Genomic DNA, 57,671 nt, shown 5'->3' with positions numbered 1-57,671 from the left:
ACCGATCAGCTCCTCGATACGGGAGATGTCGACGAGGTTGTCGAAACGGGTGAGCCGCATCGCGAGCATCGGCACCAGACTCTGCCCGCCGGCCAGAACCTTTGCGTCGTCGCCGAATTCGGCCAGCAGATCCACGGCCTCCTTGACAGCTTCGGGCCGGTGGTAGGCGAACGGGGCGGCTTTCATGACACCAACCGCGACAGGGCTGTCAGCAGATCGTCGGTCTTGATCGCGACCGGATGTACCTGTGCGCGGCCGTTTCTGCGGCCGAGCAGAAATCCGACCGCGACACCGACCGCCAGCGCCGCCGCCACGGGCGCGGCCCGCTTGGCGACGGGCAGCGCGACCACCTTCAGCAGGTCGACGGATTCGACGGCGTCACTCTGTGCCGCGGAAGTGGTCGGCGCTTGGGCGGATTGCCCGGCCGGCGCGCCGCCGAGGATGTCGGCTTCCAGCGCGCGGGCGAACTGCGCGATGAGGTTTCCCGCGACGTCGGCCAGCACGCCGCGGCCGAACTGCGCAGCCTTCCCGGAAATCGTCAAATCGGTGGTGATCAATACATCAGTGGCGTCACCTTGGTCTTTGAGCTGAGCCGTGACGACGGCTGTCGCGCTGCCGTTGCCACGCGTCTCCTTGCCGCTTGCCTTGAGCACCACCCGGCGAGACGCCTCGTCCTTCTCGAGAAACGCCGCGTTGCCCCGGTACGACACGGTGATCGGCCCAACCTTCACCTTCACCGCGCCGGTGAACTCGTCGCCGTTGACCGACAACAGCGTGGCGCCGGGCAGGCAGGGTGCGACGCGCTCGACGTCGGTGAGCACCTCCCACGTCTTGTCCGCCGGAACGCCGACGCGAAACTCGTTGACTAGTTCCACCTTTGAATCCTTACCTGGTCGCTTGCTCGATCAACTCGACGATCGCCGCGGGAGTAGCGGGCAGCTTGGTCAGCGTGACGCCCAACGGGGCCAGCGCGTCATTGATCGCGTTGATCACCGCCGGCGTGGACCCGATCGCGCCGCCCTCGCCGACGCCCTTGTAGCCGCCGACGCCTGGGCCGGGAATTTCGACGTGCCCGAATTCGATCGGCGGCACCTCGGTGGCGGTCGGCAGCAGGTAGTCGACGAACGTCGACGCCAGCGGGTTGCCCTCGTCGTCGTAGGCGAGGTTTTCCAGCAGCGCGCCCCCGATGCCCTGCACGGTGCCGCCGGCGATCTGGCCTTCGACGACGTTCGGGTTGATCATCGCGCCGACGTCCTCGCTGACGATGTAGCGGGTGAGCTTGACATGGCCGGTCGCCACGTCGACCTCGCAGGTGCACGCATGCGTGGCGTTGGCCCAGTGAATGGGTGCCGCGGAGGTGAATCGCGCGGTGGCCTCCAGCGAGGCCGGCATTCCGGGTGGCAGCTGTTGGGGCTCGTAGTAGGAGCGGTATGCGAGATCGGCGAAGCTGACGCTCTTGGCCGCATCGCCGCGGGCGCTGGCGCGCGAATCGGCCAATTCGATCTCGTCTTGCTCCACACCGAGATAATGGGCGGCCATCGCCACGATCTGCTTGCGCACCATCGCGCCGGCTTCGCTGACAGCCCCGGCGGTCATCGGGCCGCTGCGGCTGCCCTGTGAGCCGGCGCCGTAGGGTGTCACAGCGGTATCGCCCTGAATGGTTGCGACGTCATCGAGCTTGGCGCCCAGGGCATCTGCGGTCAGTTGCACGACGGTGGTCTCGATGCTGTTGCCGCTCGAACCGCCGTTCACGTACACGTTGATCTTGCCGGTCGGCTCGATGCGGATCGTCGCACCTTCGGTGGCCATGTAGCCGGTCGCGGCGGCGGTCGGCTCGATGTAGGCGGAGAATCCGAGCCCGATGTAGCGGCCTTCGGCCAACGCGTCTTTTTGTTCCTTGCGAAAGCCTTCGTGGTCAAGGATTTTCACAGCCTGCTCGAAGGTGTCCGCCGGTGCCACATGGTCGTACGGCATGCCGTTGGGGTTGAAGTACGGCATCTCGTCGCCGCGCAAGATGTTGCGGCGGCGCAGTTCGACGGGATCGATGCCGATCTTGCGGGCAGCGATGTCGAAAAGGATCTCGCGAGCGAGGGTTTCGAACTGCCAGGGACCGCGATAGGCCACCAGCCCGGCAGTGTTGGAGAACACGCACTTGTAGTTGAAGCTGGCTTTGGGCACCCGGTACGGGCCCGGGAAGAACATGCCGATCGCGGCCTGGTTCAACACCGGGTACGGCGTCGGATATGCGCCGACGTCCTGGAGGAAGTCGATGTCTGCTGCCAGGATCTTGCCGTCGGCGTCGAAGGCCATTCTGGCGTTGCCCAGTACGTGGCGGGCCTGTCCGGCCGCCATCAGGTTCTCGCGCCGGTCCTCGATCCACTTCACAGCGGTGGGCAGTCTGTGCGCGGCCAGCAGGATGCACATGTCTTCACGCATCGGAACGACCTTCTGGCCGAACCCGCCGCCGGTGTCACGCACGATCACCCGCACTTGTTGGGCGGGGATTCCCAGCAGCCGCGCGGCGAAGGCACGCAATTCATGCGGCGACTGGCTGGACGCCCATATGGTGAGTTCTTCGGAGGCTCCCGTCCATTCGACGACGAGGCCTCGGGTCTCCATCGGCACCGGCACGTACATCTGCTGGTAGATCTTTGCGGCCGCCACGTGAGCCGCATTGGTGAAGGTCTCCTCGTCGGGCGGCGCTCCGCCGAGTCCTCCCGCCACGTTGTCGGGATATGCCTCGTGGACCACGGCGTCGGCGCCCACGGCTGTGGTGAAGTCCGCGACGGCCGGCAAGGGTTCGTAGTCGACGTCGACGAGCTCGACCGCGTCTTCGGCGATGTAGCGGTTGTCGGCGACCACGAGCGCGACGGGGTCGCCGACGAATTTCACCTCACCCTCGGCTAGCGGCGGGCGGGGCGTATCAGGGATGTCTTTGCCGGCAACCGCGTGCCAGGCCTCTCTGACGCAGGGGTTGAGGTCGGCCGCGATGAACACCGCCCGCACGCCCGGCAGCGCCAGCGCGGCCGACGCGTCGATGCCGTTGATGCGGGCATGGGCATAGGGGCTGCGCACGAAGCAGGCGTGCAGCATCCCGGGGCGGGTGACGTCGTCGACGAAGGTGCCACGGCCGGTGAGCAACCGCGAGTCCTCGACGCGCGGGACACGGGTCCCGGCATAACGGGTGGCGACGGTGTTCGTCATGACTGGCACTCCCATCCGTCTGTTGCGCCTACGTCCACGGCGCTAAGCAGTCGCTCAGCGTGTGAGCGTACTAGTGCTGTCGCCGAGCGGGAAACGTCTGCGGGATTTCGGTCGCGTTTTCTTCCTACGTTCACGTTCGGCAGTGCTCAGGCCGTCGCCGTCGCGGCGCCCTGGGGCAACTCGTGGTGGATGCGCCCGTCGACCTCGGACAGTGGCCGACCCCCTCCGCCCCAGCGCCGCGCGATGATCTCCGCTGCGATCGAGACCGCGGTCTCTTCGGGGGTGCGTGCGCCCAGATCCAAGCCGATCGGGCTGGCCAGCCGGCTCACCTCGGTCTCTGTCAGCCCGGCTTCGCGGAGCCGGCGCAGCCGGTCTTCGTGGGTCTGCCGCGAGCCCATGGCACCGATGTAGCCGACATCGGGCAGCCGCAACGCCACCTGTAGTGCGGGCACGTCGAACTTCGGGTCATGGGTGAGTACGCAGATGGCAGTGCGTGAGTCGATCGCTGCTTGCGCGGCCTGGGCGCTCAGGTACCGGTCGGGCCAGTCGACCACGACCTCGTCGGCTGCGGGGAACCGTGCGGTGGTGGCGAACACCGGTCGGGCGTCGCACACCGTGACGCGGTATCCGAGGAAGGCGCCCTGCTGGGCCAGCGCGGCGGCGAAGTCGATGGCACCGAAAATCAGCATCCGCGGTCGCGGCGCGTGGCTGGCGACGAACACCTGCATTTCCGCTCCTTGACGCTGGCCGTCCGGACCGTAGGCCAGAACTGCGCTGCGTCCCGCCGACAGCAGGCCCCGGGCGTCGTCGACGACGGCCGCGTCGGCGCGGGCGGAGCCGAGCGACCCGTCGGCGTGCTCCGGGCCGATCACCAGCCGTCGACCCAGCCAGGTGGGGTCGGGGTGCGCGATCACCGTGGCCACCGCGACGGGCCGGTGCGCCGTGATCGCCTCGACGACGTCGTCAAGCTGCGGAAAGAGCTTGCGCGACACCGGTTCCACGAAGATGTCGATCTCGCCGCCGCAGGGCAGGCCGACGTCGAACGCGTCCTCGGCGCTGATGCCGTAACGCTGCAGGACGGGTCGCCCGGTCCGCACCACCTCCTGGGCCAGCTCGTAGACCGCCGCCTCGACGCATCCGCCTGACACCGAGCCGGCGACGGACCGGTCGGGAGCCACCACCATCGCGGCCCCCGCTGCGCGCGGCGCAGAACGGATGGTGCGAACAACGGTGGCGAGACCGGCTGTACCGCCGGTCCGCCACACCGACATGAGCTCGTCGATCACGTCGCGCACGAACTGAGTGTAGGCCGTTAGGAGATCACTATTCTCAAATAGCGGCAGCGGCATTTTCGGCCGCTGCAGACGGAACGGGTCGATGCGGATGACGTCACCTCCGGTGATCGCGGGCGTGCTGCTGGCCGCCGGGGCCGGCCGGCGGTACGGCAAGCCGAAGGTTCTGGTCGAGGGCTGGCTGACGGCTGCGCTCAGCGCGCTGGCCGACGGCGGTTGTGATCCCGTGATCCTCGTTCTCGGTGCCGCCGAGGTCCCCGCTCCGCCGGGGGTCATCGCGGTGACTGCGCCTCTTTGGGAGAGCGGCCTGAGCGCTTCTGTTCGCACGGGACTCGCCCAGGCCGCCGCACTGCACGCGGACTACGCGGTGCTGCACGTCGTCGACACACCCGACGTTGGCGCGTCGGTAGTGGCACGAGTTGTCAAGCGCGCGTTGGTTTCTGGCAGCGGGCTGGCACGCGCGGTGTTCGGCGACCAGCCCGGCCATCCCGTCGTGATCGGGCGGCGCCACTGGCCGAAGGTGATCGAGAAGATGTCCGGCGACCACGGCGCAGGCCCATACCTGCGAACCGCCGGTGACGTCGAGTTCGTCGACTGCTCGGACCTGGCCACCGGCCGCGACATCGACGAGCCGGAATTCCCAGGTTAGGCCCAGGTTTTCAGGGGTAGCCTCACGAAATCGCCGGCGGTGGAAGCGGCCGGTTCCTCTGTGGGCAGTCAGGAGTTGTGAAATGGACATCGCCCGGAGCGCGGCCCGCGTCATCACGCGAACCGCAGATGCCACCACGGCAGCGGCGGGGGCGATTGGAGGCGCGGCGATCAACGGAGTGATCGGCGGCGTTCAGGGCACGGTGTCGGGAATCCGCAACGGTGTGAGCACCGGAAGTCATTCCACTTCGGCCGCCGCCCTGACGCTGGGCGCGCTCGGCGCGGCGGGGTTAGTGGAGTGGCCGGTGCTGCTGACGATCGGCGGTACCGCGCTGGTGGTCCATCAGCTCGGCAAGCGGTCCGAGGCGGCGCCCGCAGTGTCTGCGCCACGGCCGCTGCAATCGGTCGACGGTGACAGCGACGGTGGCGGGGGCGGGGCCCGAAAGTCCGCCCCGCGCAAGACCACTGCGCAGAAGCGGACGCGAAAGGCCAGCACATCCCGCCGCCCCACCACCAGCCGCTGATCTGCGCTGCGGGGGCATCTCGATGCATCTGACCCGACTGCTGACCACGGTCGCGGTTGCTCCGCTGAACGCAGCGCTGCACACCACGTCGGCCGTCGTCGGCGGCGGCATCGGGCTTGCGACCGTGCCCGTTCGCAGCGCGGCAGCGTTGCTGTCCGACGGAGCACGCGGACGCCGGTGCTGGCACGGCAACGGCCGCGCCTGGATATCGGTGCGGGGCCTACGGGATCCACAGCACGGGCATGCCATTGGTGAACACGTGCTGGCCGTCGTGCGTGCTCAGCCCGGGGTGACGGCAGCCGCGCTGAACTATCCGCTGTCACGGGTGGTCGTCACCCTGGCCGACGGAAGCGCGCCGGTGCATTCGCTGTGCGGCACGGTCGCGCAGGCCGAACGGGCGGGCGAACACGTGCCGAAAGACAGGCCCCTGGACTTGCCGGGTGACAGCGCTACGCTCGCCGGCCGGATGGCGGCGCTGGCCGCTTCCTCCGTCGGGCTGGGCGCCGCGCTGGCGGGGCGGGCGCTGCCGCTTCCCCGGCTTCCCGTCGGTGTCGCGGCTGCGGTGACGATCCTGGATTACCAGCCACGGCTACGGCGGCTGCTCGAAAGCTGGTTTGGCTCAACGACTACCGACACTGCGCTGGCCCTGGCCGGCGCGGCCGTGTACACCGCCACCGGTGCATGGGCCTCGTTAGGGGTCGACGTGATGTTGCACCTGTCCCGGGTTGCGGAGTCACGCTCGCAGCAACGCTGCTGGGCCGCTCACGAGCACATGCTCGCCGGCCACGCCGAAAGCGATGGGATGGCGGTCCCGAACCGCGGTCAGCCGCTCCCACCCGGGCCGGTGGAACGGCATGGCGATCGCAGCGCAATCGCACAAGCGGCCGGGGTGGCCGCGGTCGCGGCCCTGACCCGCAGCCCTGATGCAGCCGCCACCGCGGCGGTCGTCGCAGCACCGAAGGCAGCCCGGATGGCGCGAGAAGCGTTCGCCAGCACGCTGATTCGCGGTCTTTCCGATCGCTGCGGGGTGCTGGCCCTACGGGCCGAGGCAGTTCGCCGGCTCGACCGCGTCGACGCGGTGCTGATCGACCCGCGCACACTCGCCGCCCATGGTTTGCGGGTGAGCCGAATCCGAGGCGCGCCCGACGAGGACAGGTCGGCGATATGGCGTTGGGCGCAAACCCGACTGGAACTCGGGGCACTGGCACCGGGTTGGAACACCGTGCCTGGGGGTTGGGGCGGTAACGGAGCCTCGCCGCATGCTGTGCAGGTGCTGGTGCGCCACATGCACCATCCGCTGGCCGCGGCGCTGATCGCACAGGCCCGCCGGTCCGGGGCCGCCGTGACGTCGCTGGACATCGACGAACTGGACGATCTGCGGTCGTCGTTCGACGACTTGGCGCCAGTGGACGGCTCACTCGACGATGGGCTGCACGCCGCGGTGGCCAGGCTCCAAGCTGACGGGCGCACGGTGTTGTTCGTGGGAAACCATGCGCCGCAAGCGATGTCGCTCGCCGACGTTGGGATCGGCGTGCTTAGTGACGGACTATCACCGCCATGGCATGCGGACCTGATGGTCGACGACCTCGCGGCGGCATGGCGGCTGCTGCACGCGTTGCCCGGGGCTCGCACAGCCAGCCGGCGCGGCGTCGAGCTTTCCACCGCGGCATCGCTGCTCGGTGCGCTGCTGATGGTGCCGGGGGTGCGCGGACGTGGACCCGGCCCGGTCACCGCCGGTGCGGCCGCCGGGCTGTGGACCGGATATTCCTTGGCACGCAAGGTCATTCGGTCTTCAGTGCCTCCCCCGGCCGCCGTCAACGACTGGCACGCCATGTCAGTAGAGGAGGTCCGGCGGTTGTTGCCCGCACCCGCGCAGGACCCACCGGTGCGGCAGTCGGCGGGCACGGTGAAGACGTCCGCGCATGCGGCCCGGCACACGCTGAAGTCGGTACGCGATGCTGTGGGCGAGTTCGTCACCACACTGCGTGACGAGCTGTCCGACCCGCTGACTCCGATCTTGGCGACCGGCTCGGCGGCCAGCGCCGTCCTGGGCTCGCCCGTCGACGCGGTGCTGGTCGGCTCGGTGCTTACCTTCAACTCGGCGCTCGCCGCAACCCAGCAGGTGCGTGCGCAGCGGTTGCTGCGCAGATTGCTTGCGGTTCAGGTCCCTTCGGCGCGAACGCTGCGCGTCGACAGCGACGGGTCGCGCCGTTACGTCGACGTCGACGCCGTCCGCCTGCGGCCGGGCGAGCTCATCGAAGTGCGCCCCGGAGAGGTCGTACCCGCCGACGCCCGGCTGATCGACGTCGCCGACCTGGAAATCGACGAATCGACGCTGACCGGCGAAAGTTTGCCCGTGGCAAAGCAAGTCGACGCCACCCCGGGCGTCGCGCTCGCGGAGCGGGCGTGCATGATCTACGCCGCGACGACGGTGGCCGCCGGCACCGGTGTCGCGGTAGTGACCGCCGCTGGGCCGCTGACCGAGGCGCGCCGCGCCGCCGAGGTGCCCGGAGCCGACCACGGTGACGTCGGCCTGCAGAGGCAGCTGCGTGACCTGACGGACAAGGCGTGGCCGGTGAGCCTGGCCGGCGGAGGTTTGGTCAGCATGCTCGGGCTGTTGCGTGGCAGCGGCTTGCGGCAGGCCGTCGCGAGTGGTGTGGCCGTCACCGTCGCCGCGGTGCCCGAAGGGCTTGCGCTGGTGGCGACGCTGGCCCAGCAGGCCTCGGCACGGCGGCTGACCAGAGCGGGCGCGTTGGTTCGCACTCCGCGGTCGGTCGAGGCGCTCGGGCGGGTCGACGTCGTCTGCTTCGACAAGACCGGAACGCTCAGCGAGAACCGGCTGCGGGTGACGCAGGTCTACGTCGCCTCCGGCCACTCACGCGACGACGTCCTCGCGTGCGCGGCGCAGGCCACGCCGCTGCCCGACGGCGACGGCCGGTTCGCACACGCCACCGACGCGGCGGTCTTCGAGGCGGCCGCCGCTCCCGCGCGTAATGACGTGATCGGGCACGTGCCCTTCCGGTCGGGGCGCCCGTTCTCGGCGACGCTGGCGGGTGACACGCTCACCGTCAAAGGTGCCCCCGAGGCGGTGCTAGGTGCGTGCGGCGACGACGGACCCGGACACCGGCGGGCGGTGCGGACGATGGCCGGGCAAGGGCTGCGAGTGATCGCGGTGGCGCAGCGGACGCTCACGCCGCGCCAGCGACGAGCCGCCGCAGGAGATCCCGAAGCGTTGGTGGGGCTGTGCCGGCGCGGGCTGCGGATCACCGGTCTGCTCGGACTCTCGGACACTCCGCGCGGCGAAGCTGCGCAGCTGCTGGCCGCTTTGGCCGAGCAGGACATCGCGGTACGGCTCATCACCGGCGACCATCCGATCACCGCCGCGGCGATCGCCCGTGAACTCGGTGTGGCCGTCGCAGCCGAGCAAGTCATCAGCGGCGCCGAATGGGACGCGTTGTCACGGCGCGGGCAGGAGCGGGCTGTCGCAGACCGCCTCGTGTTCGCCCGGATGTCGCCGGAGAACAAAGTGCAGGTGGTCCAAACGCTCGAACGCACGGGCAGGGTCTGCGCGATGGTCGGCGACGGCGCCAACGACGCGGCGGCCATCCGCGCGGCCACCGTCGGAATCGGCGTGGCCGCCCGCGGAAGCGACCCGGCCCGCACCGCAGCCGACGTCATGCTGCTGAACGGGCGCATCAGCTCGCTGCTCGACGCGCTTGAAGAAGGCCGCAAACTCTGGCTGCGCGTGCAGGCGGCGGTGAGCGTGCTGCTCGGCGGAAACGCGGGCGAAGTGTTGTTCGCGATCGCAGGCAGCACCGTCACCGGCCGCTCACCGCTGAACACACGGCAACTCCTCTTGGTCAACATGCTGACCGACGCGCTGCCGGCGGCGGCGCTTGCGGTCAGCGAACCGACGACCACCGGCCCGGCGCTGCGCGGCCCCGACGAGGCGGCGTTGTGGCGGACTGTCGGCATTCGGGGCGCCACCACCGCCGCGGGCGCGACGCTGGCCTGGACTCTGGCCAGCCTCACCGGCCGGCCACGACGCGCCTCCACCGTGGCGTTGGTGGCGCTCGTCGCCACCCAGCTGGGTCAGACCCTGCTCGACTCACGCAGCCGGTTGGTGGTGCTGACCGCTCTCGGGTCGCTGGCCGCGATGGGAACTCTCGTCAGCACTCCCGGCGTCAGTCAGCTGCTGGGAAACACACCCCTGGGACCGGTTGGCTGGGCGCAGGCGCTTGGCTCTGCAGCGGCGGCAACGCTTGCCGCAGAAGCGATTTCGCGGCTAATTGGGCAGCGTCGGGTGGTGTCAGGTCAATCGACGATTTCGACGACGCCGGCGCGCCAAAGCGCCGCATACAGTTCGCGCAGCGGCACGGCCAGCAGCCCCGCCACCACGTCGGTCAACGGATCGGAGCTCACACCGGCAGGTCGAATCGGCACGCTGCCCACTGTGACCGACACATAGCGCTCATCGAATGAATTGGCCATGACGAGAAGGCGAACAATGACCGAAAACTCACGACGCCGCGTCCCACACCGCACCGCGGTACAGCGAGTGCGCGACGCCGACACATTCGCGGTATCGCTGCCCGTGCTGGGCCGCGTCCGGATACCACGGCCCGAACAACTGGCGTATTACGGCGCCCTGGCGGGCTTGGCCGCGCTCGAGATCATCGACTGGCCCATCGCATTGGCCATCGGAGCCGGTCACGCGCTGGCCAGCAACCAGCACAGCAAGGTGGCACAGGAATTGGGCGAAGCACTCGAGGACGCATGAAACGCCTGCCGCACAACACGAGGAGTAGCGATGGCAACCGATAAGGCGGTACAGATCAGGTTCGGCGCGCCCGGCAACGTGCTCGAAATCCAAGTTGGCCGAGTCGAAGTGGACGTACCCCGCTCGGTCGGATATTTCGGCGGCCTGGCCGCGGCAGTCGGTCTCGGCCTGCTCGAGCCACCGCTTGCCGTGTTCATCGCGGCGGTGCCCGTGTTCAAGGTGCTCACCAACAGCGCCCTGCCGCAGGCCGTGCGCTTCGTCGGAGAAGTGCTCGAGGGCGCGGCCAAACCTGTCGGCAGCGACGCCGAGGGCGTCGTGCAGCTGCAGGACCAAGGGCAATCCGACACCAAAGTGGTCAGCGTGGCGGGTGACACCCGCGCCCCACGCCGCACTGGAAGGCGCTAACCGCTCGGGCGCGGTCGATAATCGGGCCACGACCGCATCGCCTGATGGTCGTCCGAGGAAGGAACCGCGTGCCGCAGCCAGACCAGACGGCGTCCGCACCGGCGCACCGCCTGCGCCGCATGTCTGGGCGCGACCCGCATGAGCAGTTCCGCGTCGCGACACCTCTGGAGCTGTTGTTCGACCTGACGTTCGTCGTCGGATTCGGCGTCGCCGCTTCAGAATTCGCGCATGCGCTGGCGGAGAACCATGTCGGTCTGGGTCTGCTGGCGTTCATGTTCGCGACGTTCGCGGTGTGGTGGGCGTGGGTGAACTTCAGTTGGTTCGCCTCGGCATACGACACCGACGACTGGGTGTATCGGCTCACCACGATGGTGCAGATGGTCGGCGTGGTGGTCCTGGCGCTCGGTCTGCCGCAGACGTTCGCTTCGGTGCTTCAAGGGCACTACATCGACAACCGGATCATGATCGCCGGCTACGTGGTGATGCGGGTCGCGATGATCGCCCAGTGGCTGCGGGCAGCCACGCAGGATACGGAGCACCGTGCCGCGTGTCTCACGTACGCGGCGAACGTCGCCGTCGCACAGATCGGCTGGGTCGGATTGTTCGTGGCGCACACGACGTTTCGTACGACGCTGGTGTTTGTCTGTGTCCTCATCGCAGTGGAGATGTTGGGCCCGTTCGTCGCCGAAACCCGAAAGGGGGGTACGCCGTGGCACGCCCATCACATCGTCGAGCGCTACGGTCTGCTGACCATCATCGCGCTCGGCGAGGGTGTGATCGGCACCGTGGCATCGCTGTCGGCGGTCGTGGCGCAGCAAGGCTGGAGCGTAGGAGCCGTACTGGTCGCGGTGGCCGGTATCGGGCTGACCTTCGGGATGTGGTGGACCTACTACGTCGTGCCGGCGGCGCCGCTGCTGCACGCGCACCGGGAGCGCTCGTTCTGGTTCGGCTATCTTCATCTCCTGGTCATCGGCGCGATCGTCGCGACCGGGGCCGGGCTACACGTGGCGGCGTTCTATATCGAGCACCACGCCGAGCTTGGGTCAGTGGCCACGGTGCTGTCGGTGGCCGTTCCGGTGGCCGCGTTCATCGCAGCGGTCTATCTGCTGTACATGCTGCTGGTGCACACGCGTGATGTGTTCCACGTGCTGCTGCTGGTGCTCACCGCGGTGGTGCTCGTGGCGTCGGTGGGCCTGGCGGCGGCGGGGGTGTCGATGCCGTTGTGCTTGGTCGTGGTCACGCTCGCGCCAGTCGTCACGGTCGTCGGCTTCGAGGTGCTCGGTCACCGGCACGCGGCCGAGGCGGTCAACCGGTCACTGGCTCAAGGCAATTGACGGTCACGGCGGCCCGAAGATGTTGCCGCGCCGGATGTCTTCGCGACACTTCAGCCTCGTCTGGTGGGTTTCCTCGACGCAGACCCGCACCTGTTGTTCGATGCCCGGCTCGTACACCTGGTCGGTGGGACCCGGGGTGGCAGCCGACGGGGCGGGCACCGAGCTGGTGTACAGCGACCACACCGTGTCACCCGTCGTCGGCAACTTCGAGCAGTAGGCCTGCGCGCCGGTGGATGTCACGCCTGCGGCGCCCAGGGTCGCGCAGTCGGCGCCGATCAGTACCACCGGCATCGCCGGCGCCGCCGGACCGGCTGATGCTGCGCTCGGCGATGCCGGCCGCGCAGGCTCACGGCTCGGTGACGCCGACAGCTCGCGGTCTCGGCCGAACAGCAGCACTGCGAAAGCGGAGACGCCCACGAGCAGCAGCGCCAGCACCACCGTGACGACCATGACCGGGCGGACTCGCGAGCGCTTCCGCACCGGGCTCGGCTGCTCCGATTTATGCCTGGGCCCCGATGCCGCGGGCGCCTCGGTGGTGACCTCGGTCGCGCCGGTCTCGGCGGCCACCGTGCCCAGCCGATGGGCAAGTGCCGTCGCGAACGCCGTGCAACTCTCGTAGCGATCGGCCGGGCTCTTCGCCAGCGCCTTGGAGAACACCGGCCCCAAATCCGACAGGGCAGGCCGTCGGGTGCCGATGGCTGGCGGCGGCGCGCTGAGGTGCTGGCTGATGACGACCGCCGGATTCGAATGCGCAAACAGCTGCGTCCCCGTCAGCAGATGAAAAGCCGTGGCGGCCAACGCGTACTGGTCGGCACGCCCGTCGAGCGGCTCGCCCATCAACTGCTCCGGCGCGGCATACGCGACCGTCCCGACCGTCATGTTGGTTCCGGTCAAACCGCTGGCATCATCCACCCAGCGCGCAATCCCGAAGTCGGCCAACAAGATTCGCCGCGCATCGGAATCGGGGTGCGACATCAGGATGTTGGCGGGCTTGACGTCGCGGTGCAGGAGCTGACGCTGGTGTGCGTAATCGAGCGCTTCGGCAACCGCGATGATGATTCTGACTACCTCGTCGGGCGGCATCCCGTGCGGATAACGCTCTTGCAGTAGTCGTGCCGCATCGGTGCCCTCGACGTAGTCCATCGAAATCCACAGCTGGCCCTCGAACTCGCCGCGGTCGTGCACGCCGACGATGTGCGGATGCCACAGCGTGGCGGCGATGTCGGCTTCGCGGTTGAAGCGCTGACGATATTCGTGGTCGCCGGTGAACGTCGTCGGCAGCACCTTGAGCGCGTCGTTGCGCGGCAGCCTGGGGTGTCGGGCCAAATAGATCTCGCCCATCCCCCCGGAACCCAGGTGCCGCAGGATCGTATAGCCCGCGAAACTCTGGCCATCGGCCAACGGCATGGGCGCATACTACAAGTCGCCGGCCGATGGCGAACTCGATCACGCCTACCCGGCTCGTGTTTCTCCGTGGGTGCCGCCAACAGCACGGCGCCGGTCCCGGCTGACCGACAGCAGTGACCTTCCGTCGGGATGCACGACGCGATGCGCCGGCGCTGATGCCGGGCGGGCGGAGGAGAGCGGCCGGAACCGCCGGTCCAGCGCGGCGATCATCCAGTCGATCTCCTGCTGTTCGCGCTGCGCACGGCGGACCAGGCGGGCGATGTCACGAATGCCGGCCAGATCGCCGGCGGCCTCGTAGCTGGCGATCGTGCCGAGGTGCTTGGCGATCGCGACCTCGAGCTCTGCGCGCTGCTCGATGAGCAGACGACGGAAGTAGGCGCCCTGGCTGCGGTCGGCTGCTTCCGAGGCGGTGGCCTCGAACTTGTCCCTGCTCGCGGAGTCGTTCACCAGAGGAAATTAACCCGGGTACCCGGTAGCCGCACGGCGGCGCCGCCGGGCATCTCGGCGGTTCGCCCCGGTGGGCTCAGGAGTTGCCAATAGTCACTACGTCCTCAGGAGCAGGAACAGCAAATCGCTTGAGGAGGGTGTCTGCCGGCACGGATTACTAGTGACAAGGGCGGTCGCGCTCAGCGTCAACAGCTTTGGGTGCCGTGTCGGCCAGCGGGTTCCCGGTCGTTCCGAAGCCAGCAAATCAGACGGACGGGTGGTGGTGTCTATCGGCGCGGCGGCGGGTGAATTTGAATCGTTGTGAGGCTTACCCGGCGGCGAATGACTTCTGCCGGCTCCGGGTAGGCCACCCCAATGGTTGACGACAAACCCCTAGCCCTGGTCACCGGATCGTCAAGCGGCATCGGCTTCGAGCTGGCCACCCAGTTCGTCGAACACGGTTACGACGTGGTGGCCGCCGCCGACGACGACGGTATCCATGATGCGGTGCGCCGGCTGTCCACGGGCGGCGCGCGTGTGCACCCCGTCCAGGTCGACCTGCGCACGGCCGACGGCGTCGAGCATCTGTACAAAGCGGCCACCGAGGGCGGCCGACCGATCGCCGCGGCGGCCCTGAACGCCGGCGTCGGACGTGGCGGCAAGTTCGTGGACACGGAACTGGCCGACGAGCTGGACATCGTCGACCTCAACGTCCGCTCGACCGTGCATCTGGCAAAGCTGGTGTTGCGGGACATGGCGGCCCGCAACGCCGGCAAGGTGCTGTTCACGTCGTCGATCGCGTCGACCATGCCTGGCTCGTACCAAGCGGTCTACAACGCCTCGAAGTCGTTCGTCCAGTCGTTCGCCGAGGCCCTGCGCGACGAACTGCGCGACACCGATGTCACGGTCACATCGCTGATGCCGGGGCCCACCGACACCAATTTCTTCGCCCGGGCCAAGATGCGCGACACCCCGGTGGGCCGCATGCCCAAGGACGATCCCGCCAAGGTCGCCCGACAGGGTTTCGACGCGATGATGCGCGACGACCAGAAAGTGGTCGCGTCGTCGCCGATGAGCAAGCTCACCGCCACGATGAATCAGTTCCTGCCGGACGCAGTCACCGCGAAGCTCAATCGCCTGCTGTCGCTGCCATTGCCAAATCGCTGATCCGGTCGAGGAATTCGCGCACTTCGTCGGGATTCTCCAGGGTGAATCTGGCTGCCGAGCGGCGATCGCCGTCTTCGCTGTGGCGCACCAGAATTCCGATGCCGTCGTCACGCACGGCGTCGAACGCGTCTTCGTCGGTCAGGTCGTCCCCGATATAAATCGGGAGCACATCCGGTCCCTCGGATGCCGCGATCTGCCGACGGATCCACGACAACGTCGTGCCCTTGTTCCAGTCGACGTCGGGCCGAAGCTCGATGACCTTGCGGCCGTTGGTGACACGAAGTCGCTCGCGCCGGCCGATGCGATGCGTGCTGGCCGCGACTTCGCCGATGTGCTCGTCGTCGACGTCACGGTAGTGTACGGCGACGGCAAAACGCTTGTGCTCCACCCGAATTCCCCTGACCGACGCCAGCGTCTCGCGCAGTTCCTCGGCCGCCTGCTCCAGCACTGGCACGGCGGCCGCGGCGTCGTCGTTGCGGCGGTAGCTACCGTCGGGCGCCACGGACTCGAAACCGTGGCTGCCCGCATACCACAGGCCGGCCACCCCCACTCGGTCACGGATATCAGACAGGTCGCGACCCGACAGGATCGCGACCGGACACCGCGTCGCCAATCGGGCAAGAGCCTCTGCGGCACCGTCGACCAGCCGTGCGGTGTCCGGGTCGGGCACGATCGCCGACAGCGTGCCGTCGAAGTCCAGACACACCGCGGGGCGATGGCCGTCGATGATCTCGGCAATCTGCCCAAAGGACTCGAGCGCGTCGGGAATCTGAGACATCGGGCGGTCGCCCGTGCGCACCCCGACCTCGCTTAGGTCGCCGACCACGGCGTCGGCGCCGCGTTCCAGCAGCGTGGCGCGATTGTCGCGGTCGAGCCCGATCACCAACGAGAAACCCCCGTTTCGAGCCGCGGCTATCCCGTCCGGGGTGGCGTCGACGACGACGGAGCGTTCGGCCCGGGCGCCCAGCTGCCGCGCCGTCTCACGAAGCCGCGACGCATTCGAGGGACCGGGCTCGGCAACGGCTGTGCGGACGTCGACGCCGTGTAGTCGGCCGACCAGTTGATCGACCGAATCACCTTGCGCCACCTGGAAAATCACGGCATCGTGCAGGCGCGGATCGATCATGACCCGCGGTGACGCATCGCCACCCGTCTGCGAGGTGATCACGCGGGAATCCTTACACACCGCACGGGACGCGACGTCGTTTGCTAACCCGCGTGCAGCGCCGCGGTAAGGGCCCGGATGTCGGCATTGGGAATCTCGTAGCCCGGGAAGTACACGCAGACGCGCTGGGCCACATCGCCGAACCTGGTCAGGATTTCGGCGGCGCAGTCCTCCGGCGTGCCCCGCACCGCGAGCGTGGTCAACAGGTGGTCGTCCACGAGATCGGTCATCGCGGCGATGTCGCCACGCTTGGACAGGTGGTTGAGCTGGGGTTGCAGTTCACCGCGGCCTTCGACCTCCAGCACAGGCACGTAGGCAGGAGTGGATCCGTAGAACGCTAGCAGTCGGCGCACTCCCATGCTGGCGGCCTCCAATTGGGACTCTGTGCGCCCGACGGCGGCGATCACCTGCGGGACGATGTCGAAGTCGGCACGGCGGCGGCCTGCGCGGCGCAGACCGTCGTCGACCGCCGCGAGTGTCCGCTCGCGGAAGTGGCGCGCCGAATGAAACGGCATCACGAGCAGCCCGTCGGCCACCTCAGCGGCGGCCCGGGTCATCAATGGGCCAAGGGCACCGAGGTAGATCGGCGGAACTCCGTGCGGGTTCGGGCCTGGGTCGAACGTCGGGGTCATCAACGTGTGCTTGGTGAATTCGCCGCGAAATTGCAGCGGTTCGTTGTGCTGCCAGGCGGTCAGGATGGCCCGCACGGCAAGGACGGTTTCACGCATCCGCGCGGCGGGACGGCTCCAGCTGCTGCCGTAACGGCTTTCGATGTGCGGCCGGATCTGCGAGCCCAGACCAAGGCGGAAGCGACCGCGCGACAGCAGCTGCAGGTCATAGGCGGCATGCGCCAGGTGCATCGGGCTGCGCGGCAATGCGATCGCGACGTTGGTCATCAGCTCCAGATCCGTGGTGGCTGCGGCAGCGGCGAGCGGAAGGAAGACGTCGTGCTGGCCCTCGAAGGTGAACAGGCCGTCCACGCCGGTCGCAGCCAGTTCTCGTGCGCGTTCGCCGGCTCGATCCGGGCGGGCGTCGAGCTGAATGTGCACGTGCATCGGCTCAGCTTCGCGGTGCCGACACTGCCGTCGCATCCGCGACACGCCGTCGGGGCGTTCGGATCCGCAGACTTGGGGGACCGGGCCAGCGTGGCCGTCGACATCAATCGCATTCCCGAAGCCGAACTTCGGTCAGTGGGATCAACTGCAACTAGCAGTTTCGGACACAACGCCAGCAAACTTTTTTCACCGATTTCAGTGAACAATTGTCGACTGATTGCCCGAGCAAGTGCTTGCCCGGCCATCGTGAGCTGACGCGGGCGTCGATAAATTTCTTCATAACGATTTGGTAACAATCATGCTGTGAACAGCGCTGTTGTAGCTACTCGACCGTAACCACCGGCACGCAGGCGGTTTGTCGCGCAACCTCCGGAGCCCGAATCGGCGCCTTGTTACAAACTCGACGGTTACTTATGCGTAGAACTCGCCAGTAACCATTCTTGTGGGCGTGACCGGCCAATTTCTTATGCCACTCTTATTGCAGTCAGCGGGGCGAGCAGAGCCGCGGCGGACCGTCGCCGGCGCGCCGCGGCCGGCAGGCACCGCTGAAGATTCGACGGGGAATCGCAGCACCCTTCGCGACGCAGCGCAAGGACACAGGCGAGACACGGAAACGATGCTGAGGAGACGCGACACGTGACGATCCACGAACACGACTGGGTGCCCGCTGGCCGCGACGGCGATTCCCCGACGCCGGCGTCCAGCCACGCCCTGGTCGATCGTCTCAGCGCCGGCGAACCGTACGCGGTGGCGTTCGGCGGGCAGGGCAGCGGCTGGCTGGAGAACCTCGAGGAACTGGTGTCGTCGGCCGGCATCGAAGACGACCTGGCGGCTCTGGTGGCCGAAGCCGAGGTGATGCTGGCGCCGATCGCCGACGAACTCGTGGTGGTGCGTCCGATCGGGTTCCAGCCGCTGCGCTGGGTGCGGGCGCTGGCCGCCGGTGAGCCGGTGCCCACCGCCAAGCAGCTGACTTCGGCTGCGACGTCGATGCCTGGCATCCTGCTCACCCAACTGGCGGCCATCCGCGCGCTGACCCGCCAAGGGATGGATTTCGCCGCCACACCGCCTGTGGCCTGCGCCGGACACTCCCAAGGTGTGCTGGCCGTCGAGTCGCTGACCACCGGCAGCACCCACGACGCCGAGCTCATGGTGCTCATCCAGCTGATCGGAGCCGCCTGCACGCTGGTGGCGCGCCGACGCGGCATCTCGGCGCTGGGTAACCGCCCGCCGATGGTGTCGGTCACCAACGCCGACCCGCAACGGATCCGAGAACTGCTCGACGAGTTCGCCAAGGACGTCCGTACTGTGCTGCCGCCGGCGTTGTCGATCCGCAACGGCCGGCGCTCGTCGGTGATCACCGGCAGCCCCGAGCAGCTGGCCCGCTTCGAGCTGTACTGCCGGCAGATCGCCGACACCGAGGCCGCCGAACGCAAGAACAAACTGCGTGGCGGCGCCGTGTTCAACCCGACCTTCGAGCCGGTGCAGGTGGAGGTCGGCTTCCACACCCCGCGGCTGTCCGACGGCGTGACGATGATCGACCGCTGGGCCGAGACGATCGGGCTCGATGCCGAGCTGGCCCACGACATGGCCGAGTCGATCCTCGTGCGGCCGGTCGACTGGGTGCAGGAGGTCGACAAGCTGCACCGAGCCGGGGCCAAGTGGATCCTCGATCTCGGGCCCAGCGACATCCTGACGCGCCTCACGGCCCCCGTGATCCGCGGCCTGGGCGTCGGCATCGTCCCGGCGGCCACCCGCGGCGGACAGCGCAACCTGTTCACCGTCGGTGCCGTTCCGGAGGTCGCGCAGCCGTGGGCCAGCTACGCCCCGGCTGTGGTCCGGCTGCCCGACGGGGCAGTGAAGCTGTCGACGAAGTTCACCCGCCTCACCGGGCGCTCACCGATCCTGCTCGCGGGCATGACGCCGACGACCGTAGACGCCAAGATCGTCGCCGCGGCCGCCAACGCCGGGCACTGGGCCGAACTCGCCGGCGGCGGGCAGGTCACCGAGGAGATCTTCACCAAGCGCATCGAGGAATTGCAGACGCTGCTGGAGCCCGGCCGGGCGATCCAGTTCAACTCGCTGTTCCTCGACCCGTACCTGTGGAAGCTGCAGATCGGCGGCAAGCGGATGGTGCAGAAGGCGCGCCAGGCGGGCGCGCCGATCGACGGTGTCGTCGTCAGCGCCGGCATCCCCGAGCTGGAAGAGGCCGTCGAGCTCATCGACGAACTCCGCAGCGTCGGCATCTCCCACGTGGTGTTCAAGCCGGGCACCGTCGAACAGATTCGCTCGGTGATCCGCATCGCCGCGGAGGTGCCCACCAAGCCGGTGATCGTGCACATCGAGGGCGGTCGCGCGGGCGGCCACCATTCCTGGGAGGACCTCGATGACCTGCTGCTGACCACGTACTCCGAGTTGCGAGCCCGCTCCAACATCACCGTCTGCGTCGGCGGCGGCATCGGCACGCCCGAGCGCGCCGCGGAATACCTGTCCGGGAAATGGGCCTTAAGCCATGGCTATCCGCTGATGCCCATCGACGGCATCCTGGTAGGCACCGCGGCGATGGCCACCAAGGAGGCCACCACCTCGCCGCAGGTCAAGCAGATGCTAGTGGCCACCCAAGGCACCGATCAGTGGATCGGAGCCGGAAAAGCTCAGGGCGGCATGGCTTCCAGCCGCAGTCAGCTCGGCGCTGACATCCACGAGATCGACAACGCCGCGTCGCGGTGCGGTCGGCTGCTCGACGAGGTGGCCGGCGACGCCGACGCCGTGGCGGCGCGCCGCGACGAGATCATCGCCGCGATGGCCGCCACCTGCAAACCGTATTTCGGTGATGTCGGCGAGATGACGTACGCGCAGTGGCTGCGCCGGTACGTCGAATTGGCTGTGGGAGAAGGGAATTCGACGGCCGACACCGCTTCTTCCGGCACTCCGTGGCTCGACATCAGCTGGCGCGACCGCTTCGAGCAGATGCTCAAGCGCACCGAAGCGCGCTTGCATCCCAAGGATTTCGGGCCGATCGAGACCCTGTTCGACGATCCGCAACTGTTGGAGCGGCCGCATGACGCAATCGCCGCGTTGCTGACCCGCTTCCCCGACGCCCAGACCATCCAGCTCCATCCGGCCGACGTGCCGTTCTTTGTCGAGCTGTGCAAGACCCTGGGCAAGCCGGTCAACTTCGTCCCTGTCATCGACAAGGACGTGCGCCGGTGGTGGCGCAGCGATTCGCTGTGGCAGGCCCACGACGCCCGCTATGACGCCGATGCGGTGTGCATCATTCCCGGTACCGCAGCGGTTGCGGGCATCACCCGCGTCGACGAACCCGTCGGCGAGCTGCTCGACCGGTTCGAGCAGGCGGCCATCGACCAGGTGCTGGCGTCCGGCACCCAGCCCCGACCGGTGCTGTCCCGGCGGCAGGTTCGCAAGGACGTCTCCGGCCCGCTGGCCGTGGTCCTGGACGCCCCGGACGTCGTCTGGGCCGGCCGCATGGCCAGCAATCCAGTGCACCGCATCGCCGACCCGTCCGACTGGCAGGTGCGTGACAACCGTTCTGCCACACACCATTCCACCGGTGCCCGGCTCGAAGTGACCGCTGACGACCAGGTGGTGCTGTCTGTTCCGCTGTCGGGCACCTGGGTCGACATCAGATTGACGCTCACCAACGTGGTACGCGACGGCGGCGCGCCTGTGGTGTCCGTTCAAGACGCCTCTGCCGCGATGCGTTCGGTTCTCGCGATCGCCGCCGGCGTCGATAGCCCCGATGCAATGCCGGCCGTCGAGGACGGTGCTGCCCGGATCACGGTCGCGTGGAATCCCGAGGAGGTCGCCGACCACACCGGCGTCACGGCGACGTTCGGCGCGCCGCTGGCGCCGACGCTGAGCGTCGTACCCGACGCGCTCGTCGGCCGCTGCTGGCCCGCGGTGTTCGCGGCGATCGGCGCGGCCACCACCAGCAGCGGCTTCCCCGTCGTCGAAGGGTTGCTCAGCCTGGTGCACCTCGACCATGCCGCGCACCTGCACACCACGTTGCCGACGCAGGCTGTCGAATTGAGCGTCACCGCAACGGCTTCCGAAGCCACCGACACCGAGGTCGGTCGGGTGGTGCCGGTCGAGGTCACCGTCACCACGATGGACGGCACGCTGCTGGCCACGCTTCAGGAGCGGTTCGCGATCCGCGGCCGCACCGGCTCATTGGAGCTCACCGATCCCCTGCGTGCCGGAGGCGCGGTGTCGGACAACGCCACCGACACGCCGCGTCGGCGCCGCCGCGACGTCACCGTCACCGCACCCACTGACATGCGGCCGTTCGCCGTCGTGTCGGGCGACCACAACCCGATCCACACCGACTTCGCCGCCGCATTGCTGGCCGGGTTGAAAGGCCCGATCGTGCACGGGATGTGGCTGTCCGCGGCGGCTCAGCACGTCGCCGCCGCCACCGACGGGCAGGCCAGGCCGCCGGCACGGGTGATCGGGTGGACAGCGCGGTTCCTGGGCATGGTGGAGCCCGGTGCCGAAATCGACTTCCGCGTCGACCGGGTCGGAATCGACCAGGGCGCGGAGGTTCTGGAGGTCGCGGCCCGCGTCGGCTCCGAGCTCGTCATGTCGGCCACCGCACGGCTGGCCGCACCGAAGACCGTGTACGCATTCCCCGGCCAGGGCATCCAGCACAAGGGCATGGGCATGGAGGTCCGGGCCCGCAGCAAGGCCGCCCGCAAGGTCTGGGACTCCGCCGACAAGTTCACCCGCGAGACGCTGGGTTTCTCTGTGCTGCATGTGGTTCGGGACAACCCGACCAGCCTGATCGCCGCCGGGGTGCATTACCACCACCCCGACGGTGTGCTGTATCTGACACAGTTCACTCAGGTCGCGATGGCCACTGTCGCGGCCGCGCAAGTCGCCGAGATGCGGGAGAAGGGCGCGTTCGTCGAAGACGCGATCGCGTGCGGGCACTCGGTGGGTGAATATACCGCGCTGGCATGCGTGTCCGGGGTCTACGAACTCGAGGCGCTGCTGGAGGTGGTGTTCCACCGCGGCAGCAAGATGCACGACATCGTGCCGCGCGACGAGCTGGGCCGGTCCAACTACCGGCTGGCCGCCATCCGGCCGTCGCAGATCGACTTGGCCGACAAGGACGTCCCGGCGTTCATCGACGAGATAGCCAGGCGCACGGGCGAATTCCTGGAGATCGTCAACTACAACCTGCGCGGTTCGCAGTATGCGATCGCCGGCACGGTGCGCGGCTTGGAGGAGTTGGAGAAAGAGGTCGAGCGACGCCGCGAGATCACCGGTGGCAAGCGGTCGTTCATCTTGGTGCCCGGCATCGACGTGCCCTTCCACAGCTCGGTGCTGCGCGTCGGCGTGCCGGAGTTCCGCCGCTCGCTCGAGCGGGTCATGCCGCGGGACAAAGACCCGGACCTGATCATCGGGCGCTACATCCCCAACCTGGTGCCGCGGCCGTTCTCCCTGGACCGCGATTTCATCCAGGAGATCCGCGATCTCGTGCCGGCCGAGCCGCTCGACGAGGTTCTCGCCGACTACGACACGTGGCGTAACGAGCGGCCGCGTGAGCTGTGCCGCAAGGTCGTCATCGAGCTGTTGGCGTGGCAGTTCGCCAGTCCCGTGCGCTGGATCGAGACGCAGGATCTGCTCTTCACCGAGGAGGCCGCCGGTGGGCTCGGGGTCGAGCGGTTCGTCGAAATCGGCGTGAAGTCCTCGCCGACGGTGTCGGGACTCGCGTCGAACACGCTGAAGTTGACCGAATATGCCCACAGCACAGTGGAAGTGCTCAACTCTGAGCGCGACGCGGCGGTCCTGTTCGCGACGGACACCGACCCCGAACCCGAGGCCGATATCGACGAGGTCGTCGAAACAGCCTCTGCGCCCGCAGAATCCGCGCCCGCACCGGCGGTACCGACTGCCCCGGCTAATTCGCCGCGGCCGGACGACATCCCGTTCGACGCCTCCGACGCTACGCTCGCGCTGATCGCGCTGTCGGCCAAGATGCGCATCGACCAGATCGAGCCACTGGACTCCATCGAGTCGATCACCGACGGTGCGTCGTCGCGGCGCAACCAACTGCTGGTCGACCTCGGGTCCGAGCTGAACCTCGGCGCCATCGACGGCGCCGCTGAGGCCGACCTGTCCACGCTCAAGTCGCAGCTGACCAAGCTTGCGCGCACCTACAAGCCGTTCGGGCCCGTGCTGTCCGACGCGATCAACGACCAGCTGCGCACTGTACTGGGCCCGTCGGGCAAGCGGCCCAACTACATCGCCGAGCGCGTCCGCAAGACGTGGGAACTCGGCGACGGGTGGGCCAAGCACGTCACGGTCGAGGTGGCACTCGGCACTCGGGAAGGCAACAGCGTGCGCGGCGGCAGCCTCGGCGGCCTGCACGACGGCGCGCTCGCCGACACCGCGTCGGTCGACAAGGTGATCGACGCGGCCGTGGCCGCGGTGGCCGCACGCCGAGGCATCGCGGTCGCGCTGCCGTCGGCCGGCGGCAGCGGAAACGCGACCGTCGACGCGGCGGCACTCTCGGAGTTCACCGAGCAGATCACCGGACGCGACGGCGTGCTGGCCAACGCGGCCCGACTGGTGCTCAACCAGCTCGGCCTCGACGACCCGGTCAGCACACCGGCGACGGCCACCGACGCAGAGCTGATCGACCTCGTCACCGCCGAACTCGGTTCGGACTGGCCGCGATTGGTCGCGCCGGTGTTCGACGGGCGCAAGGCCGTGGTGTTCGACGACCGCTGGGCCAGCGCCCGCGAAGACCTGGTGAAGATCTGGCTGATGGACGACGACGAGGTCGACGCCAACTGGGCAGCGCTGGCCGAGCGCTTCGAGGGCGCCGGGCATATCGTCGGCACGCAGGCCACTTGGTGGCAGGGTAAGGCGCTCGCTGCGGGCCGCAACATTCACGCGTCGCTGTTCGCCCGTGCCGCGGCCGGGGCGGAGAACCCCGGCAAGGGAACCCACAGCGACGATGTCGCAGTGGTCACCGGCGCGTCGAAGGGCTCGATTGCGGCGGCCGTGGTGGCGCGGTTGCTCGACGGCGGCGCGACGGTGATCGCGACCACCTCGCGGCTCGACGACGACCGGTTGGCGTTCTACCGCGCCCTTTACCGCGACCACGCGCGTTTCGGCGCGGTGCTGTGGGTGGTGCCGGCAAACATGGCGTCATACTCCGACATCGACGCGCTGGTGTCGTGGATCGGCAGTGAGCAGACCGAAAGCCTTGGGCCGCAGTCCATTCACGTCAAGGACGCGCAGACGCCGACGCTGCTGTTCCCGTTCGCGGCGCCGCGCGTGTCCGGTGACCTGTCGGAGGCCGGTGCCCGCGCCGAGATGGAGATGAAGGTGCTGTTGTGGGCCGTGCAGCGGCTCATCGGCGGGCTGTCGACCATCGGGGCCGAACGCGACATCGCGTCGCGGCTGCACGTGGTGCTGCCCGGCTCGCCGAACCGAGGCATGTTCGGCGGCGACGGCGCCTACGGCGAGGCCAAATCCGCACTCGACGCGGTGGTGTCGCGGTGGAAGGCAGAGACGTCGTGGGCGCAGCGCGTGTCGCTGGTGCATGCGCTGATCGGCTGGACCCGTGGCACCGGGCTGATGGGTCACAACGACGTGATCGTCGACGCGGTCGAAGAAGCCGGCGTCACAACGTATTCCACCGACGAGATGGCGGCAATGCTGCTGTCGCTGTGCGACCCGGAGTCGCGGGTGGCCGCGTCGATGGAGCCGTTGCGCGCCGACCTTACCGGCGGCCTGGCCGACGCCCAGCTCGACATGGCCGAGCTGGCCGCCAAGGCTCGTGAGGAAATGTCAAGCGAGACAGCGGAATCGACGACGGACGATGCCGGCACCATCGCTGCCTTGCCGTCGCCGCCGCGTGGCTACACCGCGGCACCGCCGCCGCCGTGGGAAGACCTCGACGTCGACCCGGCCGATTTGGTGGTCATTGTCGGTGGCGCGGAACTCGGTCCGTACGGCTCGTCGCGTACCCGCTACGAGATGGAGATCGACAACGAGCTGTCGGCGGCCGGTGTTCTGGAACTGGCGTGGACCACCGGGCTCATCAAATGGGAGAACGACCCGAAGCCCGGCTGGTACGACACCGAAACCGGTGAACTGGTCGACGAATCCGAGCTCGTCGAGCGGTACCACGATGCGGTCGTGGAGCGCACCGGCATCCGCGAGTTCGTCGACGACGGCGCGATCGACCCGGATCACGCATCGCCGCTTCTGGTGTCGGTGTTCTTGGACAAGGACTTCACGTTCGTCGTCTCCAGCGAGGCCGACGCGCGGGCGTTCGTCCAGTTCGACCCCGAACACACGGTCATCCGGCCGCTGCCGGACAGCACGGATTGGCAAGTGACCCGTAAGGCCGGTACCGAGATTCGCGTGCCGCGCAAGACCAAGCTGTCGCGGACCGTCGGCGGACAGATTCCCACAGGGTTCGACCCGACCGTGTACGGGATCACCCCGGACATGGCCAGCTCGATCGACCGGGTGGCGCTGTGGAACATCGTCGCCACCGTCGACGCGTTCCTGTCATCGGGCTTCACCCCGGCAGAGCTGATGCGCTGGGTGCACCCGAGCCTGGTGGCCAACACCCAGGGCACCGGCATGGGCGGCATGACGTCGATGCAGACGATGTACCACGGGAACCTGCTCGGCCGGAACAAGCCGAACGACATCCTGCAGGAAGTGCTGCCGAATGTCGTTGCCGCGCATGTGGTTCAGAGCTACGTCGGCAGCTACGGCGCGATGATCCACCCCGTCGGGGCGTGCGCCACCGCGGCGGTGTCGGTCGAGGAGGGCGTCGACAAGATCCGGCTGGGTAAGGCCGAACTGGTGGTGGCCGGCGGCTTCGACGACCTCACGCTGGAGGCGATCATCGGCTTCGGTGACATGGCGGCCACTGCCGACACCGAGATGATGCGCGCCCGAGGCATCAGCGACTCAAGGTTCTCTCGCGCCAACGACCGGCGCCGGTTGGGCTTCGTCGAGTCGCAGGGCGGCGGAACGATCCTGCTGGCGCGCGGCGACCTCGCGGTGAAGATGGGGCTGCCGGTGCTCGCGGTGGTGGCGTACGCGCAGAGCTTCGGCGACGGCGTGCACACCTCGATCCCGGCGCCTGGCATGGGTGCGCTCGGCGCCGGACGAGGCGGCAAGCAGTCGGTGCTGGCGCGGTCGCTGGCCAAGCTCGGCGTGGGTCCCGACGACATCGCGGTGATCTCCAAGCACGACACCTCGACGCTGGCCAACGATCCCAACGAGACCGAGCTACACGAGCGGCTCGCGGAGTCGCTGGGCCGGTCCGACGGGGCGCTGCTGTTCGTGGTGTCGCAGAAGAGCCTCACCGGCCACGCCAAGGGCGGCGCGGCGGTGTTCCAGATCATGGGACTGTGCCAGATCCTGCGCGACGGTGTCGTTCCGCCGAACCGCAGCCTGGACTGCGTCGACGACGAGATGGCCGGCTCCGCCCACTTCGTGTGGCCGCGCGAAACGCTGCGGCTGGGGGAGAAGTTCCCGCTGAAGGCGGGGCTGGTCACCAGCCTGGGCTTCGGGCACGTGTCGGGTCTGGTCGCATTGGTGCACCCGCAGGCGTTCCTGGCCACGCTGTCGGAGGAGCAACGGCGTGACTACAAGCAGCGGGCAGATGAGCGGGTGATGGCCGGTCAGCGGCGGCTGGTGTCGGCGATCGCCGGTGGGCAGCCGCTCTACGAGCGGCCCGCGGACCGCCGCTTCGACCACAACGGGTCCGAGAAGCGCCAGGAGGCCGAGATGCTGCTCGATCCGACGTCGCGTCTCGGCGACCGGGATGTCTACACCCGCTAGGTTGCCTTTATGGCGATAGTGGGGTTGGGGATCGATCTGGTCTTCATCCCCGATTTCGCGGAGCAGGTCGACCAGCCGGGAACGGTGTTCGCGGAGACGTTCACGCCGGGGGAGCGCCGCGACGCCGCCGACAAGAGCTCGTCGGCGGCACGGCATCTGGCTGCGCGCTGGGCCGCCAAGGAGGCGGTGATCAAAGCGTGGTCAGGGTCACGGTTCGCGCAGCGGCCGGTGCTGCCGGAGGGGATCCACCGCGATATCGAGGTAGTCACGGACATGTGGGGACGGCCGAAGGTGCGGCTGTCCGGCGCGATCGCCGAGCATCTCGCTGACGTCACGATCCACGTGTCGCTGTGCCACGAGGGCGACACCGCCGCCGCTGTCGCGGTCCTCGAGGCCCCCACTTGATCCCGCGAGCAGACGCTAACTCGCATCTCGCGACCTAGGATTATGCGATTCAGCGTCTGCTCGCGCGGCTAGCCTCGATGCCATGAGCGATATCGTCGAGCGCGTCCGCGATCTCCTGCCCTCGGTGCGCCGCGATCTGGAGGACCTGGTGCGCATCGAGTCGGTATGGGCCGACCCGGGCCGCCGCACAGAAGTGCAGCGCAGTGCGCAAGCGGTCGCCGACCTGTTGACAGCGGCCGGATTCCACGACGTGGAGATCGTCGCGGCCGACGGCGCACCAGCGGTCATCGCCCGCCACCCGGCCCCGCCCGGCGCGCCGACGGTGCTGCTCTACGCCCACCATGACGTGCAACCCGAGGGCGACCACGCGCAGTGGGCTTCACCGCCGTTCGAGCCCGACGAACGTGGCGGCCGGCTCTACGGCCGCGGCACCGCCGACGACAAGGCAGGTATTGCAACGCATTTGGCTGCTTTCCGTGCGCACCAAGGCAATCCGCCGGTGGGTGTCACGGTGTTCGTCGAAGGCGAAGAGGAGTCGGGCTCGCCGTCACTGCACAAGTTGCTCGACGCCCACAAGGACAAGCTGGCGGCCGATGTGATCCTGCTGGCGGACTCGATGAACTGGAGCACCGAGGTGCCGGCGCTCACGGTGTCGCTGCGTGGGCTCGTCGACTGCGTCGTGGAGGTGGCGACACTCGACCATGGTCTGCATTCCGGCATGTGGGGCGGGGTGGTGCCCGACGCGCTGATGGTGCTGACGCGGCTGCTGGCGAGCCTGCACGACGACGAGGGAAACGTGGCCGTCGCCGGCCTGCATGAAGGTACTGCCGCGGAACTCGACTACCCACCCGAGCGGGTGCGGCAGGAGACCGGCCTGCTCGACGGCGTTCGGGAGATCGGCAGCGGCACTGTGCCGCAACGGCTTTGGGCCAAGGCCGCCATCACCGTCATCGGAATCGATGCCACTCCCATCGCGAAGTCGTCGAACACGTTGATCCCTCGGGCGAGGGCGAAGATCAGCCTGCGCATCGCCCCGGGCGGCGACCCGGGGGCGCACCTCGATGCGCTCACGCGCCATCTCCACGACCATACGCCGTGGGGTGCGAAAGTGACCGTCACGCCGGGGGATATGGGCCTGCCGTATGCGATCGACGCCACCGGCCCGGCCTACGACGCTGCGAGGGCAGCGTTCCGCGAGGCGTGGGGCGCCGACCCCGTCGACATGGGTGTCGGTGGATCGATCCCGTTCATCGCCGCGTTCGCCGAGGCCTTTCCCAACGCGAAGATTCTGGTCACCGGAGTGGAAGACCCTGCGACACAAGCACATAGCGTCAACGAAAGCCTGCACCTCGGCGTGCTGGAACGTGCCGCGATCGCCGAGGCGCTGTTGCTGGCGAAGCTGGGTTAGACGGACAAGTCGGGTGAACCGCTGCCGAAACTTTGGAGTTGCCGCGTCAGCCGTTCTTCGTCAGGCCGATAACGTAGGTTTCCGACCCGTGAGCAGTCAGAACCAGCGAGGTGTTATCGATTGAGATCTTTCCATCGTCTGAGGTCCAGGTATTGCCCTGCAAGTGCGCTGTAAATCCCGCCGCCTGCGGTGGAGCCAGATGCATGCAATTCGGTCCGCAGGGGGTAACGGTGTAGACGACCGTGGAACCTTCCTGATATGTCGACCCCCCGTCGAGCATGGTTCCCGTGTAGGACCCCGGCGTGAGATCTGCCCACGCGGGGCTTGCCGATCCGATTGCGGCGGCACCAAGGAAAACCGCGACCGCCAGTCCACGAGTAATTGTTGCCATGTGTTTTTCCGTTCCTTGCGCTGATCCGTTCGTCAGCAACGTGTAGCAGTATCACACCTCGTTGACAGCTGCGTCTCGCCATCAGCAAACTCGGTGGCAATTCATCGGACGCGGTTAACCACAATTTTCTAAATCGCATAACAGGAGCAGCAAAGCATCTTTCTCTTGACCTGAGCATCCGCTACTGGTGTGGCCAGCAGTGAGATCGAGCTTTCAGCGATCAGCGCCAGTGGTGTAGCCGCAAAGACGTTGTCTGACAAGACATCAGAAGCTTTCCGCGCCGCTGTGGCGGCTCAGATACCCGTCGAGGGTGTCGGCTATTCCCACTTCATCTACGACCACGAAGGTCTACGCACAGCTCGTTGCCGGTCCTTGATACGTGTTGGGTCGGAGGTTTGATCGGTCTCGGTCACCCGTTATCCGGCGGCTACGTCGGCAATGATTTGCTGAACCAATGTCGCCGTATGTGCGGCCTTGACGTTGTACCGAGCCAGCGTGATCTTGCCCTGTTCGTCGATGACGAACGTCGACCGGATCACGCCTTGCACCGTCTTGCCGTACATCTTCTTCTCGCCGTAGGCCCCCCACTTCGTCAACACTTCGCGGTCAGGATCCGACAGAAGTGGAAAAGTCAGCCCTTCGGCGTCGCGGAACTTGGCTAGCTTGGCTGGCTTGTCCGGCGAGATACCGACGACGTCCAGTCCGGCTTTGTTCAGTTCGTGCAGGTTGTCGCGGAAGTCGCACGCCTGTTTGGTGCAGCCGGGAGTCGACGCTGCCGGGTAGAAGTAGACGATCAGCTTGCGGCCGCGGTAGTCGGCCAGCGACACGGTGTTGCCGTCGGCGTCTTCAAGGCTGAAGTCGGGGGCTTTCTCGCCCACCTCGAGCCGTGTCGTCGCGCTCATCTGCTGGATCTTCCCTTCGTCACACACCAGTGCGCTGGTTCGCACCTCGGCTGATCTAGGGTAGTGCGGCAGGCAGCAACCCTTCACAGGCGGAGGACATCGTGGCGGACCGTGACCCTGAGGCCATCAAAGCCGACATCGACCGTGCCCGCGACCAATTGGCTGCCACCGTCGACACGTTGACCGAACGGGCCCATCCGCGCCGGTTGGTCAACGACCTCAAAGTCGCCACCGTCACCTTCTTGAAGAAGCCGCCCGTGACGTACACATTGATCGGCGTCGGAGCGCTCACTGTGGTGTTGGCGATCCGCCGGGTCCGCAACCGCTGACAGCAGCGCGACGGCTAGGCGCTGGTGCGCCGCCGCCACCACCCGACGAATCCAAGCGCACGGACGCGCATGGTGCCCACGCGCCCGAGCCTGTTGCAGGTGTAAACGGTAGTAGGTAGCTGTGTGTACTTGCTACGCGATTGCTCAGCAATGGCTGAGGTGCCGCCGGAACCCACTGGCCCCGAACCCTCCGGCTGGCTCCCTGACATCTACAAAGACCCCGGTTCCCTACGTGCAACGGCTATTTGCCGTCTGAACGTATCGATTCCGTTAATGATGTTCGCAAACCTACCCTCGTGACCGGCGAACCACAAGCAAACAATCAGAAATTGCCGAGCAACGGTCGTGGTGGATCGGGGATTTGCTGGCTGACCTGGCATAACGGGCGAACGACGAGCCGGCCGTGTCGCGAGCGTCACAAGAAGCGGCGCCAACGATGTTCGCGCGCAGGCAAATAACGAAACAACAGTGCGCCGTCAGGGTTTCGAACCCCGGACCCGCTGATTAAGAGTCAGCTGCTCTACCAACTGAGCTAACGGCGCGTCGACAGGCGACGATAACAGGCTAGCGCAGCGCGAGCCAAAGCAGGCACCTGCCAACGGAACGGCGTTACCCGTCGATGGCACGCTGCACGCCCAGGTTGCCCTTAGACTATTGCCAAAGAACGGTATCGAATTAGCCGTGGCTGTGAGGTGGAACGACGTATGTGGCAGGTCCGTTCAGCGACGCATGGGCGTCGGCATCGGTCCTGGTTGATCGCTCTCACCCTGGTTTCGGCACTAGCCTTGGGCCTCTGCGGCTGCAGCAGCAACTCCGCGTCCGACGCGCCGAAGGTGATCACCGACAAAGGCACTCCATACGCCGATCTTCTGGTGCCCAAGCTGCAGGCATCTGTCAAAGACGGGGCGGTCGGTGTCGCGGTGGATCAGCCGGTCACCGTCACCGCGGAAGACGGTGTGCTGGGGGCGGTGAGCCTTTCGAGGTCCGACGGCACCTCGGTGGAGGGCAAGTTGAGTCCTGACGGGCTCACGTGGTCGACCAGCGAACCGCTGGGCTACAACAAGCAGTACACGCTGACCGCAGAGGCACTCGGGCTCAGCGGCATCTCCCGTCAGCGCATGACGTTTCGCACTCACTCGCCTGAGAACCTGACATCGGCGTATGTCTTGCCGAATGACGGCGAGGTGGTGGGCGTCGGGCAGCCGGTGGCTATCCGCTTCGACGAGAACATCCCGAACCGGCTGGCCGCGCAGCGCGCGATCAAGATCACGACGAATCCTCCGGTCGAGGGAGCGTTCTACTGGCTGAACAATCGGGAATTGCGTTGGCGGCCCGAGAAATTCTGGAAGCCCGGCACCCAAGTGGACGTCGCGGTTGACATCTACGGCGTCGACATGGGCAACGGCCTGTTCGGCCAGGACGACGTCAAGACGCACTTCACCATCGGTGATGAGGTGATCGCTACCGCCGACGACAACACGAAGACCATCACGGTGCGTCGCAACGGCGAAGTGATCAAGACCATACCCACCTCGATGGGCAAGAACAGCACGCCGACCAACAACGGTATTTACATCGTCGGCGACCGGTTCAAGCACATCATCATGGACTCGTCGACCTACGGCGTTCCGGTCAACTCACCCAACGGATACCGCACCGACGTCGACTGGGCGACGCAGATCTCCTACAGCGGCATCTTCGTGCACTCGGCGCCGTGGTCGGTGGGCGCGCAGGGCAACACCAACACGAGTCACGGGTGCCTGAACGTAAGCCCCAGCAATGCAATCTGGTTCTACAACAACACCAAACGCGGCGACATCGTCCAGATCGTCAACACCGTCGGGGCCACGTTGCCGGGTACCGACGGGTTGGGCGACTGGAACATTCCGTGGGAGCAGTGGAAAGCCGGTAACGCCAACACGTAGCGTCGCGGAGTCGCTGGCAAAACGACCCTGACCTCGGGGTGAGTGACGGGACTCGAACCCGCGACTTCCAGGACCACAACCTGGTGCTCTACCAGCTGAACTACACTCACCATCGCCGCCGGCACGTGCAGGCGGCGAACGCGATATTAGCCGCTTGTGGCCTCCGGAGCCGAATCCAGATCCCTCGACGGGCCGGCGCGTCCGTTGATTTCCGCCGCGATCGCCTCGATCTCGCTGGTCGACGGCCCTGGTGGGGGCACGAACACGGTGCGCCGGTAGTACTTCAGCTCGCGGATCGACTCGTGGATGTCGGCGACGGCGCGGTGCGCCAACCCCTTCTCCGGCTGGCCGTAATAGATGCGGGGATACCACCGCCGGCACAGTTCCTTGATCGAGCTCACGTCGATCATCCGGTAGTGCAGGTAGTCGTCGAGGGCAGGCATGTCCCGGGCGATGAATCCGCGGTCGGTGGCAATCGAGTTGCCCGCCAATGGCGCTGTCTTGGCCTGTGGCACAAAGGCTTTGATGTAGTCGAGCACCATCGCCTCGGCTTGCGCCACGTCGACCGTCGACGCTCGCACCTCGTCGACCAGCCCCGAGCGGCTGTGCATCTCGACGACCACGTCGAGCATCCCGGACAGCGCGTCGTCGTCGGCGTGGATCACCACGTCCACGCCGTCGCCCAGCACGTTCAACTCACCGTCGGTGACCAGCGCGGCGATCTCAATCAGCCGGTCCTTTCGAAGGTCGAGGCCGGTCATCTCGCAGTCGATCCACACCAATTCGTCACGCACAGCGCTCAACAGTAAGCCGTCATGGCTGCTCGATGGCAGTAGTGTCAGGTCCGATGAGCACAGAACCGTCGCTGTCGCCCGCCCAGCAGATCGCCGCCGGGTACGCAGTAGAGGGCAAAGCGCTGGAGCTGGGCACGGTGGTGGTCGACGGCACGGTCGATCCCGGCGCCCGGATTCGCATTCCGCTGGCCACGGTCAACCGGCACGGCCTTGTGGCCGGCGCGACCGGCACCGGTAAGACGAAATCGCTGCAGGTGATGGCCGAGCAGCTGTCGGCGGCGGGCGTGCCGGTCGTGATGGCCGACATCAAGGGCGACCTGTCGGGGCTGTCACGACCCGGCTTCGCGACCGACAAGATCACTGCCCGCGCCAAGGACACCGGTGACGACTGGGCTCCTGCCGCGTTTCCCGTCGAGTTTCTGTCCCTGGGCACCGGCGGCGTCGGCGTACCGGTGCGCGCCACCATTTCCAGCTTTGGGCCGATCCTGCTGTCAAAAGTTCTGGGGCTCAACCAAACCCAGGAGTCGACGCTCGGCCTGATCTTCCACTGGGCAGACCAGAAGGGCCTGTCACTTCTCGACCTGAAAGATCTGCGCTCCGTCATCACGTTCTTGTCCAGCGACGAAGGCAAACCCGAGCTCAAGGCGCTCGGCGCGGTATCACCGACCACCGCCGGTGTGATTCTGCGCGCGCTGGTGAACCTCGAAGCCGAAGGCGCCAACACGTTCTTCGGCGAGCCGGAATTGGAGCCCAAGGACCTGTTCCGGCTGGATTCGCAGGGCCGCGGCGTCATCACACTGCTCGAACTGGGCAGCCAAGCGACGAGGCCGGTGCTGTTCTCGACGTTTTTGATGTGGGTTCTGGCCGATTTGTTCACCTTCCTTCCCGAGGTCGGGGACCTGGACAAGCCCAAGCTCGTGTTCTTCTTCGACGAGGCTCATCTGCTTTTCACCGACGCCTCGAAGGCGTTCCTCGAGCAGGTGGAACAGACCGTCAAGCTGATCCGGTCCAAGGGCGTCGGCGTCTTCTTCTGCACCCAGCTGCCCACCGACGTGCCCAACGACGTGCTCTCGCAACTTGGGGCCCGCATCCAGCACGCGATTCGCGCGTTCACCCCGGACGACCAGAAGGCGCTTGCGAAGACCGTCCGCACCTTTCCGAAAACCAAGGCGTACGACCTCGAGTCGGCTCTGACGTCGCTGGGCATCGGCGAGGCAGTAGTCACCGTGCTATCGGAAAGCGGCGCGCCGACGCCGGTGGCGTGGACGCGGATGCGCTCGCCGCGTTCGCTGATGGATGCCATCGGCCCCGACGCCATCGCCGCCGCCGCGAAATCCAGTCCACTGCAAGCGGTTTACGGCGAGACCATCGACCGGGAGTCGGCCTACGAACGGCTCAACGCGCGGTTGGCGCCGCCGGCCGAACAGCCGGGCGAGGCGACCGTTTCCGGCACCGCTACAGCGCGTGATGCCGCCGAGCCGGGATTCTTCGAGAAGATGTTCGAGAGCCCGGCGTTCAAGAGCGCAATGCGGTCAGCCGGAACAGTGCTCGGCCGCGAGATCACGCGCAGCATTCTCGGGACAGGCAGCCGCCGCCGGCGCTGAGCGCCCGAGGCTGTAACTGGCGCGGCGAATATCGAGAAGCCGCCTCGCGGAATTCCGTTTCGGCGCAGAACTAGCCGCCGCCTAGGCGTTTGTAGAACGCGCCGACGATCGGGGCCACGATCGCCCGCGGGGTGTAGCCGCTGGCCACCGACATCGCCTTGGACGTGACACCTGGCACCACGCGCATTTTGTTGCGCTCCAGGCCGTCCAGCGACAGCTTCGCCGTGTGCTCGGTTGAGATCCAGAGAAATTCGGGCACCAGCTTGTCCACCAGCGACGCCTCCTGTTCGTCGGGCGTCGCGGTGCGCACGGGTCCGGGCGCCAGCAGCGTGACATGCACGCCGGTCTTCTTCAGCTCGCCCCGCAGCGATTCGCTGAAAGTGTTCACGAACGCTTTGGTCGCCGCATAGGTGGCGTTGTTCGGGATCGGTGAATTGCCCGCTGCCGAACCGGAAATCAGGATGCCGCCCGCCCGACGCGAGACCATGCCCGGCAGCACGGCGAGCGTAAGGTCGTGCACGCCAAGCACATTGAGCTGCACCTGAGCTTTCTCGCCCGCCGGATCCAACGACGCCACCGGGCCGAACGTCGCCGTCCCGGCGTTGGCGCACAGGATCGAGATGTTGCGCGACGCCAGCTCGTCGGCCAGCTTGGTGCGCTCAGTCGGATCGGCGAGGTCCACCGGCCGCACCTCGACGGTGACGCCGTATCGGTCGGTGAGCCGTTCCGCTAGGGCGTTCAGCACGTCTGCGCGTCGGGCGGTGATGATCAGGTGGTGGCCGCGGGCGGCCAGTTCGGTGGCCAGCGCTTCGCCGATGTTCTGGGACGCTCCGGTGACGACGGCGCGCGCGTCGGGACTGGGTGCGGGTACTGGCATGCCGACGATCGTAGACAGATAGGTTCTGCTCTTCGCGCAAGCGGCTCGATAGGCTCGGCGACCATGGCCGCTCCCCGCTCGCGCGTGCTGGCCTGGGCGTTGTGGGACTGTGGGTCGACGGGGCTGAACGCGATCGTCGTCACGTTCGTCTTCTCCGTCTACCTCACTGACGCCGTCGGCGCGGGCATGCCCGGCGGCACCACGCCGGCCAGTTGGCTCGGCCGGGCGCTCACTGTCGCGGGCCTGGCGGTCGCATTGCTCGCTCCGGCGATCGGCGTGTGGGTGGATGTGCCGCAGCGGCGGCGACGCGTGCTGGGCGCGCTGACCGCGACGGTGGTGCTGCTCACGTCGGCGATGAGCCTCATCCGCGACGATCCCGGATATCTGTGGGCCGGTCTGGCCCTGCTTGGGCTGACAGCGGCCGCCAGCGACCTGGCCAGCGTCCCGTACAACGCGATGCTGCGCCAGCTCGCCACCCCGCAGACCTCGGGCCGAATCTCCGGATTCGGCTGGGCTGCAGGGTATGTCGGCAGCGTCGCACTGCTGTTGCTGGTGTACGGCGCATTCATCGCCGGCGACGGGCCCACCCGGGGCTTGCTGCACGTCACGACCGCCGACGGCTTGAACGTCCGCGCGGCCATGCTGCTGGCAGCGGCGTGGCTGGCGCTGTTCGCGCTGCCTGTTCTGATCGCGCCCCCGCGGCCCGTCGACGTCGACGCCGCCCGTCCGTCGCGAACCGGGGTGTTCGGCGCCTACCGCGCGTTGTGGTCCGACGTCGTCGCGGAATGGCGCCGCGACCGCAACCTGGTGTACTACCTGCTGGCCAGCGCCCTGTTCCGGGACGGACTCAGTGGCGTGTTCACATTCGGTGCGGTGCTGGGCGTCGCGGTATACGGCATCTCTCGGGCCGACGTGTTGCTGTTCGGGGTGACGGCCAGCGTGGTGGCCGCCGTCGGGGCGGTGATCGGCGGCCTGCTCGACGACCGGATCGGATCCAAGACCGTCATCCTCGGCTCGCTGTCGGCGATGATCGCCTCCGGTCTGGTGCTGATGTCGCTGTCGGGCGCGACCGCCTTCTGGGTTTGCGGCCTGCTCCTGTGCTTGTTCATCGGCCCCACGCAGGCGTCGGCGCGAACCCTGTTATTGCGGATGACCGCCCAAGGCAAGGAAGGCGTGGCGTTCGGCCTCTACACCACGACGGGCCGGGCGGTCGCGTTCGTCGCACCATGGATGTTCTTCACATTCGTCGACGCGTTCGGCACCGACCGCGCCGGGATGGGCGGGCTGCTGGTGGTGCTGGCCGTCGGATTCTCGGCGATGCTGGCGGTCCGTACGCCGGCCCGTTAGCCCGACGGGCTGCACACCGTCAGCAGCGCACCGGTGCGCTGCTGCACCTGCACGCCGCCGATGCTGATCTTGCAGGTGACATTGCGACCGGAGTTGATCACGGTCACGCTCGCCGAATTCTGCGCAGGCTTAGGCAGATTCACTTCCTTGTGCCAGGGCAGCAGCACATTGAACTCGGTCTGCATAAGGCCGCCTTCGTCGATGTACGTGATGTTGATCGCTCGGCCCTGGCCGGTCACCTCGTAGACCACCGGCTCCGTCTCACCCGAGGTGTTGGGGCTAGTTGTCGGGTTCGGAACCGACAGCGTGGGAAGAGGAATCGGGAAGATCGACGGCATCGAACGCTCCGACGTCGTGGGCGTGGGCGTGCGGGTGGTGGTGCTCGACGGCATCGCCGGAATCGACGTCTCTTGGCGGGAAGGGTTTGTGGTGACGAACAGCATCCAGATCACCAGCCCGATGACGACGGCCAGCGCAAAGCCAGCCGTCGCCCACAGCCAGGGCCGCGGACCGCGAGGCGGTTCGGGGGGCGGCTCGCTGGCCGGCGTCGGCGCGCCCGTCTGTGGATACGTCTGGGTCCAGTACTGAGGCAGTGGCTCGGTCGAGCCCGGATGGCCGGAGGCGGGGATCGGGGAGTAGGCCGGCGGCATGTTGCCGGCATAGGCCGGATCGGAATAGGCCGGATTCGGGCTGGAGGGATCCGAAGGCGATCCCGGCCGCGGCGAATCGGTCATATCCACCTCATGGCTGCGAGGGTACCTGCGTAACGCGCTGGCGCGCCGGGGCAAGGCTCACAGGCGTATGGTCTGCCAGCATGTGCGGTATTTGCGGAGAGATCCGGTTCGACGGGCAATCGGCCGATGTGGCGGCGGTGTCGCGAATGACCGCTGCCATGGTCGCCCGTGGCCCTGACGACGACGGGCTCGTGGCGCACGGGCGGGTGGCGTTCGGGCACCGGCGGCTGTCGATCATCGACTTGACCGCATGCGGAGGCCAGCCGATGGTCGACAGCGAACTCGGGCTGACACTGGTGTTCAACGGCTGTATCTACAACTACAAAGAGCTGCGCGCAGAGCTGCAGGCCGCCGGCTACCGGTTCTTCTCGACCGCTGACAGCGAGGTCATCATCAAGGCCTTCCACAAGTGGGGAACCCAATGCGTCGAGCGGTTCAAGGGCATGTTCGCGTTCGCGATCGCCGACCGCGCCAGCGGCGTGGTGACGCTGGGCCGCGACCGGCTCGGCATCAAGCCGCTCTACCTGTCCGAGACGCCAGGCAAGCTGCGGTTTGCGTCATCCGTGCGCGCGCTGCTCGACGCCGGTGGTGTGGACACCGAACTGGATCGCGTTGCGCTGCACCACTACATGAGTTTTCACGCCGTCGTCCCGGCCCCGCACACCATCTACCGTGGCGTGCGCAAGCTGCCGCCGGCCACGGTGCGGGTGATCCAGCCCGACGGCAGCTACCGCGACACCGTGTACTGGTCGCCGGAATTCCGCCGCGACCCGGACCGTGCGGGGTGGTCGAAGCAGGACTGGCAGGAGGCGTTGATCGACGCGCTGCGCGTTGCCGTCTCGCGCCGCATGGTGGCCGACGTGCCCGTCGGCGTGCTGCTGTCCGGGGGCATCGACTCGTCGGTGGTCGTCGCGCTGCTCGCCGAACAAGGCCAGCACGGCCTCGCCACGTTCAGCATCGGGTTCGATCCGGCGGGTGGCCAGTCCGGTGACGAGTACTACTACTCGGACATGGTGGCCAAGACCTTTGACACGAACCATCACAAGATCCACATCGACAACTCACGATTGTTGCCGGCGTTGCCGAAAACCATTGCGGCGATGAGCGAACCAATGGTCAGCCACGACTGCGTCGCGTTCTATCTGCTCTCTGAGGAAGTCAGCAAGTCGATCAAGGTGGTGCAATCCGGTCAGGGTGCCGACGAAATCCTGGCCGGCTACGACTGGTATCCGCCGCTGGCCGATATTCCCCGCGCTCAAGTGACCGATGTCTACGCGAAGGTGTTCTTCGACCGCGACCACGGCGAGGTGATGTCGATTCTCACCCCGGAGTACTGCGTCGACACCGACGTCAGCCGCGAATTCGTCGCAGCACACCAATCGGCGCCTGGTGCGGACACCGCTGTCGACGCCGCGCTGCGGCTCGACACAGAAGTGATGTTGGTAGACGACCCGGTCAAGCGTGTCGACACAATGACGATGGCCTGGGGTCTGGAAGCCCGAGTGCCGTTCCTGGACCACGATTTCGTCGAGTTGGCCGCCACCTGCCCGCCGGAACTCAAGCTCGAGTCGGGTGGCAAGGGCGTGTTGAAGGACGCGTCGCGGTCACTGTTGCCGGCCGAGGTTATCGACCGCACCAAGGGTTACTTCCCGGTGCCCGGGATCCGTCATATCGAAGGTGAGGTCTACGACCTCGTGCGTGAGGCGTTGACCAATGATGCCGCACGCTCGCGAGGTCTGTATCGGCGAGAAACGGTCGAGAGACTGCTGAACTCACCGAATGACGGACGCACCACGCTCGGCGCCAATTCGCTGTGGCAACTGGCTGTGCTGGAGATGTGGTTGCAGAGCATGGAGGGTTGATGTCGGTGGGCGGCACGGTGCGCCAGAACTATGGCGCGTCATTGTCTCCTGACGCCACCGCATTTGCGCACATCGTCGACGACGGCGGCTATCCCCGTGCGGTGCAACGCTTTCTGAGCGGTTGGCGGGCAAGCTCGTCGCGTGACGTGGTGTTGCCGGTAGAGGGTCCCGTCGAGCGGGTCATGCATTCGCCCGACGGTCACTGGCTGGCGTGTCAGGTGGCGCCGGAAGGTAGTGAACGCTCCCAGATCTGGGTGGTCACCACCGATCCGGACGACCGGATGGCTCGTCGCATCGACCACGAGGACGCCGGAATGGCGGAACTGGTCGGTTGGGACGGTCGGCGGGTCGCGGCGATGCTGATGGGGGAGGACGGCGTCGGCGAGTCATGTTTGATCGACCCGGCCGGCGGGGAACGCGTTGTGCTGGACCGTCGTTCGGGCGGTCGGCTTGTGGACGCCTGGGCCGGCGCGGCGCTGGTGCGGGTCGGCCCCCGCGGCTATCAAGAGCTGATCCTGCTGCACGGCCTGACCGAGCACGCGCTGCTACCTTCGGACCCGGGTTCCACCACGGATGTCGGCTACATCCTCGACGACCAGCATCCCCGCCGAGTTCGTTGTGGCCCCACGGGAGAGGAGATGCGCCTCTACTACCCGGCGAAAACCTACGGCGTCAACAGCTCTCAGGGGTATATCCGCGCCCTCGTCCGCAGCGACAACGGCTGCGACCATGCCCGACTGCTCGAGGTGATCGCTACCGCGGACGGCGTCTCGTACTACGTGGTGGCCGAACGGCCGGACTGCGATCTCGACGAGTTCGTGGTCAGCGACGACCTCAGCACCGTTGCCCTGCTGTGGAACCTGCAGGGGCGCAGCGAGTTACAGATCCTGGAGTACACCGACAACACGCTGCACGAACCCATCCCGCTGCCGGCCCCGGTGGCTCAGCAGTTGTCGATCAGCGCTGGCGGGTCGATGGTCGCGGTGACCGTCGAGGGTCCGTCCATGCCGCGCACCGTCGAACTCGTCGACCCGCGATCACGGGAATGGCAACGGATCGACCGCGAACCAAGCCGTGGCCCCGTCGTGAGCGGATTCTCCGTCGGACCCACGCTGGAAACCCTCACCGGCCGCGACGGCATGAAGTTCACCGGCTGGCTGTACCGGCCACCGGCGGGCGCGCCGGCGATGGGCGCACTGATATATCTGCATGGCGGGCCGGAGGGCCAGTCAAGACCCGGGTACGACGAGTTTTTCCCACGCCTACTCAACACCGGAATCACGGTGTTCACACCGAATGTCCGCGGCTCGGGCGGATTCGGCCGCACCTTCATGCACGCCGACGACAAGGCCGGCCGATTCGCCGCGATCGACGACGTCGCCGAATGCGTCCGGTTTCTGGTCGACAGCGGGTTGGCCGACCCTGCTCGCATCGCGTGTGCGGGATGGTCTTACGGCGGCTATCTCACGTTGGCGGCGTTGACATTTCACCCAGAGCTGTTCGCCGCCGGTATCAGCATCTGTGGGATGAGCGACTTGTTGACCTTCTACCGCAACACCGAACCGTGGATCGCGGCTGCCGCCTACCCGAAATACGGGCACCCGGTGCGTGATCGGGAACTGCTCGAACAACTCTCACCGCTTCGCCGCGTCGATGCGTTGACGGCACCCCTGCTGGTCGTGCACGGCGCCCATGACACCAACGTGCCGGTGAGCGAATCCGAGCAGATCGTCGAGGCGCTGCGGGAACGAGGCAGGCCGGTCAAGTTCGTGAAGTTCGACGACGACGGTCACGGCATCGACAAGCGCGAAAACCGCAACGTGATGGGCGCCGCCATCCAAGACTGGCTCACCCATGCGTTTTCGGCGGCTCGCGCCGCGTCATGAATCCACTTTCCCGTGGGCCGCGGTTTAGTGGATTTCACGGTTGGGTAACCGCATTGAACCTGACTCCGGGCGGATGGAGGCGCGACAATGCGAGGCACCGGAATTATCGGAACGATCGTCGTGATCTGGTTGATCATCGGGGCGATCGCAGCATTTCAGCGGGGCTACTTCAAGCAGGGTGAAACCAACTGCGCGACGGCGGCGCGGGTCGCGCTGACTGTCGTGGCCGGGCCCCTCAACTACTTCGGGGTCAATCCGAAGGTCACATGCGAGAACGTTCGGGTGCCGCAGCCCTCCAGCAGCGGCGTGTTGTTCAGCCCGCATCCCGTCAACTCAACGATTGGAGTCGCGTCATGATTGTGCTCGGGGTGATCCTTGCGATCCTTGGCTGGGTATTCGGTCTGCAGTTCCTATGGGTGATCGGCGTCATCCTGATCGTGATCGGCGCCGTCCTCTGGATCCTCGGCTCTGTCGGCCGTCCCGTCGGCGGCCGCCGCTACTGGTACTAGCTGTCAGTCGTCACCGAATCTGTGGCCGCTCCGGACGGGGCGGTCACAGATCTCGTTGTCGATCACGACGTCAGGCTTCGATGTCGTTGCCGCGGACGGCGTTTCGTATGTCTGGGTAATCGCCGAGAGTGACGTTTTCCAGGGAACGTTCGACTGCAAGCCTGCAAAATGTCACTCTCGGCGAAGGGATCGGGTCTTAATCGCGGTGGCCGTCCAACGCGGCCGCAGTCATCGTCCGCAAGACGCCACGCGAGCGGGAAGCCACGTCCTTGGTGCCAAACCCCTTGAGGCTGTGCGGTGTCGAATTCAACAGGCCGAAGGCGGCGTGTGCCATCAGCCGCGCATCGGCTTCGTCCACTCCGTTGCGTTCCCGCAACACGTCGACCCAAAGTTCCACGTACTGACGCTGCGCTTTGCGCACCTGACGCTTGGCCGGTTCAGGCAGATGCGCCAAATCGCGATCTTGGATCCGGATGAGATCCCGCTCGTCCAACGCGAAGTCGAGGTGGAACTCGATCAGCCCGTCGAGCGCCGCGTCGACGTCCGGCGCCTCGGACACCACCGCTCGGGCGCCGGCCAGCAGTCGGGTGCTGACGCCGACCAGAAGCTCCACCAACAGAGCTTCCTTGTTCGGGAAGTGGCGATAGATCGCCGGCCCGCTGACACCCGCCGCGGCCCCGATGTCCTCCAACCGCACGGCAAGGAAGCCGCGTTCGGCGATCAACCGCTCAGCGGCGGCCAACAGCTTGCCGCGCCGGTCGAATTTCAACCGGCTGCGACGCGACTCAGCGGGGGCGGCGGTAGACATTTCAGTTAATCGTAACTAACATATGCCCGGTTAGTCATCATTAACTCACTGTCAGGGACACAGACGTGGCACCTCGAGCTTCCTACCGCGACGAGCATCTCGCGTTGGTCGCTCAATTGCGCGAGAAGCTGGCCGCGGCGGCACTCGGCGGCCCCGAACGCGCCCGTGCGCGCCACGTCAGCCGCGGCAAGCTCTTGCCGCGTGAGCGTGTCGACGGTCTGCTCGACCCCGGAAGCCCGTTCCTGGAGCTGTCACCGCTGGCGGCAAACGGCATGTACGACGACGAATCCCCGGGTGCCGGCATCATCACCGGGATTGGCCGAGTGTCGGGCCGCGAATGTGTCATCGTCGCCAACGACGCGACCGTCAAAGGCGGCACCTACTACCCGATCACGGTCAAAAAGCACCTGCGCGCCCAGGAAGTCGCGCGGCAGAACCGGCTGCCGTGCATTTACCTGGTCGACTCCGGCGGCGCGTTTCTGCCGCGGCAAGACGAGGTGTTCCCGGACCGCGAGCATTTCGGCCGGATCTTCTACAACCAGGCGACCATGAGCGCCGAAGGCATCCCACAGATTGCGGCGGTGCTCGGCTCGTGCACCGCGGGCGGTGCCTACGTGCCGGCGATGAGCGACGAGGCGGTGATCGTCCGCAATCAAGGCACGATCTTTCTGGGCGGCCCGCCGCTGGTGAAGGCGGCGACCGGCGAAGTGGTGACGGCTGAAGATCTCGGCGGCGGCGACCTGCACTCCAAAACCTCCGGCGTCACTGACCATCTCGCGCACGACGACCGCGACGCGCTCCGCATCGTGCGACGGATCGTGTCGACGCTGGGTCCGCGCCAGCCTTACCTGTGGGACGTCGCGCCGACCGTCGACCCGATCGCCGACCAGACCGAGCTCTACGACGTCGTGCCGATCGACTCACGAGTGCCCTATGACGTCCACGACGTCGTCACCCGCATCGTCGACGGCGGCGAATTCGCGGAGTTCAAGGCGGAATACGGGACCACGCTGGTCACCGGCTTCGCTCGGATACACGGCCATCCGGTCGGTGTCATCGCGAACAACGGCGTGCTGTTCAGTGAATCCGCCTTGAAGGGAGCGCATTTCATCGAACTCTGCGACAAGCGCATGGTGCCGTTGCTGTTTCTGCAGAACATCTCCGGATTCATGGTGGGCCGCGACTATGAGGCCGGTGGCATCGCCAAGCACGGCGCCAAGATGGTCACCGCGGTGGCATGCGCGCGGGTGCCCAAGCTCACGGTCGTGATTGGCGGCTCCTACGGCGCAGGCAACTATTCGATGTGTGGCCGGGCCTACTCGCCGCGGTTCCTCTGGATGTGGCCCAACGCGCGCATCTCGGTGATGGGTGGCGAGCAAGCCGCATCGGTGCTCGCCACGGTCCGCGCCGACGCCCTGGAAGCGGCCGGTACGACGTGGTCGGAGGACGAGCAAGAGGCATTCAAGGCGCCGATCCGCGCGCAGTACGAAGAGCAAGGCAATCCGTACTACTCCACCGCCCGGCTGTGGGACGACGGCGTGATCGATCCGGCCGACACCAGAACCGTTCTGGGCCTGGCGCTTTCAGTAGTCGGTCAAGCGCCGGTCGAGTCGGTCTCCTACGGCGTCTTCCGGATGTGATCATGGACTTCGACACGGTACTGGTGGCCAACCGCGGTGAGATCGCGGTACGAGTCATCCGCACACTGCGCAAGATGGGCATTCGCTCAGTCGCGGTGTACAGCGACGCCGACGCCCACGCGCGTCACGTCGCCGAAGCCGACGTCGCCGTGCGGATCGGACCGGCACCCGCTCGTGACAGCTACCTCGACATCGACGCCGTCGTAACCGCCGCACGCCGCACCGGTGCACAGGCGGTTCACCCGGGTTACGGCTTCCTCTCCGAAAACGCGGAATTCGCTGCGGCTCTCGACGCGGCGGGCATCGCGTTCATCGGGCCGCCGACCGCGGCGATCAAGACGATGGGCGACAAGATCGCCGCGAAGGCGACGGTGTCGGAGTTCGGGGTGCCGGTGGTGCCCGGGGTAGCGCGGCCGGGCCTGACCGACGATGACCTGATTGCCGCCGCCGCGGACATCGGATTTCCGGTGCTGGTCAAACCGTCGGCTGGCGGCGGCGGCAAGGGCATGCGCGTGGTGCGCAATCCCGACGACCTTCCAGCCGCACTGGTCTCTGCACGCCGGGAATCGGCCGCCGCGTTCGGTGACGACACCTTGTTCCTGGAGCGATATGTCCTGTCGCCCAGGCACATCGAGGTCCAGGTCTTGGCGGACCAGTACGGCAACGTCGTGCACTTCGGCGAGCGGGAATGCAGCTTGCAGCGTCGGCATCAGAAGGTGATCGAAGAAGCGCCGTCGGCGCTGCTCGACGACGCCACCCGAGCCCGGATCGGCGCCGCAGCGTGCGCCACCGCCCGCAGCGTGGACTACACCGGAGCCGGCACAGTCGAATTCATCGTCTCCGCCGACCGCCCCGACGAGTTCTTCTTCCTGGAGATGAATACACGCCTGCAAGTCGAGCACCCGGTGACCGAAATGGTCACCGGCACCGACCTCGTCGAATGGCAGGTCCGCATCGCCGCGGGGGAGAAGCTTCCCGTCGCCCAAGACGACATCACGCTGCAAGGGCATGCGATCGAGGCACGCGTGTACGCCGAAGACCCGGCGCGGGGGTTCCTTCCCACGGGCGGGCCGGTGCTCGACGTCCTCGAACCCCAGATGCCCGGCGTGCGGGTGGACTCCGGTCTGGTCGCCGGCATGGAGATCGGTAGCGACTACGACCCCATGCTGGCCAAAGTGATTGCCTTCAGTGCTGACAGGACCGCTGCGTTGCGGCTGCTCGACCGTGCGCTGGCCAACACCTCTGTGCTCGGCGTGGTCACCAACGTCGAGTTCCTCCGGTTCATGCTGAACGATCCCGACGTGGTCGCTGGTCGGCTCGATACGGGGCTGCTGGACCGACGGGTCGGCGACTTCGCCGCGGCCGCACCGTCGGACGACCAGTTGATCGCCGCGGCCGCATACCGCTGGCTCACCGCATGGGGCAGCGCAACCGATGACCTGTGGACTCAGCCGTCGGGGTGGCGCGTCGGCGACACAGCACCCACGAGTATCCGACTGCGCACCGGTGATCGTACCGATCACGTCCACCCCACCGGGCGTCCACAGCATGCCACCGCTCGGGTCGAGGACGGCGAAACCCATTCGCTGACAGCGACTTTGGCGGGTCGGCACCTGACCGTCACGCTCGACGGGGTACGCAGCGAGTACGCGGTCGCCAGCACCGACGGGCATATCTGGTTGGCCGGCCCCGGCGGCACCGTCGAGATCGCCGAAGTGCAAGAGGCGGCGGTGCGGCCCGACGACGAGCACAGCGGCGACGCCCAACTCAGCAGCCCGATGCCCGGCACCGTCGTCGCCGTCGGCGTCGAGACCGGACAGCCGGTCGCCGCAGGGACGGTCGTGGTCACGGTGGAAGCGATGAAGATGGAGCATGCACTGACGGCGCCGATCGACGGGGTGGCTGAACTTTTGGTCGGCGTCGGCGACCAAGTCAAGGTGGGTCAGGCGCTGGCCCGGATCACTCAGCGCGGACATGGCGACAGCTGACAACGAGGCCGCCCGATCGCGACTGTGCGGATTTGGACGCCGTCAGCGGCGTGTCGCATACGAAACCGCACAATCGAAGGCCGAAGAGGAGCAATCATGACGGACTTCCTGTCCACCGGCACGCTGCCTGACCATTACCAGCAGCTCGCAAAGACGGTGCGCGACTTCGCGCAAAGCGTGGTGGCACCGGTGGCTGCCCGCCACGACGCGGAGCATTCGTTTCCCTACGAGGTGGTTGCCGGCATGGCCGACATGGGACTGTTCGGCCTGCCGTTCCCCGAGGAGTACGGCGGGATGGGCGGCGACTACTTCGCGCTGTGCCTGGCCCTCGAAGAACTGGGCAAGGTGGACCAAAGTGTGGCGATCACGTTGGAGGCCGGCGTGTCGCTTGGCGCGATGCCGGTGTACCGCTTCGGCAACGACGCGCAGAAGCAACAGTGGCTGCCGCAGCTCACCAGCGGGCAGGCGTTGGCGGCCTTCGGGTTGACCGAGCCGGGCGGCGGAACCGACGCGGGCGCAACGAAAACCACTGCTCGGCTCGACGACGGGCACTGGGTGATCAACGGCAGCAAGCAGTTCATCACGAACTCGGGCACCGACATCACCAAGCTGATCACCGTCACCGCGGTCACGGGGAACACCGATGGGCGCAAAGAGATCTCGTCGATCCTCGTGCCGGTCCCCACTCCCGGCTTCACCGCCGAGCCGGCCTACAACAAGGTCGGGTGGAACGCATCCGATACCCATCCGCTGAGCTTCGACGACGTGCGCGTGCCGCAAGAAAACCTCCTGGGAGAGCGCGGCCGCGGATACGCGAACTTCTTGCGCATTCTCGACGAGGGCCGAATCGCAATCGCCGCCTTGTCGGTTGGCGCCGCGCAGGGCTGCGTCGACGAGTCGGTGAAATACGCCAAGGAGCGGGAGGCGTTCGGCCAGCCGATCGGGCGCAATCAGGCGATCGCGTTCAAGATCGCCCGCATGGAGGCGCGTGCACACACCGCGCGCACCGCCTACTACGACGCCGCCGCGCTCATGCTCGCAGGCAAGCCGTTCAAGAAGCAGGCCGCCATCGCCAAGATGGTGGCCAGTGAAGCCGCGATGGACAATGCCCGCGACGCCACTCAGATCTTCGGCGGCTACGGCTTCATGAACGACTTCGCTGTAGCGCGGCACTACCGCGACAGCAAGATCCTCGAAATCGGGGAAGGCACCACAGAAGTGCAGCTGCTGCTGATCGCGCGAGAAGCCGGACTGTAACGAATTGATTGCTCCGCGGTAACGGCCCCAGGTTGAAGCCGCCTGCTGGTCACGACACGGTCGGCCGGCACGCATCATCCGGCGAAGTCGTCGATCTTGAGCGCATAATGGCGGCAGCGCCAGTGCTACGGCGGGCTTCGGCGGACCGGCTGCCAAGTTCCCACGTAGGCGTGTGGCGGGTTTGCTGAACCCGCCGGGGCAGTGACGCCGACTCAAGGTGCAACGTGAGGAGGCGGCGTGCCGGCAACGGTCGATCTCGAACCGGTCAGGCTGATCAAGCCGGACGGGCTGCCGACATCTGAAGCCAGGTACAGCCGGGCGCTGCCGGAGGAAACGCTGGCGTGGCTCTACGAAATGATGGTCGTCACCCGCGACCTCGACACCGAGTTCGTGAACCTGCAGCGACAGGGTGAGCTGGCGCTTTTCGCCTCGTGTCACGGCCAAGAGGCGGCGCAGATCGGTTCGGCGGCCTGTCTTCGCAAGACCGACTGGCTATTTCCGCAATACCGCGAACTCGGCGTATTCCTCCTGCGTGGCATCGCACCCGGCAAGATCGGCGCCGTCTGGCGGGGAACATGGCACGGCGGACTGGAATTCACCGCCAAGCATTGCGCGCCAATCGCGATTCCAATCGGCACGCATGGGCTGCACGCCGTCGGTGCGGCGATGGCTGCGCAACGCCTCGGCGAGGACTCCGTGACCGTCGCTTATCTGGGTGACGGCGCCACGAGCACCGGCGACGTCCACGAAGCACTCAACGTCGCAGCACTATTCGCGGCGCCATGCATCTTCTTCGTGCAGAACAACCAGTGGGCGATCTCGGTACCGGTGAGCCGCCAGGTGGGCGGCCCGTCGATCGCGCACCGCGCGATGGCCTACGGGATTGCCGGCGTTCGCGTCGACGGCAACGACCCACTGGCCTGCTTCGCCGTGATGGCCGAGGCGGCCGCCCGCGCCCGTGGTGGTGGTGGACCCACCTTGATCGAGGCGATCACCTACCGAATCGGACCGCACACGACCTCCGACGATCCGACGCGTTACCGGTCCGCCGACGAGGTGCGGCAGTGGGAGACGTTGGATCCCATCGCGCGCTACCGCACATACCTTCGCCATGTGGGGATTTGGACCGAGCGGCTGGACTCGCGAGTGGCGGCGCGTTCGGCACGGATGCGCGCCGAACTGCGTGCGGCGGTTGTAGACGCGGCGGACCTCGACGTCACGGACATGTTCAACACCACCTACGCCGACATCACCCCCGAACTTGCCGAGCAGCGACGGCAGCTTCTGAGCGAGGTGGCGAAGGAGGTGTGACATGACGCAGATGATCGACCGGCCCACGGCCACACCGGAACCGAGGCGCCCGAAACTCACCGAGGTGGGGTCCGCCACCAACGTCACCATGGTCGCCGCTATCAATCGTGCGCTGCTCGACGCGATGGCCGCCGACGAACGGGTGGTGGTTTTCGGCGAGGACGTCGCGCGGCTGGGTGGTGTCTTCCGGGTTACCGACGGTCTGGCTGAAACATTCGGCGAGCAGCGGTGTTTCGACACGCCACTGGCGGAGTCTGCGATCGTCGGCATCGCCGTCGGATTCGCACTGCGCGGCTTCATCCCGGTGCCGGAGATCCAGTTCGACGGGTTCAGCTATCCGGCGTTCGATCAGATCGTCAGCCACCTGGCGAAGTACCGTATGCGCACTCACGGCGACGTCGACATGCCGGTCACCGTTCGCCTGCCGTCGTTCGGCGGCATCGGAGCCGTCGAACACCATTCGGAATCCACCGAAACCTACTGGGTCCACACGGCGGGCCTCAAGGTGGTGGTGCCGTCGACACCCGCCGACGCGTATTGGCTACTGCGTCACGCGATCTCGAGCCGCGACCCGGTGATGTACCTCGAGCCGAAGCGCCGGTACTGGACACGAGGCGACATCGACCTCACCGAACCGACACCGCCGATCGGCCGCGCCGCGGTGCGACGTAGCGGAGAGGACGTGACGGTGCTGACCTACGGAGCCCTGGTACAGACCGCGCTGAGCGCAGCCGACATCGCTGCGGAGCGACACGACTGGAAGCTCGAAGTGATCGATTTGCGGTCGCTGAGCCCACTGGATTTCGACACCATCGCCGCATCGGTCACCAAAACCGGACGTGTGGTGGTGATGCACGAGGGCCCGCGCACCCTGGGTTTCGGCGCCGAGTTAGCCGCCCGCATCCAGGAGGAGCTGTTCTACGACCTCGAAGCTCCCGTATTGCGTGCTACCGGTTTCGACACGCCCTACCCGCCGGCCCGGCTGGAGAAGCTGTGGCTGCCCGGGCCGGACCGGCTGCTGGACTGCGTCGAGAAGGTGCTCGAGTCACCATGACAGACAACGTGTTTCGGGTCCCCGATCTCGGCGAGGGGTTGGAGGACGCGACGCTGACCAGCTGGAGCGTCGAGGTGGGCGACGTCGTCGAGCTCAATCAGACGCTGTGCACGCTGGAGACGGCCAAGGCGGAAGTCGAGATTCCCAGCCCGTACGCGGGCCGTGTCATCGAGCGCTGCGGCGAGCCCGGCGACGTGCTGCCGGTCGGCTCTGTCCTGGTGCGCATCGAGATGGAAAGCGTTGAGCCGCCGTCGCGTAACCCGGTGCTGGTCGGTTACGGAGCCGACGACTCGATGGACGTCAGCAGGAGGTCGTCGCGGCCCCGCGCGGCGCCGGCCGTCCGCAAGCTCGCCAAAGATCTCGAAATCGACCTCTCCGCGTTGTCGCCCGGGTCCGGTCGCAACGGCGTGATCACGCGCGAGGATGTGCTGGCATCTGCGGGTCCGGCGAATGAGGTGACCCGCGTCTCGGGCGTTCGCGCCCGGATGGCAGAGCGAATGACGCTGTCCCGCAGTCGAATTCCCGATGCGCACGCATGCGTGGACGTCGACGCCACGCGGCTGGTGCTGTTATGCGAGCGGTTCTCGGCGATGGGTGTCGACGTGTCGCCATTTGCCGTGATGTTGCGGTTCGTCACGCTCGCACTGACCCGGCATCCGGTGCTGAACTCGACATGGGTGGACGGTGAGGGCGAGCCGCAGGTGCACACACACCGCACCGTGAACCTCGGTGTCGCGGTGGCCACCGATCGCGGGCTGTTGGTGCCGGTGATCGCCGATGCGCAGACCAAAAGCACCCGCGAATTGGCTACGCGGCTGGCGGAATTGGTGCGCGCCGCGCGGGACAGCAGCATCAAACCCGCGGAGTTGCACGGGTCGACGTTCACTGTCTCTAACTTCGGCGCTCTCGGCTTGGACGACGGTGTGCCGGTGATCAACTATCCCGAGGCCGCGATTCTCGGGATGGGTTCGCTCAAGCCACGGCCGGTGGCCGTCAACGGCGCAGTGGAGGTGCGGCCCACGGTGAGGCTGACTTGTGCGTTCGACCACCGCATCGCCGACGGAGCCCAAGCCGCCCAGTTCCTCTGCGAGCTAAGGCAACTCGTCGAGACACCTGAAGCCGCCCTGCTCGACCTCTAGCCCGTTTCCCGCGAGCGTGCGCGTCTGCCCGCCGACACGCCGGGGCGGCATGTCACGCGGCGCACGCTCGCGGCAGGAGTTTCAGCGGCGCCGGGCGCCCGCCAGCCGGGCGGCGAACTCCGGCGAGCGAATCGACTCCGCCTGCGGGCCCACTTCGGCTTCCACCGCGAACGCATGCTGGTCGGTGTCCACGGACCCTGGGCTTATCGTCGCGCGCATCGTCGCCTTGGTGGCGATCACCACGTCGCGAGGTGCCGACGCAGGACCGGCCGCAAGCTCGAACGCCGCCGCGACGGGGTCGTCGGCAACCTTCAGCGCGACCCCGTGACGCACCGCCGCGTCGGCGTCGAACCGCATGCCGAACAGCAGCGCGGCCCGCGCCACCTCCGGCCCCGCCGCCCGCTGCAGCATCCACGTCATGCCGCCGCCTGGGTGGATGCCCAGCTTCTGGAACCGCGGGTCGAACAACGCCCCCGGCCCGGCGATCCGCACATCGCAGGCCAGCGCCAGGTTCAGCCCGGCCCCGACCGCTGGGCCGTTGACGGCCGCAACGGTGGGCAGCCCGCATTCGGCAACGGCCAGGAATCCGTCGTATAGCCGCCGTAGACCCTGCTCTTCACCGGCGCTACCGAGCGCCGACAGGTCAGCGCCGGCGCAGAACGCGCTGCCCGCTCCGGTGACCACGACCGCGTTCACGTCGGCGTCGCCTTCAGCGCGGGCCACGGCCGCGCGCAACGCATCGGAGATCTCGCCGGTGACCGCGTTGCGGCGATCCGGGTCGTTGACGGTGATCAGCGCGACGCGGTCGCGAACGTCGAACAGGACGGAATCAGACACCGGTCAACACTAGCGGTGGGCTAGATTCGTGCGCATCGCGTCGAGGCGCAAAGGAGCGGACATGGCGTTGCGGGTCATCCAGTGGGCCACCGGATCGGTGGGCAAGGCCGCGATCGACTGCATTCTCAACCATCCCGAACTCGAGCTGGCCGGGTGCTGGGTGCACTCAAAAGACAAGCACGGCAAGGACGTTGGGGAGATCATCGGCGCTTCACCCCTCGGAGTAGCAGCCACGTCGAGCATCGACGACATCCTCGCCACCGACGCCGACGCGGTGGTGTACGCGCCGCTCATCCCCGACGCCGACGAGGTCGTCGCGTTGCTTCGGTCCGGCAAGAACGTCGTCACCCCGGTCGGGTGGTTCTACCCACCGGACCAGGAGGCGGCGCCGCTGGCCGTCGCGTGCGAAGAAGCGAAGGTGAGCCTGCACGGCACAGGCATCCATCCCGGCGGCGTCACCGAGATCTTGCCGCTTGTATTCTCCGCCATGTCGTCAGCGGTGACCTTCGTTCGCGCCGAAGAGTTTTCGGACATCAGAACGTACGGCGCCGCCGACGTGGTCCGGCACATCATGTGCTTCGGCGGCTCACCCGAGGAGGCCGAAAACGGACCGATGCTCACGCTGTTGACCGGTGGCTTCAAGCAGTCGATTCACATGGTGCTGCAGGCTCTCGGGCTCGCAGGCCGAGCGGAAATCCGCACGGCGCACGACTCGGCCGTCGCGACCGCACCCATCGACTCGCCGATCGGACCGATCGAACCCGGCAAGGTCGCCGCCCAGCGGTTCTCCTGGGAGGCGGTTGTCGACGGCGACGTGGTGGTGCGCGCCGGCGTGAACTGGCTGATGGGGGAGGAGAACCTCGATCCGCCATGGTCGTTCGGCAGTGAAGGTGAGCGCTTCGAAGTGGAGGTGAAGGGCAACCCCGACACGTTCGTCACCATCAAGGGCTGGCAACCGGAAACCGTGGAGGCCGGGCTGGTGAGCAATCCGGGAATCGTTGCGACAGCGGCACATTGCGTCAACGCGGTGCCGTATGTGTGCGCAGCGCCCCCGGGGATCGTGACCTCGCTGGACCTGCCACTCGTCGCAGGCCGCGCCCACCCGCGCCTGCAGCGTCGAGCCTGACTCTCGCCACGCCGCGATGACCGATTCCCCGGACACGGCTAGCCCGTTGCGCGCATCGGCCTTTCACGGCCGCCGGCCCACCCGCTCGGGAGACCTCGCGGTTGAAACGCACGGCATCGCCCCCATTGGCCGCGATCAGCGGTACGGCAAGCCCGCGCGGCTGTTCACGGTCTGGTTTGCGCCGCAGGTGAACATGACCGGCGTCTTCACCGGCACGCTGGCGATCACGCTGGGGCTCGGCTTCTGGCTGGGGCTGCTGGCCATGGTCATCGGCACAGTGCTGGGTTCTCTCGTGGTCGGCTACCTTTCGACCTGGGGACCCCGTACCGGTGCGGCGCAACTGCCGATTTCCCGGATGGCGTTCGGCGCCGGCGTGGTGTTGCCCGCCGGGCTGCAGTGGCTGTCGTCGATCGCCTGGGACGGGCTGGTCGGCCTTTTCGGCGCCGACGCGCTCGCCGTCCTGCTGGGCCTTCCGTTCTGGATCGCCGTGTTGATCCTGTTGGCGGTGCAAGGTCTGGTCGGGTTCTTCGGGTACGAAGTCATCCATCGCGTGCAAGCGGTGCTTACGTTCGTGCTGCTCATCACGTTCGCGGTGTTCGCGATCAAACTTGCAAGCGGCCATCAGGTCGTCACACCCGCCGCTGTCGAAGGGCACGACCTCGCCGGGGCGTTCGTCCTGGAAGTGACAGTGGCTTTGAGCCTTGCCATTTCATGGGCCAGCTACGCAGCAGACTTCAGCCGCTATCTGCCTGCGGACTCGTCGCTGTCAGCGGTTTTCGGCTTCACGTTCGCCGGCATCGCGTCGGCCTACGTCTTCGTCCAGGGCATCGGTATTGCGGCGGCACCGGTGCTGTCGGAACAGACGTCGGAGGGCGTGCGCTCGGTGATGGGCGGCGGTGTGCTCGGAGCGGTCGCACTGCTGGTGATCGCCTTAGCGGCGATCGGGTCGGCGGCGATGAACGACTACAGCGGGTCGCTGGCACTGCAGACCGTCGGCATTCGCGTGCGCCGACCGGTGTCGGCGCTTGTCGTCACGGTGCTCGCGTTCGTGCTGATCCTCTGGCTGCATTCCGGGGACATGTCGAAACGTTTCCAGGATCTGCTGCTGCTGGTCAGCTACTGGATTCCCGGTTTCGTCGCGGTCACGGGGGTCGACTGGATAATCCGCACCCGTCGTCGCCACCTGCTCGACCCCGACAGCGAGCACACGGACCGTCTCGACGCTGTGGTGGCCTTGGTGGCGTTCGTCGTTGCTTATGGCGCTGCGGTGCCGTTCATGAACACGTCACTGATCGTGGGTCCGGTGGCACAGGCATGGCACGGCGCCGACACCGCGTATTTCGTCGGGTTCGTTGTGGCCGCAACGCTTTACGGCGGTTATCGGACGGTTCGGCTCAGACGCTAACCGGCGTTCTTCTGGCTCAATACGCGTTTGCGCAAGCCCTCGGTGGCCGTACCCATGACGCCTTTGGTGGCCTTCTTGATCAGGAACCCGGGCAGCGGGACCACGGGATCGACGGACAGCTCGAACCTGACGCGGGTCTTGTCGCCGTCCGGGGTCAGCGTGTAGCGCGCGTCTTGGGCTCGTTGCTGTTTGGCGCTGTTCAGCGTCCAGGACACCCCGTCGTCATGCCATGTGTAGTCCAAAATCTGTTCGTCGGTGATCCCGGCGGTCTTGACCTTCATTTTGGTGCGCACCGGACGACCCTGGTCGTCGCGCTCCAGCACCTCCGAACTCAAGTGCAGGTCCGACCATTCCGGCAGCGACTCGGGCTGCGTGAGCACCGCCAAGATTTCCTCAGGGGTGGCTTCGATGACGATTTCGCGGGTGTCGCTGACGGTCACGATGGGCAACGATAGCGGGTCAGGCCCAGCCGTGATCTGTCTCGGGTTCTGCGCCGAAGCGGAAGCGTCGCCCGCTGATTGCCGACGGGACGATCCTCACGTAGTGCCGCTTCACCGTCGCTGTCCACGGGAGCAGTTGCGCGCGTTCGGCTTCCGCGATCTCGGCTTCAGTGCGCAGTAGTTGCGCCTGGCCCTTCACGATCACGCTCCAGCCTTCTTCGAAGGTGTGATCGTCGACTTCGAACGCCACCCGACTGTTGGCCACCGTGGAGGCCAGCTTGGTTCCTTCCGCCGTGCGGAACAACACGGTGTGGCGCTGTACGACGAAGTTCACCGGGAAGATCTCGGGCTGACCCGACACGCTGGTCGCCAGTCGCCCCAGCGTCTTGCTGGCCAGCAGCTGCCAGCATTCCGGTTCGGCGATGACGGCGATGGCCTCGGCAGACAAGTCCTACTCCCGGTAAGGCAGGGAGGCGACGTACGAGGTGTCGACGCCGACGCGCCCGAGCGCGGTTGCGCCGCCGGGTGAACCGAGTGGGGTGCCGCGACCGGGCAGCGGCTCGTCGAAGAAACGCGCGTTGTCGGCCAGGTGCTGCAGCTGGTCCTCGGGAAGGTCGGTCTCGTAGTAAATTGCGCCAACCTCGCACACCATTCGGCAGGCGCCGCAGTCGACGCACTCGTACGGATTGATGTACATGCTGCGGTCGCCTTCGTAGATGCAGTCGACCGGACACTCCATGACACAGTCTTTGTGCATCACGTCGACGCATTCTCTGCCGATCACGTAGGTCATGCCCACAGCGTATGAGTTCTGCGGCGTCGGGAACCGGTGCGCAAAGCCCTTGTCTGAGAGGACCAATGGCCCTATTCGCATCCGGAGGACTGCGGTTCGGCCCGCCATTCGGTGACATGTCACAGACCGGCGGCTCCAGCGTGAAGAGGGTGGTGGGTGCGACGACGGGGCGGCGGGACGGATTCGTCATATCGCGTCGACGGCGGGATGGAGACAGCAAATTGGACTTCACATCAGCAATACGCAGGAGCAAACTTTCTTATGACGCGGTGCTCGTGAAGCCGTACGCGAGTCCCGTGATCGCCCAATATTTGGAATTCGCATCTACTCCTCGAACGGGGGGTCGCTAATGAGTGTGGCGTCGCTGAGTCAGGACCTCTACGGGTTTGCCATCGAGTTGCGCAAGCTTGCGTACACCATGCCCGGGGGCCAGGAAGACCCGCTCATTCGGCTCAGTGAGCGCATGGTTCGTTACGCGCGCGAACACGGTAACCAGGAGCCGCCCCCGAGGTAGCGCCCGAAACGGCGCGCTGACCGTGCCGATCCTCGTATGCTCCGGCTGTCAAATCGAACGGTGCAAGGGGAGGAGCGCGGTGATCAATCGGGGGATATCGGCGTCCGTTTTGGGAGCTGGCCTTATCGCCGGGATGTTCGCGTGCCCGGCACACGCGGACGACGGCGCGGACTACGTAGCTCCAGCGCCGCCGCCGGCGGAGCTCTACCAATTCAACTGGGTTGGTGGGACCAGCCCTACCACGTGGGCGGTCACGCACTGCGGGGTCCAGTGTTTGCACATTGCCGAGACGGGCGGCCAAACGGAGCCGTGGGAGGCGGACGCGTACGCGTTGAACGGCTACTGGACGATGTTCGTCAACCGGCTGGATTTCATCACCTGCGATGACGGCAGGAAGGTGGCCGCCGCTGCGCAGTACAACTGGGACGAGAACGGCAACGGCATGGTCAGCGCCGTCAATAGTGGCGAATGCGGGGACGTGCCGGGGCCGATTTCCGCAAACTTCACCCTGACGCCGCTGGCCTCGCCCGCGCCATAGCGAACCGGCAGGGACATCGGACGCCTCGACGCAACGGAAAGGGGCCACCCGTGACGAGCGGCCCCTCCCGTCTGCGCGGCTCAGCCGATCGAGTTTCTGAAGTCGATACCTGTCTGCGCCGCATCTGCCCATTCATTCATGTCAACCACGGGATGGATATGAAATGAGTTGAAGGGAAGGAACTTTGACGTTTCGGTGAGCAATTCTGTGGCGGAGTCCGTTTCGACGATTGCGAAACCGCCTTCACCATCGATCCGTCCGACGAATTGGTGGAAGGTCGTGCCCGCCGGAGGCTGCCACTTGGAAAACAGTTCAAGAGCGCGGCGCAAGGCCTCTTCGTTGTCTTTACCGGACGCGCCGAGCCGCGATGTCCACGTCATGGCGTACTTCATCAGAATTCTCCTAGCACTTGGCTGAACTAGTAAAGGTTGTGCAGGAGCCGCCAAATAGTGCCGTTCTGCACAGGCCAAAGTGTCCTCCGATGATGCGTGGTCCGTATGCCGAATTCGGAAGTCCGAATCAACTCTTTGTGGCCCCGAAAAGTTAGCCGCCACAACTTTTTTGCTTCTTTTGCTTAATTGCGGCGCAGTGGGGGTTGAGC

At 66.9% G+C, this 57,671-nt stretch carries 45 protein-coding genes, 2 tRNA genes and 1 pseudogene (1 of these 48 running past the window's edge); 27 read left to right on the top strand and 21 right to left on the bottom strand.

Annotation, left to right across the window (positions count from 1 at the left end):
• From AC5Y4C_RS09345 to AC5Y4C_RS09330, 4 genes are all read right to left on the bottom strand, one after another.
• A protein-coding gene (locus AC5Y4C_RS09345) for an FAD binding domain-containing protein (protein ID WP_499962445.1) crosses the window boundary here: on the bottom strand, window positions 1-186 show its 5' portion. The gene continues 690 nt to the left of window position 1, outside the view; the window shows 186 of its 876 coding nt (coding positions 1-186); the start codon lies at window positions 184-186; the stop codon falls past the left edge of the window.
• The gene (locus tag AC5Y4C_RS09340) at window positions 183-875 is read right to left on the bottom strand and encodes an SRPBCC family protein (protein WP_499962443.1); all 693 of its coding nucleotides are present in this window, start codon (window positions 873-875) and stop codon (window positions 183-185) included. Before AC5Y4C_RS09340 ends, AC5Y4C_RS09345 begins: the two co-directional genes overlap by 4 nt.
• A gap of 10 nt (window positions 876-885) precedes the next feature.
• Window positions 886-3,204, bottom strand: coding sequence for a xanthine dehydrogenase family protein molybdopterin-binding subunit (locus AC5Y4C_RS09335; RefSeq protein ID WP_499962441.1), 2,319 nt, complete (start codon window positions 3,202-3,204; stop codon window positions 886-888).
• A 146-nt stretch (window positions 3,205-3,350) separates the two neighbouring features.
• A complete protein-coding gene (locus AC5Y4C_RS09330; RefSeq protein WP_499962439.1) occupies window positions 3,351-4,499 on the bottom strand; it encodes an XdhC family protein in 1,149 nt (382 codons plus the stop codon).
• 88 nt (window positions 4,500-4,587) lie between these two features.
• Here AC5Y4C_RS09330 and AC5Y4C_RS09325 point away from each other — a divergent pair, with 88 nt between their 5' ends.
• From AC5Y4C_RS09325 to AC5Y4C_RS09315, 3 genes and pseudogenes are all read left to right on the top strand, one after another.
• Window positions 4,588-5,145, top strand: coding sequence for a nucleotidyltransferase family protein (locus tag AC5Y4C_RS09325; RefSeq protein ID WP_499962437.1), 558 nt, complete (start codon window positions 4,588-4,590; stop codon window positions 5,143-5,145).
• Window positions 5,146-5,227: 82 nt separating this feature from the next.
• Window positions 5,228-5,668 (top strand): hypothetical protein, encoded by a 441-nt coding sequence (locus tag AC5Y4C_RS09320; protein ID WP_499962434.1) that lies wholly within the window; start codon window positions 5,228-5,230, stop codon window positions 5,666-5,668.
• Window positions 5,669-5,690: 22 nt separating this feature from the next.
• Window positions 5,691-9,890 (top strand): annotated as a pseudogene (locus AC5Y4C_RS09315) (cation-translocating P-type ATPase); the annotation flags it as partial.
• 92 nt (window positions 9,891-9,982) lie between these two features.
• On the opposite strand, the gene AC5Y4C_RS09310 reads toward AC5Y4C_RS09315, so the two are convergent.
• The gene (locus AC5Y4C_RS09310) at window positions 9,983-10,159 is read right to left on the bottom strand and encodes an Rv1535 domain-containing protein (RefSeq protein ID WP_499908879.1); all 177 of its coding nucleotides are present in this window, start codon (window positions 10,157-10,159) and stop codon (window positions 9,983-9,985) included.
• Window positions 10,160-10,175: 16 nt separating this feature from the next.
• Between AC5Y4C_RS09310 and AC5Y4C_RS09305 the strand changes: the two genes are divergently transcribed.
• From AC5Y4C_RS09305 to AC5Y4C_RS09295, 3 genes are all read left to right on the top strand, one after another.
• Window positions 10,176-10,448: a hypothetical protein gene (locus AC5Y4C_RS09305; RefSeq protein ID WP_499962432.1), complete on the top strand. Its 273-nt coding sequence runs from the start codon at window positions 10,176-10,178 to the stop codon at window positions 10,446-10,448.
• 30 nt (window positions 10,449-10,478) lie between these two features.
• Window positions 10,479-10,853, top strand: coding sequence for a hypothetical protein (locus AC5Y4C_RS09300; RefSeq protein ID WP_499908875.1), 375 nt, complete (start codon window positions 10,479-10,481; stop codon window positions 10,851-10,853).
• 68 nt (window positions 10,854-10,921) lie between these two features.
• Window positions 10,922-12,187, top strand: coding sequence for a low temperature requirement protein A (locus AC5Y4C_RS09295; protein ID WP_499962430.1), 1,266 nt, complete (start codon window positions 10,922-10,924; stop codon window positions 12,185-12,187).
• 3 nt (window positions 12,188-12,190) lie between these two features.
• Here AC5Y4C_RS09295 and AC5Y4C_RS09290 read toward each other — a convergent pair whose 3' ends face one another.
• Window positions 12,191-13,594, bottom strand: coding sequence for a serine/threonine-protein kinase (locus tag AC5Y4C_RS09290; protein WP_499962428.1), 1,404 nt, complete (start codon window positions 13,592-13,594; stop codon window positions 12,191-12,193).
• 45 nt (window positions 13,595-13,639) lie between these two features.
• Window positions 13,640-14,041 carry a hypothetical protein gene (locus AC5Y4C_RS09285; RefSeq protein ID WP_499948657.1) on the bottom strand — a complete coding sequence of 134 codons (402 nt, stop codon included), beginning with the start codon at window positions 14,039-14,041 and terminating at the stop codon, window positions 13,640-13,642.
• A gap of 354 nt (window positions 14,042-14,395) precedes the next feature.
• On the opposite strand from AC5Y4C_RS09285, the gene AC5Y4C_RS09280 reads away from it, so the two are divergent.
• Window positions 14,396-15,187, top strand: coding sequence for an SDR family NAD(P)-dependent oxidoreductase (locus AC5Y4C_RS09280; RefSeq protein ID WP_499962426.1), 792 nt, complete (start codon window positions 14,396-14,398; stop codon window positions 15,185-15,187).
• Here AC5Y4C_RS09280 and otsB read toward each other — a convergent pair.
• Complete coding sequence (gene otsB, locus AC5Y4C_RS09275) at window positions 15,150-16,313, bottom strand: trehalose-phosphatase (RefSeq protein ID WP_499962726.1); 1,164 nt, start codon at window positions 16,311-16,313, stop codon at window positions 15,150-15,152. The two genes, AC5Y4C_RS09280 and otsB, sit on opposite strands and share 38 nt — an antisense overlap.
• An 83-nt stretch (window positions 16,314-16,396) precedes the next feature.
• Entirely contained in the window at window positions 16,397-17,407 is a 1,011-nt protein-coding gene (locus AC5Y4C_RS09270; protein WP_499962424.1) for a TIGR03617 family F420-dependent LLM class oxidoreductase, read from the bottom strand.
• 636 nt (window positions 17,408-18,043) lie between these two features.
• Between AC5Y4C_RS09270 and AC5Y4C_RS09265 the strand changes: the two genes are divergently transcribed.
• The 3 genes from AC5Y4C_RS09265 to AC5Y4C_RS09255 all read left to right on the top strand — a co-directional run bounded on the left by AC5Y4C_RS09265 (window position 18,044) and on the right by AC5Y4C_RS09255 (window position 29,060).
• Window positions 18,044-27,247 (top strand): fatty acid synthase subunit beta domain-containing protein, encoded by a 9,204-nt coding sequence (locus AC5Y4C_RS09265; protein ID WP_499962422.1) that lies wholly within the window; start codon window positions 18,044-18,046, stop codon window positions 27,245-27,247.
• A 9-nt stretch (window positions 27,248-27,256) separates the two neighbouring features.
• Entirely contained in the window at window positions 27,257-27,652 is a 396-nt protein-coding gene (gene acpS / locus AC5Y4C_RS09260; protein ID WP_499962420.1) for a holo-ACP synthase AcpS, read from the top strand.
• Between the two features lie 82 nt (window positions 27,653-27,734).
• Entirely contained in the window at window positions 27,735-29,060 is a 1,326-nt protein-coding gene (locus AC5Y4C_RS09255; RefSeq protein WP_499962418.1) for a dipeptidase, read from the top strand.
• Window positions 29,061-29,867: 807 nt separating this feature from the next.
• Here AC5Y4C_RS09255 and bcp read toward each other — a convergent pair.
• Complete coding sequence (gene bcp / locus AC5Y4C_RS09250; RefSeq protein WP_499962416.1) at window positions 29,868-30,353, bottom strand: thioredoxin-dependent thiol peroxidase; 486 nt, start codon at window positions 30,351-30,353, stop codon at window positions 29,868-29,870.
• 101 nt (window positions 30,354-30,454) lie between these two features.
• Here bcp and AC5Y4C_RS09245 point away from each other — a divergent pair, with 101 nt between their 5' ends.
• Window positions 30,455-30,682 (top strand): DUF3618 domain-containing protein, encoded by a 228-nt coding sequence (locus tag AC5Y4C_RS09245; RefSeq protein ID WP_499908852.1) that lies wholly within the window; start codon window positions 30,455-30,457, stop codon window positions 30,680-30,682.
• Between the two features lie 469 nt (window positions 30,683-31,151).
• Here AC5Y4C_RS09245 and AC5Y4C_RS09240 read toward each other — a convergent pair.
• A tRNA-Lys gene (locus tag AC5Y4C_RS09240) sits at window positions 31,152-31,224 on the bottom strand.
• Between the two features lie 162 nt (window positions 31,225-31,386).
• On the opposite strand from AC5Y4C_RS09240, the gene AC5Y4C_RS09235 reads away from it, so the two are divergent.
• Window positions 31,387-32,607, top strand: coding sequence for a L,D-transpeptidase (locus tag AC5Y4C_RS09235; RefSeq protein ID WP_499908850.1), 1,221 nt, complete (start codon window positions 31,387-31,389; stop codon window positions 32,605-32,607).
• 37 nt (window positions 32,608-32,644) lie between these two features.
• Here the strand turns inward: AC5Y4C_RS09235 and AC5Y4C_RS09230 are convergent.
• Window positions 32,645-32,717: transfer RNA gene (locus tag AC5Y4C_RS09230), tRNA-His, on the bottom strand.
• Between the two features lie 36 nt (window positions 32,718-32,753).
• Window positions 32,754-33,401, bottom strand: coding sequence for an oligoribonuclease (gene orn, locus AC5Y4C_RS09225; protein ID WP_499908848.1), 648 nt, complete (start codon window positions 33,399-33,401; stop codon window positions 32,754-32,756).
• 53 nt (window positions 33,402-33,454) lie between these two features.
• Between orn and AC5Y4C_RS09220 the strand changes: the two genes are divergently transcribed.
• Window positions 33,455-35,005, top strand: a complete 1,551-nt coding sequence (locus AC5Y4C_RS09220) for a helicase HerA-like domain-containing protein (RefSeq protein WP_499962414.1) — start codon at window positions 33,455-33,457, stop codon at window positions 35,003-35,005.
• A 70-nt stretch (window positions 35,006-35,075) separates the two neighbouring features.
• Here AC5Y4C_RS09220 and cmrA read toward each other — a convergent pair whose 3' ends face one another.
• Window positions 35,076-35,882 (bottom strand): mycolate reductase, encoded by an 807-nt coding sequence (cmrA, locus tag AC5Y4C_RS09215; protein WP_499908844.1) that lies wholly within the window; start codon window positions 35,880-35,882, stop codon window positions 35,076-35,078.
• Window positions 35,883-35,945: 63 nt separating this feature from the next.
• Between cmrA and AC5Y4C_RS09210 the strand changes: the two genes are divergently transcribed.
• A complete protein-coding gene (locus AC5Y4C_RS09210) occupies window positions 35,946-37,229 on the top strand; it encodes an MFS transporter (protein ID WP_499962412.1) in 1,284 nt (427 codons plus the stop codon).
• Here AC5Y4C_RS09210 and AC5Y4C_RS09205 read toward each other — a convergent pair.
• Complete coding sequence (locus AC5Y4C_RS09205; protein ID WP_499908840.1) at window positions 37,226-37,963, bottom strand: MmpS family transport accessory protein; 738 nt, start codon at window positions 37,961-37,963, stop codon at window positions 37,226-37,228. The genes AC5Y4C_RS09210 and AC5Y4C_RS09205 overlap by 4 nt on opposite strands.
• Before the next feature lie 80 nt (window positions 37,964-38,043).
• On the opposite strand from AC5Y4C_RS09205, the gene AC5Y4C_RS09200 reads away from it, so the two are divergent.
• The 4 genes from AC5Y4C_RS09200 (at window position 38,044) to AC5Y4C_RS09185 (ending at window position 42,220) form a co-directional block, all read left to right on the top strand.
• A complete protein-coding gene (locus tag AC5Y4C_RS09200; protein ID WP_499908838.1) occupies window positions 38,044-39,825 on the top strand; it encodes an N-acetylglutaminylglutamine amidotransferase in 1,782 nt (593 codons plus the stop codon).
• Window positions 39,825-41,711: a S9 family peptidase gene (locus AC5Y4C_RS09195; RefSeq protein ID WP_499962410.1), complete on the top strand. Its 1,887-nt coding sequence runs from the start codon at window positions 39,825-39,827 to the stop codon at window positions 41,709-41,711. The genes AC5Y4C_RS09200 and AC5Y4C_RS09195 overlap by 1 nt, the downstream gene beginning before the upstream one ends.
• Before the next feature lie 87 nt (window positions 41,712-41,798).
• The gene (locus tag AC5Y4C_RS09190; RefSeq protein WP_499908834.1) at window positions 41,799-42,068 is read left to right on the top strand and encodes a hypothetical protein; all 270 of its coding nucleotides are present in this window, start codon (window positions 41,799-41,801) and stop codon (window positions 42,066-42,068) included.
• The gene (locus AC5Y4C_RS09185) at window positions 42,065-42,220 is read left to right on the top strand and encodes a DUF6131 family protein (protein ID WP_499962409.1); all 156 of its coding nucleotides are present in this window, start codon (window positions 42,065-42,067) and stop codon (window positions 42,218-42,220) included. The genes AC5Y4C_RS09190 and AC5Y4C_RS09185 overlap by 4 nt, the downstream gene beginning before the upstream one ends.
• Window positions 42,221-42,416: 196 nt before the next feature.
• Here the strand turns inward: AC5Y4C_RS09185 and AC5Y4C_RS09180 are convergent, their stop codons facing one another.
• Window positions 42,417-43,028 (bottom strand): SACE_7040 family transcriptional regulator, encoded by a 612-nt coding sequence (locus tag AC5Y4C_RS09180; RefSeq protein ID WP_499908830.1) that lies wholly within the window; start codon window positions 43,026-43,028, stop codon window positions 42,417-42,419.
• A 65-nt stretch (window positions 43,029-43,093) separates the two neighbouring features.
• On the opposite strand from AC5Y4C_RS09180, the gene AC5Y4C_RS09175 reads away from it, so the two are divergent.
• The 6 genes from AC5Y4C_RS09175 to AC5Y4C_RS09150 all read left to right on the top strand — a co-directional run bounded on the left by AC5Y4C_RS09175 (window position 43,094) and on the right by AC5Y4C_RS09150 (window position 51,417).
• Entirely contained in the window at window positions 43,094-44,668 is a 1,575-nt protein-coding gene (locus tag AC5Y4C_RS09175) for a carboxyl transferase domain-containing protein (RefSeq protein ID WP_499908828.1), read from the top strand.
• Between the two features lie 2 nt (window positions 44,669-44,670).
• Window positions 44,671-46,656, top strand: a complete 1,986-nt coding sequence (locus AC5Y4C_RS09170) for an acetyl/propionyl/methylcrotonyl-CoA carboxylase subunit alpha (RefSeq protein WP_500008321.1) — start codon at window positions 44,671-44,673, stop codon at window positions 46,654-46,656.
• A 96-nt stretch (window positions 46,657-46,752) separates the two neighbouring features.
• Window positions 46,753-47,913: an acyl-CoA dehydrogenase family protein gene (locus tag AC5Y4C_RS09165; RefSeq protein ID WP_499962404.1), complete on the top strand. Its 1,161-nt coding sequence runs from the start codon at window positions 46,753-46,755 to the stop codon at window positions 47,911-47,913.
• Window positions 47,914-48,150: 237 nt separating this feature from the next.
• Window positions 48,151-49,224, top strand: a complete 1,074-nt coding sequence (pdhA, locus tag AC5Y4C_RS09160; RefSeq protein WP_499962402.1) for a pyruvate dehydrogenase (acetyl-transferring) E1 component subunit alpha — start codon at window positions 48,151-48,153, stop codon at window positions 49,222-49,224.
• A gap of 1 nt (window position 49,225) precedes the next feature.
• On the top strand, window positions 49,226-50,278 hold the full coding sequence (locus tag AC5Y4C_RS09155; protein WP_499962400.1) for an alpha-ketoacid dehydrogenase subunit beta: 1,053 nt from the start codon (window positions 49,226-49,228) through the stop codon (window positions 50,276-50,278).
• Window positions 50,275-51,417 (top strand): dihydrolipoamide acetyltransferase family protein, encoded by a 1,143-nt coding sequence (locus AC5Y4C_RS09150; RefSeq protein ID WP_499962398.1) that lies wholly within the window; start codon window positions 50,275-50,277, stop codon window positions 51,415-51,417. Before AC5Y4C_RS09155 ends, AC5Y4C_RS09150 begins: the two co-directional genes overlap by 4 nt.
• Before the next feature lie 81 nt (window positions 51,418-51,498).
• Here the strand turns inward: AC5Y4C_RS09150 and AC5Y4C_RS09145 are convergent, their stop codons facing one another.
• Window positions 51,499-52,254 carry an enoyl-CoA hydratase gene (locus tag AC5Y4C_RS09145; RefSeq protein WP_499908816.1) on the bottom strand — a complete coding sequence of 252 codons (756 nt, stop codon included), beginning with the start codon at window positions 52,252-52,254 and terminating at the stop codon, window positions 51,499-51,501.
• Between the two features lie 61 nt (window positions 52,255-52,315).
• Here AC5Y4C_RS09145 and AC5Y4C_RS09140 point away from each other — a divergent pair, with 61 nt between their 5' ends.
• Both AC5Y4C_RS09140 and AC5Y4C_RS09135 read left to right on the top strand, forming a co-directional pair.
• Window positions 52,316-53,380, top strand: coding sequence for an NAD(P)H-dependent amine dehydrogenase family protein (locus AC5Y4C_RS09140; protein ID WP_499962396.1), 1,065 nt, complete (start codon window positions 52,316-52,318; stop codon window positions 53,378-53,380).
• 16 nt (window positions 53,381-53,396) lie between these two features.
• On the top strand, window positions 53,397-54,785 hold the full coding sequence (locus tag AC5Y4C_RS09135; RefSeq protein WP_499962394.1) for a purine-cytosine permease family protein: 1,389 nt from the start codon (window positions 53,397-53,399) through the stop codon (window positions 54,783-54,785).
• Here the strand turns inward: AC5Y4C_RS09135 and AC5Y4C_RS09130 are convergent.
• The 3 genes from AC5Y4C_RS09130 to fdxA are packed head-to-tail and all read right to left on the bottom strand — an operon-like array spanning window position 54,782 to window position 56,018.
• Complete coding sequence (locus tag AC5Y4C_RS09130; protein ID WP_499962392.1) at window positions 54,782-55,225, bottom strand: SRPBCC family protein; 444 nt, start codon at window positions 55,223-55,225, stop codon at window positions 54,782-54,784. The genes AC5Y4C_RS09135 and AC5Y4C_RS09130 overlap by 4 nt on opposite strands.
• Before the next feature lie 19 nt (window positions 55,226-55,244).
• The gene (locus AC5Y4C_RS09125; protein ID WP_499962390.1) at window positions 55,245-55,673 is read right to left on the bottom strand and encodes a pyridoxamine 5'-phosphate oxidase family protein; all 429 of its coding nucleotides are present in this window, start codon (window positions 55,671-55,673) and stop codon (window positions 55,245-55,247) included.
• A gap of 3 nt (window positions 55,674-55,676) precedes the next feature.
• On the bottom strand, window positions 55,677-56,018 hold the full coding sequence (fdxA, locus tag AC5Y4C_RS09120) for a ferredoxin (RefSeq protein ID WP_499962388.1): 342 nt from the start codon (window positions 56,016-56,018) through the stop codon (window positions 55,677-55,679).
• Window positions 56,019-56,806: 788 nt separating this feature from the next.
• Here fdxA and AC5Y4C_RS09115 point away from each other — a divergent pair.
• On the top strand, window positions 56,807-57,070 hold the full coding sequence (locus AC5Y4C_RS09115) for a hypothetical protein (protein ID WP_499962386.1): 264 nt from the start codon (window positions 56,807-56,809) through the stop codon (window positions 57,068-57,070).
• Between the two features lie 80 nt (window positions 57,071-57,150).
• On the opposite strand, the gene AC5Y4C_RS09110 is transcribed toward AC5Y4C_RS09115, so the two are convergent.
• Window positions 57,151-57,671: DUF3303 domain-containing protein (locus AC5Y4C_RS09110; protein ID WP_500008318.1), on the bottom strand; the 521-nt coding region annotated here is incomplete at its 5' end.

The sequence above is a fragment of the Mycobacterium sp. NGS35 genome (assembly GCF_059812855.1).
This window is presented reverse-complemented; position numbering and strand designations above follow the sequence as displayed.

Excerpts from the sequence above, each read along its gene's own strand:
- AC5Y4C_RS09305 (WP_499962432.1), top strand. The coding sequence starts at position 10,176 with ATGACCGAAAACTCACGACGCCGCGTCCCACACCGCACCGCGGTACAG.
- otsB (WP_499962726.1), bottom strand. The coding sequence starts at position 16,313 with ATGATCGATCCGCGCCTGCACGATGCCGTGATTTTCCAGGTGGCGCAA.
- AC5Y4C_RS09210 (WP_499962412.1), top strand. The coding sequence starts at position 35,946 with ATGGCCGCTCCCCGCTCGCGCGTGCTGGCCTGGGCGTTGTGGGACTGT.
- AC5Y4C_RS09180 (WP_499908830.1), bottom strand. The coding sequence starts at position 43,028 with ATGTCTACCGCCGCCCCCGCTGAGTCGCGTCGCAGCCGGTTGAAATTC.
- acpS (WP_499962420.1), top strand. The coding sequence starts at position 27,257 with ATGGCGATAGTGGGGTTGGGGATCGATCTGGTCTTCATCCCCGATTTC.
- AC5Y4C_RS09325 (WP_499962437.1), top strand. The coding sequence starts at position 4,588 with ATGACGTCACCTCCGGTGATCGCGGGCGTGCTGCTGGCCGCCGGGGCC.
- AC5Y4C_RS09255 (WP_499962418.1), top strand. The coding sequence starts at position 27,735 with ATGAGCGATATCGTCGAGCGCGTCCGCGATCTCCTGCCCTCGGTGCGC.
- AC5Y4C_RS09235 (WP_499908850.1), top strand. The coding sequence starts at position 31,387 with ATGTGGCAGGTCCGTTCAGCGACGCATGGGCGTCGGCATCGGTCCTGG.
- AC5Y4C_RS09220 (WP_499962414.1), top strand. The coding sequence starts at position 33,455 with ATGAGCACAGAACCGTCGCTGTCGCCCGCCCAGCAGATCGCCGCCGGG.
- AC5Y4C_RS09335 (WP_499962441.1), bottom strand. The coding sequence starts at position 3,204 with ATGACGAACACCGTCGCCACCCGTTATGCCGGGACCCGTGTCCCGCGC.
- fdxA (WP_499962388.1), bottom strand. The coding sequence starts at position 56,018 with ATGACCTACGTGATCGGCAGAGAATGCGTCGACGTGATGCACAAAGAC.
- AC5Y4C_RS09300 (WP_499908875.1), top strand. The coding sequence starts at position 10,479 with ATGGCAACCGATAAGGCGGTACAGATCAGGTTCGGCGCGCCCGGCAAC.
- AC5Y4C_RS09280 (WP_499962426.1), top strand. The coding sequence starts at position 14,396 with ATGGTTGACGACAAACCCCTAGCCCTGGTCACCGGATCGTCAAGCGGC.
- AC5Y4C_RS09170 (WP_500008321.1), top strand. The coding sequence starts at position 44,671 with ATGGACTTCGACACGGTACTGGTGGCCAACCGCGGTGAGATCGCGGTA.
- AC5Y4C_RS09165 (WP_499962404.1), top strand. The coding sequence starts at position 46,753 with ATGACGGACTTCCTGTCCACCGGCACGCTGCCTGACCATTACCAGCAG.
- AC5Y4C_RS09320 (WP_499962434.1), top strand. The coding sequence starts at position 5,228 with ATGGACATCGCCCGGAGCGCGGCCCGCGTCATCACGCGAACCGCAGAT.
- AC5Y4C_RS09190 (WP_499908834.1), top strand. The coding sequence starts at position 41,799 with ATGCGAGGCACCGGAATTATCGGAACGATCGTCGTGATCTGGTTGATC.
- AC5Y4C_RS09195 (WP_499962410.1), top strand. The coding sequence starts at position 39,825 with ATGTCGGTGGGCGGCACGGTGCGCCAGAACTATGGCGCGTCATTGTCT.
- cmrA (WP_499908844.1), bottom strand. The coding sequence starts at position 35,882 with ATGCCAGTACCCGCACCCAGTCCCGACGCGCGCGCCGTCGTCACCGGA.
- AC5Y4C_RS09270 (WP_499962424.1), bottom strand. The coding sequence starts at position 17,407 with ATGCACGTGCACATTCAGCTCGACGCCCGCCCGGATCGAGCCGGCGAA.
- AC5Y4C_RS09155 (WP_499962400.1), top strand. The coding sequence starts at position 49,226 with ATGACGCAGATGATCGACCGGCCCACGGCCACACCGGAACCGAGGCGC.
- AC5Y4C_RS09140 (WP_499962396.1), top strand. The coding sequence starts at position 52,316 with ATGGCGTTGCGGGTCATCCAGTGGGCCACCGGATCGGTGGGCAAGGCC.
- bcp (WP_499962416.1), bottom strand. The coding sequence starts at position 30,353 with ATGAGCGCGACGACACGGCTCGAGGTGGGCGAGAAAGCCCCCGACTTC.
- AC5Y4C_RS09310 (WP_499908879.1), bottom strand. The coding sequence starts at position 10,159 with ATGGCCAATTCATTCGATGAGCGCTATGTGTCGGTCACAGTGGGCAGC.
- AC5Y4C_RS09135 (WP_499962394.1), top strand. The coding sequence starts at position 53,397 with ATGACCGATTCCCCGGACACGGCTAGCCCGTTGCGCGCATCGGCCTTT.
- AC5Y4C_RS09150 (WP_499962398.1), top strand. The coding sequence starts at position 50,275 with ATGACAGACAACGTGTTTCGGGTCCCCGATCTCGGCGAGGGGTTGGAG.
- AC5Y4C_RS09200 (WP_499908838.1), top strand. The coding sequence starts at position 38,044 with ATGTGCGGTATTTGCGGAGAGATCCGGTTCGACGGGCAATCGGCCGAT.
- AC5Y4C_RS09205 (WP_499908840.1), bottom strand. The coding sequence starts at position 37,963 with ATGACCGATTCGCCGCGGCCGGGATCGCCTTCGGATCCCTCCAGCCCG.
- AC5Y4C_RS09290 (WP_499962428.1), bottom strand. The coding sequence starts at position 13,594 with ATGCCGTTGGCCGATGGCCAGAGTTTCGCGGGCTATACGATCCTGCGG.
- AC5Y4C_RS09185 (WP_499962409.1), top strand. The coding sequence starts at position 42,065 with ATGATTGTGCTCGGGGTGATCCTTGCGATCCTTGGCTGGGTATTCGGT.